A 54,019-nucleotide genomic window follows, 5' to 3' on the forward strand; every position below is an offset into this window, starting at 1 on the left:
GGGGCGGTCGCGGGCGGCGGCCGGGCCGATCGCGAGCGGGCCGGGGCGGCCGCCGACGGTCGCAGGGCCGACCGCGCCCGCGCCGTCGTCCGGCGTGCGGCCCCCGGTGGGAGGCCGTGCGCGCGTGTGGCCGGCTCGCCGGGTTTCCTCCGCCGGACCCGTCCTCGCCGCCCGTCGCCTCCGTGCCCGGTACGGCGGGTTCGTCGCGCTGGACGGTGTCGATCTGGATGTGCCGGCCGGGTGGGTCACCGCGGTCGTGGGGCCCAACGGGGCCGGGAAGAGCACGCTGTTCCACTGTCTCGCCGGAACCCTCCGCCCCGTGCGCGGGCGCGTGCTGCTGGACGGGCGGGACATCACCCGGCTGCCCGCGCATGCCCGCACCCGGCTCGGTGTCGCGCGCAGTTTCCAGGAGCTGGCCGTCTTCCCGTCGCTGACCGTGGCGGAGAACGTCCGGGTCGGCGCCGAACAGGGCCGCGTCGGCGATCCGGGGGCCGTGGAGCGGGCGCTGGCGCTGTTCGGGCTGGCCGGTCCTGTCCGGGAGCTGCCCGCCGCCGGGCTGCCCACGGGCACGCTGCGCCGGGTCGAGCTGGCGCGGGCGTACGCGGGTGACCCGCGCGTGCTGCTGCTCGACGAGCCCGCCGCCGGTCTCGACACCGCCGAGGTGACCGCGCTCGCCCGGATCCTGCGCGCCCTGGCCGCCGACGGCACCGCCCTGCTCGTCGTCGAGCACGACCTCGACCTGGTGGCCGGTCTCGCGGACGTCGTCCATGTGATGGCGGCGGGCCGGATCGTGGCCTCGGGCCCGCCCGACCGTGTCCTGGAGGCTGCCCCGTGATCTCGCTGCGGCACGCGCGCGTGCGCTACGGCCCCCTGGAGGCCCTGCACGGCGTCACCCTCGACGCGCCGGCCCCGGGCCTGACCGTCCTGCTGGGCCGCAACGGCTCCGGCCGTACGACGGCACTGCGGGCGCTGGCCGGGACCGTACCCCTGGCCGGGGGCACGGTGGTGTGGGACGGAACGGACGTGACCCGGATGCCCGCGTTCGAGCGGGCGCGGCACGGACTGTGCCTGGTCCCCGACCGGCGGGCGGTGTTCGGCTCGCTGACGGTACGGGAGAACCTGGACCTGGCCACCCGGAGCCGTGCCGACCTCGCCCTCTATCCGCAGCTGGAGCCCCTGCTCGCGCGCCGGGCCGGCACCCTCTCGGGGGGTGAGCAGCGCATGCTGGCCCTGTGCCGCGCTCTGTCGGCCCACGCGCGCGTGGTGCTCGTGGACGAGCCCGCACAGGGCATGTCCCCGGCGGTGGCGGCCCGCACCTACGCCCTGCTGGCCTCGGCCTCGCTCGACGCGTGCGTGGTGATCGCCGAGCAGCGGCTGCCGCCCGCGCTGCGCGGTCACCGGGCGTTCGTGTACGAACTGCGGCGCGGCGCCGTCGTGTTCGGCGGGGAGGCGGGAGAGGCGGGACGAGACCGGTGAGTGAGCGGCCCGTACCCGCAACGGCGGGGCCCCACCCGGTGGTTGAACCGGATGGGGCCTGTGCGGGAAAGGCTCAGATGGCGAGCCGCTGACCCGGCATGATCAGGTTGGGGTCGCCGCCGATGACGGCCTGGTTGGCGGAGTAGATCCGCTGCCAGCTGCTGCCCTGCCGGGCGGCGATCTTGCTCAGGGTGTCCCCTTCGCGGACGGTGTAGTTGCCGCGGGCCGTGCCGCGCGAGGTGCTGTTCGTCGAGCGCTCGGCCGCCTTCGACGCGCCGCTCTTGGTCGAACCGCTCTTCGGCGCACTGGACTTGGGGGCCGACTGGGTCGTGTTCGAGTTGTTCGTGTGCGACCTGGTGGAGGTCGACTCGGTGGAGGAGCCGGAGTTGCCCGGTGCGCTGCCGCTCGCTCCCGCGCGGGCCGAGCAGGTCGGCCACGCGCCCCACCCCTGGGACTTCTGGACCTTGGTGGCGACGGCTATCTGTGCTTCCCTGCTCGCCCCGTCGGCGGTGGCCGCGTAGGCCGAGCCTCCGTAGGCGCGCCAGGTACTGGCGGAGAACTGGAGTCCGCCGTAGTAGCCGTTGCCGGTGTTGATGTGCCAGTTGCCACCGCTCTCGCACTGGGCGATGCGGTCCCACACCCCGCTGTCCGCCGCCGCGGCGTTGCCGGTCGCGGCCAGCAGTCCGAGAGGGGCGAGCAGTGCCGCCCCGGCGAGGACCGCCGTCTTACGGGACTTGCGGGTGTAGTTATCGGCACACTCGGACATGTAGATCCCTCTCTACGGACCCAGGCCTCCCCCAAGGCGGGGCGCTTCCCACGTGTCGACGCGGGTGTCGCGCTCTGCCCCGTCCACCGGCGGTGATGCTGCGCTTCGTCTGGCTCTGCGCGGCCGGCGGACGTACCCGGGCGGTGCTCGCTGCACTCGGCGGAGGAATCTAGAGATCCTGACGGTCCGTTATCAACCAACTCCCTTTCATCGCAGGTCAGTTGCTGGTTACCGCTGGTAGCAGTGAATTCAGGTCACCCGTTTTGTGCGCCGATTTCAGCTTTTGTCGACCATCACCCCGGACGCCCTGTGAGTCACCTCACGGGGCCAACCCCTGTGACCTTCCCGTTACTTGACAGGGAGTGTCCGATTCCATACTCGAAGTGACCGATCGCGACAGAAGCTTCGGCTCTGTTCGCGGTACAGCGTGACTCCCACCACAGGTCCCCCGTTGTCTTCTGCATGAGCCGGGGAGCCTCCCGGCCCCGCCAACGCACCGCCTTCCGAGGGAGTCACCCGTGCCGCGCATGCTCGACGTCAGCGACGAGGTACGCGCCGAGATCGGCGACGAAGAAGCCAACCGGCTGCTCGCCGGAGAGAACGCCCCGGGCAGTTACGACTGCACGTCCTGCCGCACCCCGGGCGACTCCGAGCACGAGCACACCAGCACCGTCCTGTTCATCGGGGACGAGACCGCCGTCCTCGCGTTCGCCCACGCCACCTGCCTGCCGTCGCAGGTCGTCCAGGTCACCGAGGAGCAGTTGCAGGGCGCGGTCCGCTCCATCAGCGGCGACGGCGTCGACCTGGACCCGGAGAAGGTCACCCCCGAGCAGGCCGTGCTCGGTGTGACCAGCGGACTCGTCCTGCTCGCCGGGGAGTTGCACCCCGCGCTGGTCGTCGAGCCCACCGCGCCCATCGTGCGCCCCGGCTCCATGGGCGTGGGCGACGACTTCCTGCCGCTCCTGATCGAGCAGGGCTTCATGCCGCTGGCCGAGCTGACGGAGGTGCCGCCGGTGCAGCACGGCTGGTCCGTCCTGCTGGCGATGGGTCAGCTGCACGCCGTACTGCAGCCCTCGGCGAACGGCGGTCAGCCGATCGCCTGGTGGCAGGCGCACCAGCCCCTCGTGGTGACGGAGAGCTGGCGGGCGGCGGCCAACAAGCACCAGCAGGTGCTGATGTTCGCGGCGCCGGTCGGTTCGATCGGCCGCCAGCCCCGGGAGGACCTGCTGCGGGACGCGCTGGACAATGCCGCGGCGAACGGAAAGCTGGTCGGAGCCGCCCTCCCGCTGGCCGGGACCTGAGCGCCTGAAGGCGCCCCGCCCGGCCGCATCCCTTCACGTCACGGGTCGTTTGGACATACGTGCACACCTATGAGGTTCCCCGCCGCCAGGTCTACCAGTCGGTCCCGTCCGCGCGGCCGGCCCAGGACTCCCAGGGCGGCCCGTCGGCCACGCCGATCTACGACACGCTCTACGCCGAGTACGTCAAGACGTTCCGCTCGCTGCCGGGTGACCGCAGCGGCGAGGACGACCTGGGGTTCACCGCCTTCGGGAACATCCCGCACAGTACGGTCCAGACCACCGGGTCCGGGTACCGGCCGGGGTCCTTCAGCCACGCCTACAGCGCCTACAGCGCAGGCGCCCAGAGCGCACGGCAGGGGCTCGGGCAGCAGTCGCAGTGGCAGCGGGTCGGCCAGCTGGGCCCCGTACCGGCGGCGCTGCCGCCCGGGCCGCGGCGGAGCTTCTGAACGACGGAAGAAGGAGGGGCGGCCACCTGTCGGTGGCCGCCCCTCCTTCTTCCGTCTTCTTCCGTCACTTCTTCTTGCCGCGCTTCTCGCGCACCCGCACCGAGATATGGATCGGGGTGCCCTCGAAGCCGAACTCCTCGCGCAGCCGCCGCTCGATGAAGCGCCGGTAGCCCGCCTCGATGAAGCCGGAGGCGAAGAGGACGAACCGCGGCGGCTTGGTGCCTGCCTGGGTGCCGAAGAGGATGCGCGGCTGCTTACCGCCCCGGATCGGGTGCGGGTGGGCGGCGACCAGCTCGCCGAGGAAGGCGTTGAGGCGGCCCGTCGGGACCCGGGTCTCCCAGCCGGCCAGCGCGGTCTCGATCGCCGGGACGAGCTTCTCCATGTGCCGGCCGGTCTGCGCCGAGACGTTCACCCGGGGCGCCCAGGCGACCTGGGCGAACTCGGTCTCGATCTCCCGCTCCAGGTAGTAGCGGCGCTCCTCGTCGAGGGTGTCCCACTTGTTGTAGGCGATGACCAGGGCACGGCCCGCGTCGACGGCCATGGTGACGATCCGCTGGTCCTGCACCGAGATGGACTCGGAGGCGTCGATCAGGATGACCGCCACCTCGGCCTTCTCGACGGCCGCCGCGGTGCGCAGCGAGGCGTAGTAGTCGGCGCCCTGCTGGAGGTGGACGCGCTTGCGGATACCGGCGGTGTCGACGAACTTCCAGGTGATGCCGCCGAGTTCGATCAGCTCGTCGACCGGGTCGCGGGTGGTGCCGGCGACCTCGTTGACGACGACGCGCTCCTCGCCGGCCACCTTGTTCAGCAGCGAGGACTTGCCGACGTTCGGGCGGCCGATGAGCGCGATCCGGCGCGGTCCGCCGGTGCCGAGGCCGCCGAAGGTCTGCGCGGGGGCTTCCGGCAGCGCCTCCAGGACGGAGTCCAGCATGTCGCCGGTGCCGCGGCCGTGCAGCGCGGAGACCGGGTGCGGCTCGCCGAGGCCCAGGGACCACAGATAGGCCGCGTCGGACTCCCCGCTCTGGCCGTCGACCTTGTTGGCGGCCAGCACGACGGGCTTGCCCGCCTTGCGCAGCAGCCGTACGACCGCCTCGTCGGTGTCGGTGGCGCCGACCTTGGCGTCGACGACGAAGACGACGGCGTCGGCGGCCTCGATCGCGTACTCGGCCTGCGCGGCCACGGAGGCGTCGATGCCGAGGACGTCCTGCTCCCAGCCGCCGGTGTCGACGACCTTGAAGCGCCGGCCCGCCCACTCGGCGTCGTAGGTCACCCGGTCGCGGGTGACGCCCGGCTTGTCCTCGACGACGGCCTCGCGGCGCCCGATGATCCGGTTCACCAGAGTCGACTTGCCGACGTTCGGGCGGCCGACGACGGCGAGCACGGGCAGCGGCCCATGGCCCGCCTCCTCGATGGCACCCTCGACGTCCTCGACGTCGAAGCCCTCTTCCGCGGCGAGCTCCATGAACTCCGCGTACTCGGCGTCGCCAAGCGCTCCGTGGTCGTGCTCCTCGCACGAGCCCTCGGAGTGGATGTGGTCGTTCATGAAGTGCGTACCTCGTAGTTCATTCGTGGTGGTCGGTGGATCGCCCCGGTTCGCGGCAGTGATCCACTACTCAGTGTTGCCTAGCGCCCGGTCAGGCGCCTGGCGTTTTCCAGGTGGGCGGCCAGGTGCTTCTGGATGCGCTCGGTCGCCTCGTCGAGGATCTTGCGGGTCCTCCGGCCGCTGCCGTCGCCGGCTTCGAAGGGGTCGCCGAAGACGACGTCGATGCGGGAGCGCAGCGGCGGCAGCCCCTTTATCAACCGCCCGCGTTTCTCGGAACTTCCCAGGACGGCGACCGGCACGATCGGCGCCCCGCTGCGGACGGCGAAGTAGGCGAGCCCGGCGCGCAGGGCGGCGAAGTCGCCCTCGCCACGGGTGCCCTCCGGGAAGATACCGAGGACCCCGCCGTTCTCCAGCACACCGAGCGCACGGGTGATCGCCGTGCGGTCGGCGGAGTGGCGGTCGACCTCGATCTGGCCGGTGCGGGTCATGAAGGTGCCGATCGGGCCGACGAACGCCTCCTTCTTGACGAGGAAGTGCGAGGCCCTGGGCGCCACCCCTATGACCATCGGGCCGTCGACGTTGTGGGAGTGGTTGACCGCGAAGATCACCGGCCCGCTCGCGGGCACCCGCCAGGAGCCCAGCACGCGCGGCTTCCACAGCCCGTACATCAGGCCGACGCCGATACGCCGCCCGACCTCGGCACCCTTCGCTGAAGGCAGATCGCTCACTTCACGGCCCGCTTCTCCCCGACGAGGGTGACGACGCACTCGATGACCTGGGCCAGCGTCAGCTCGGTGGTGTCCACCTCGACGGCGTCGTCCGCCTTGGCGAGCGGAGAGGTCTTGCGGGAGGAGTCGGCCGCGTCCCGCTTGATCAGCGCCTCGCGGGTGGACTGTACGTCCGCGCCCTTCAGCTCGCCGCTGCGGCGGGCGGCGCGGGCCTCGGCGGAGGCGGTGAGGAAGATCTTCAGGTCGGCGTCGGGCAGCACGGTCGTCCCGATGTCCCGCCCCTCGACGACGATGCCCCGCTCGGCGGAGGCGGCCAGCGACCGCTGCAGCTCGGTGATGCGGGCGCGCACCTCCGGGACGGCACTGACCGCGCTGACCTTGGAGGTGACCTCCGGGGTGCGGATCGGGCCGGCCACGTCGGTGCCGTCGACGGTGATCGTGGGGTCGGCCGGGTCGGTGCCGGAGACGATCTCCGGCTTGCCCGCGACGGCGGCGATCGCCGTGGGGTCGTCGATGTCGATCCCGTTGCTCACCATCCACCACGTGATCGCCCGGTACTGGGCGCCGGTGTCCAGGTAGCTCAGCCCGAGCTGGGCGGCCACGGCCTTGGACGTGCTCGACTTGCCCGTGCCGGAGGGGCCGTCGATAGCGACAATCACGGGCTGGGCGGCGCCGTTTTCCACGGGGGGACACCTTCCTGGTGCGAGGCGGTGGATGTGCGGGGCGCGATCGTGCCCCGCACAAGGTTACCGGCCACGGGTCACTCATCCGGCCGAGGTCCCACACCACCGGCCGAGGTCCCGCACCATCCGGCGGAGGTACGGCACCCTCCGGCGGAGATCCTGCACCATTCCAGCCGCGGTCCCGCACCCTCCATCCGAGGTCCCGCACCATTCCAGCCGGGGCCGGCACCCTCCAGCCCGTCCGGCGTTTGAGGACGAGGCCCGTTCAGGGCCGAAGCGGGGGCCTGGGGGCGGCAGCCCCCAGCAACGCCCGCACCCGCGCCGGGTGCCTACTGCCGGATCCCCCAGCCACGCTCCCGCAGCGCCGCCGAAAGAACCGGCGCCGACTTCGGCTCCACCATCAGCTGCACGAGACCCGCCTGCTGTCCCGTCGCGTGTTCGATGCGTACGTCCTCGATGTTGACGCCCGCCCGCCCGGCGTCCGCGAAGATCCGGGCCAGCTGCCCCGGCTGGTCGTCGATGAGCACCGCGACGACCTCGTACACCCGCGGAGCGGCCCCGTGCTTGCCGGGGACCCGGACCTGCCCCGCGTTGCCCCGGCGCAGCACGTCCTCGATGCCGCCCGCGCCCTCCCGGCGCTTGACGTCGTCGGCGGACTGCAGGGCACGCAGCGCCCGCACCGTCTCCTCCAGGTCGCCGGCGACGTCGGTGAGCAGGTCGGCGACCGGCCCGGGGTTCGCGGAGAGGATGTCGATCCACATCCCGGGGTCGGAGGCGGCGATCCGGGTGACGTCCCGGATGCCCTGCCCGCACAGCCGTACGGCGGCCTCCTCGGCGTTCTCCAGCCGCGCGGCGACCATGCTGGAGACCAGATGGGGCATGTGGGAGACGAGCGCGACGGCACGGTCGTGGGCGTCGGCGTCCATCACCACCGGCACGGCCCGGCAGTGCGAGACGAGTTCCAGGGCGAGGTTCAGCACCTCGGTGTCGGTGTCCCGGGTCGGGGTCAGCACCCAGGGGCGGCCCTCGAAGAGTTCGCCGGTCGCGGCCAGCGGCCCGGACTTCTCCCGGCCCGCCATGGGGTGCGTGCCGATGTAGGCCGACAGGTCGAGGCCGAGCGCCTCCAGCTCACGGCGCGGCCCGGACTTCACGCTGGCCACGTCGAGGTAGCCGCGCGCCACACCCCGCCGCATGGCGTCGGCGAGCACGGCGGCGACATGGGCGGGCGGGGCGGCGACCACCGCGAGGTCGACCGGGCCCTCGGGCGCCTCGTCGACGCCGGCGCCGAGCGCGGCGGCCGTACGGGCCTGGCCGGGGTCGTGGTCCTCCAGATGGACGACGACGCCCCGCTGGGCGAGGGCCAGGGCGGCGGACGTGCCGATGAGCCCGGTTCCGATGACGAGCGCGGTCCTCACTGGGCGATGTCCCTGCGCAGAGCGGCGGCGGCGCCGAGGTAGACATGGCTGATCTCGGCCCGCGGCCGGTCGGACTCGATGTGCGCGAGGATGCGCACGACCCGCGGCATGGCGCCCTCGATGTCGAGTTCCTGCGCGCAGATCAGCGGTACGTCCACGATGCCCAGCTTGCGCGCGGCGGCGGCCGGGAAGTCGCTGTGCAGGTCGGGCGTGGCCGTGAACCAGATGCTGATCAGGTCGTCGGCGCTGAGGGAGTTCCGCTCCAGGACCGCGGTGAGCAGGGCCCCGACCTGCTCGTCCATGTGTCCGGCCTCGTCGCGTTCGAGTTGGACGGCCCCCCGGACCGCGCGTACCGCCACGACACTGCTCCTCGCTGAAGTCAAAGGTGTACGGCTCTTGCCGCATCCAGCCTAGTCAAACACCCCCGTACGCCCTTTACGCCGGGTGCGACCCGCGCTCTCATGGCAGTCTGACGGCAGGACTCCCGGCTCGGGGAAGGGCCCTATATGAAGCGTCCAGGACCCCTGTTCACCCTTCTCGCGGGACTGGTGCTCGGCCTGTTCCTGCTGACGCTCAACGTGACGAACGGCACGAAGACCGAGTCGTCCTCCTACCAGGAACCGTCCCCGACGCCCACGACGACCGCACCCTCCGCGTCCCCCACCCCCACCCGCACTCCGCCCCCGGACGCCGAGTACGCGGGCCGCACCGACGACGACTCCGCGGCGATCGCCGTCTCGGTGCGCGACGGGAAGGCGATCGCGTACTTCTGCGACGGCAGCACCAAGGAGTCCTGGCTGAAGGGCGATGTCAAGGACGACGGCACGCTCCACCTCACCGGGAAGAACGGCGCGAAGCTGGACGGCACGCTCCAGCAGGGCCGGCGGATCCGCGGCACGGTCGATGTCTCCGGTGGGCACCAGGCGTTCACCGCGGACAAGGCGGAGAAGCCGTCGGGGCTGTGGCGGGCGACGGCCACGGTGCGCTCGGCGAAGATCGACGCGGGGTGGATCGTACTGAAGGACGGCACGCAGGTCGGCGTCGTCACCCGCGACGGCGAGCCCTCGCCCGCACCCCGTATCGATCCGGAGACCGGCGCGGTGACGGTCGACGGACAGCAGCTCACGGCCCGTCCCGCAACGCCCTGACCCCGTCCCCAGGTCCACAGGTCTCCAGGGAGCCGACCATGACCGTCGACCCGAACGCCGCCACGCAGGGATTCCCCGCGCCGCAGGCGCCGCCCCGGCCCGCCCGCTATCTCGTCCCGGCGCTCGTGGCGGCCGCGGTCGCGGTCGGACTCGGCGCGTACGGCAGGATCCACGACCCGGCCGGCACGGCCTTCAACCTCGCCGGTTTCAGCAGCACAGGCGCGGTGAAGTCGTGGCTGGCGACGGCGGCGCTGTTCTTCGCGCTGGTCCAGCTGGTCTCCGCGCTGATGCTGTACGGCAGGCTGCCGGGCCCGTCCTGGTCAGGCGTGCTGCACCGCTGGTCGGGCCGGGCGGCGTTTCTGCTCGCGGTGCCGGTGGCGGTGCACTGTCTGTACGCTTTGGGATATCAAACATATGACACGCGTGTTTTGTGGCACTCCCTCCTGGGTTGCTTCTTCTTCGGCGCCTTCAGCGCCAAGATGTTGCTGCTCCGCTCGGAGCGGCTCCCGGGCTGGCTGCTGCCGATCATCGGCGGACTGGTTCTCACCGCGCTCACGCTCGTCTGGCTGACCTCCGCCCTCTGGTTCTTCCGCACTTTCGGAGTGACGACATGACCCATCCCGCGACACGGCGCACGGTTCTCCTCGCGACGGGCGGCGCGACAGCGGCTCTCGTCGCGGGCTGCAGCAACTACGGCGACGACAGCAACGACAGCGGCGACTCCGGCAAGAAGTCGTCCGGCGCCGCCGCCGGTACGGCGCTGGCGAAGACGACCGACATCCCCGTCGGCGGCGGCAAGATCTTCAAGGATCAGAAGGTCGTCGTCACCCAGCCCACCAAGGGCGACTTCAAGGCGTTCTCGGCGGTCTGCACCCATCAGGGCTGCACGGTCGGCACCGTCGCCGACGGCACGATCAACTGCCCTTGTCACAAGAGCGAGTTCCGCATCGCCGACGGCTCGGTGGCGGCGGGCCCGGCGCCGAGCCCGCTGCCGGCGGAGCAGATCACGGTCAAGGGCGACAGCATCGAGCTGACCTGATCCGGCCCCACGGCTCACCGGCCCCACGGCTCACTGGTCCCACAGCGCCCCGAGTGTGACGAGCTCCCCCTGGTACTCGATCCGGTCCGCCCACTCGGTCGGCCAGGCCTCGGCGCCGGCGTACGCGCCCGCGAAGGCGCCCGCCAGGCAGGCGATGGAGTCGGAGTCGCCCGAGGAGCAGGCGGCCCGGCGCAGGGCGGTCACGGGCTCGTCGGGGAAGAGCAGGAAGCACAGCAGCCCGGTGGCCAGGGCCTCCTCGGCGATCCAGCCCTCCCCGGTGGCGAGGCACGGGTCGGTCTCGGGCGACGGGTCGCGCAGGGCAGCCTCCAGCCGGTCCAGGATGCCCAGGCACTCGTCCCAGCCGCGCTCGATGAAGTGCCCCGCACTGGGGTCCTGAGCGCGGGTCCACAGGTCGCCGAGCCAGCGCTCGTGGTAGTTGCCGCGGTTGTCGAGGGCGTACGTCCGCAACAGCCCGACCAGGGCGGCCGGTTCGGAGCCCTGCGCGAGCAGCCATACGGCCTGGGCGGTGAGGTCGGAGGCGGCCAGCGCGGTGGGGTGCCCGTGGGTGAGGGCGGCCTGGAACTGGGCGGCGCCGGCGCGCTGCTCGTCGCTGAGGCCGACCACCAGGCCGAGCGGCGCGACACGCATGTTGGCGCCACAGCCCTTGGAGCCGATCTGGCTGGCGTCCTGCCAGATCCGCCCTTCGTCCTCCAGCAGGCCGCAGGCGACCATGCAGGTGCGTCCCGGCGCCCGGTTGTTCTCCGGCGACCGGTACCACTCCACGAACTCCTTGCGCAGGGGCGGCTCCAGCCCGCCGGGCACGAGCGGCCCCCGGTCCATGGCGGCGCGCAGGGCGTGTGCCACCGCGAGGGTCATCTGGGTGTCGTCGGAGACGAAGGCGTGCTGCGGGAGGTCCATCTGCGGCCAGGGCCCGCACTTGGCGAGGATCGAGGGGACGTCGTTGAACTCGGTGGGGAACCCGAGCGCGTCCCCGAGGGCGAGGCCCAGCAGGGCTCCGGTGGCGGCGCGCTTCCTGACGGTGGTGGCGGTCATGCGGGGTGTCCTTCCCGAGGGGGGCGAAGCAGCGGCGGATGGAGCGCGGTGGCGGTGCCCGCACGGTAGAGGGCGGCGGGTTTGCCGCGCCCGCCGGTGAGGCGCGCGGCGCCGGGCACGGGCTCGACGAATCCGGGGGTGGCGAGCACCTTGCGGCGGAAGTTGGGCCGGTCGAGCCCTGTCCCCCACACCGTCTCGTAGACCTGCTGGAGTTCCCCGAGGGTGAACTCGGGCGGGCAGAACGCGGTCGCGAGACAGGTGTACTCGAGCTTGGCGCCGACCCGGTCGTGGGCTTCGGCCAGGATCCGGTCGTGGTCGAAGGCGAGCGGCCCGGCGGCGTCGTACGGCAGCCAGCGCGCCTGGACCGCGTCACCGCCGCCGTGCGCCTCGGGGGCGTGGGGCAGCAGGGCGGCGAAGGCGACGGAGACGACCCGCATCCGGGGGTCGCGGCCGGGCTCGCTGTAGGTGCGCAGCTGCTCCAGGTGCAGCCCGGAGACGTTCGAGACGTCGCCCAGGCCGGTCTCCTCGGCGAGTTCGCGCAGGGCGGCGGTCTCGGCGGACTCGTCCGGTCGCACGAAGCCGCCGGGGAGCGCCCACTGTCCGGCGTACGGTTCGTGTCCCCGCTCGACGAGCAGCACGTGCAGCACGCCCGAGCGCAGGGTCAGGACGGCGAGGTCGACGGTGACGGCGAAGGGCTCGTGGGCGTACTTGTCGTACTTGTCGTACGTCTCATGGACCTCCACGCCCACCCCCTCGACGGTCGAGTTAATAGTCAGAGTGACTAATAGTCGATACGACTATAAAGGGACCGGCCCGCCCGCACAAGGCCCCCAGCGCCTCTCTGAGCGCCTGCCCCGCAAACGAGTGCGGCCGACACCGGAGAACCCGGTATCGGCCGCCACAACCGCGCTGAGGACCTTTCTAGAGGTCGACCTCCTGCATCAGCATCCCGACCTCGGTGTTGGACAGCCGGCGCAGCCAGCCCGACTTCTGGTCGCCCAGGGTGATCGGGCCGAAGGCGGTGCGCACCAGCTTGTCGACCGGGAAGCCGGCCTCGGCCAGCATCCGCCGCACGATGTGCTTGCGGCCCTCGTGCAGGGTGACCTCGACGAGGTAGTTCTTGCCGGTCTGCTGGACGACCCGGAAGTGGTCCGCACGCGCGTACCCGTCCTCCAGCTGGATGCCGTCCTTGAGCTGCTTGCCCAGGTCGCGCGGGATCGGGCCGACGATGTGCGCGAGGTAGGTCTTCTTCACGCCGTACTTGGGGTGGGTCAGCCGGTGCGCCAGCTCGCCGTGGTTGGTGAGCAGGATGACACCCTCGGTCTCGGTGTCCAGCCGCCCGACGTGGAACAGCCGGGTCTCGCGGTTGGTGACGTAGTCGCCGAGGCACTGCCGCCCCTCGGGGTCCTCCATCGTCGCCACGACACCGGCCGGCTTGTTGAGCGAGAAGAACTGGTACGACTGCGTCGCCACGGTCAGGCCGTCGACCTTGACCTCGTCCTTCTCCGTGTCGACCCGCTTGCCCTGCTCCAGGACGATCTCGCCGTTGACCTCGACCCGCGCCTGCTCGATCAGCTCCTCGCAGGCCCGCCGGGAGCCGTAGCCCGCGCGCGCGAGGACCTTCTGCAGCCGCTCGCCCTCCTGCTCGGCGCCCGGGAAGGTCTTGGGCAGCTTGATGTCCTTCTTGTCCGCGTACCGCTCCCGGTTGCGCTCCTCCGCCCGCGCGTCGTACTCACGCGAGGTCGAGGGGGCCGTACGGCCGCGCCCGGTGCCCTGCTGGGACTGCTTCGGGCCCCCCTTGGCGCCGCCCCGCGCGGAGCCGCCACGGCCTGACTTCGGGCCCTCCGGGGACGCGCCGGGGCCCACGTCGTAGCGGCGCTCCTCGGGACGGGGCTTGCGGGGGCGGCCCTGTCCCTGCCCTTGGCCCTGCCCCTGCTTCTGGTCCCTCCCGTTTCCGGCCCCGCGGTAGTTACCGCGCCCGCCGCCGCCCTTGCCGCTACCGCTGCCACTGCTTCGCATCAAAGTTCCGTCATCAGTCGTCTGCGTCCTCTGCGCCGGACGCGTCGGGCGCGTCCGGGTCGAACGACGGCACGGCCTCCTGGGTCTCGGCCTCGATCGCCTCCGCCTCCGGGAGGAAGGGCGCGAGCTCCGGGAGCTCGTCCAGACCTCGCAGGCCCATCCGCTCCAGGAAGTAGTTCGTCGTCGCATACAGGATCGCACCTGTTTCGGGTTCCGCGCCCGCCTCCTCGACCAGACCGCGCTGCAACAGGGTGCGCATCACACCGTCGCAGTTGACTCCGCGCACGGCCGAGACCCGGCTGCGGCTGACCGGCTGACGGTAGGCGACCACGGCGAGCGTCTCCAGCGCGGCCTGGGTGAGCCGGGCCTGCTGCCCGTCCAGGACGTACCGCTCCACCGCCGGCGCGTACTCCGCGCGCGTGTAGAACCGCCAGCCCCCCGCGACGAACCGCAACTCGAAGCCGCGCCCCTGCACGGTGTACTCGTCGGCCAGCTCCCGCAGCGCCTTCGCGACCTGCCGCCGGGGCCGGTCCACGATCTTCGCGAGATGCTCCTCGGTGGCGGGCTCGTCCACGACCATCAGGACGGCCTCCAGGGCGCCCTTGAGATCAAGTGCGGCGACGGTCTCCTCGCTCATCACGCCTTCTTCTCCTTCCCGGGCTCCTCGGGTGTCTCCGGCGGCCGGTCGAACTCGTCGGTGACCATCGGCCGCGCGTCGCCCTCCCCGCCGGTCCAGCGCACGAGCAGCTCCCCGAGCGCGGTCTCCTGGTCGAGCGCGACGGCCTTCTCCCGGTACAGCTCCAGAAGCGCCAGGAACCGCGCCACGACGGTGAGTGTGTCGTCGGTGTCCTCGACCAGCACCCGGAAGCTGGCCTCCCCCAGCTCCCGCAGCCGCGCGACGACGATCCCGGCCTGCTCCTGCACGCTGACCAGCGGCGCGTGGATGTGGTCGACGTACACCTGCGGCTTGGGCTTGGGGAGCATCGCCTTCACGGCGAGCCTGGCGAATCCTTCCGCCCCGATGCTGATGACCACCTCGGGCAACAACTCGGCGTGGTGCGCCTCGAGTCCGACGGTACGGGGGTAGCGGCGCGCCTCGTCCTCCAGCCGGCCGGTGAAGATGTCGGCGACCTTCTTGTAGGCGCGGTACTGGAGCAGGCGGGCGAACAGCAGGTCCCGCGCCTCCAGCAGCGCCAGGTCTGCCTCGTCCTCGACCTCGGCGGTGGGCAGCAGTCGCGCGGCCTTCAGATCGAGCAGGGTGGCGGCGACGACGAGGAACTCGGTCGTCTGGTCCAGGTCCCAGTCCGGGCCCATCGCCCGGATGTGCTGCATGAACTCGTCGGTGACCTTCGACAGCGCGACCTCGGTGACGTCCAGCTTGTGCTTGGAGATCAGCTGGAGGAGCAGATCGAAGGGCCCCTCGAAGTTGGCCAGCCGCACCTTGAATACCCCGTCGGGCACCTCGTCGGGCTCCGGTGCCTCTTCCGACCCGAAGGCCCCCGCAGGCTCCGGTGCCTCTTCCGGGCCCGGCGCCACCTCGGGCTCCGGCGCGGGTCGCTCCTCGCGCGCGGGCGCCTCCTCGGGGTCCCGCGGCTCGGGGACCGGCTCCGGCTCGGCCGGCGCCGCCCCCGGTCCCCGGCCCAGGGCACGGCGACGGCCGGCGGGCGCGCCGGGGGCGGGAACGTCGTTCGAGGTCATAGACCCCGCAGGCTACCGCTAGCGTCCTCGCAGACGTCGTACGAGAATGCTGGCGTCGCCGCGGCTCTCCAGGTCGGCCAGGACCACGGCCACGGCCTCCCGGACGATCCGCCCCCGGTCCACGGCCAGCCCGTGCTCGCCGCGGAGCACCAGGCGGGCGTGCTCCAGATCCATCAGTTCCTCGGCGGACACGTACACGGTGATCTTCTCGTCGTGCCGTTCGCGCCCGCTGGGCCGGCGGTTGGCCGCCCGCCCCCGCTTGCGCTGCTGTCCGTCGCCCGGGTCGCCCCCGGCAGAACCTTCCTGCGCCGGTACCCCCTGCCGCCGTGCGGAGCGCTCCGCGGTGCCGGACCGGCTGCGGGACTCCCCCGCGTCGGACTGGTCGGCGTCCGCCGCCACATGCTCCGCGCCCTCGCCGTCCCCGCCCTGTGCGGGTACGGCGTGCGGCGCGTCGTCGCCGGAGCCGTTGGCGCCGGCCGTCGCCCCGTCGCTCTCGCCCGCCGGCGCGGGCACCCGGGGCTCGCCACCCGCCTGGCGGCGGGGTGCGGACGGCTGAAGCGCCATCCCTCCTGTCGTACGGAAGAGTTCGTCGGCCCCCGGCAGACTCACTCGGCGTGACACCGGGCGAGCACCTCCCTGGCGAGCTGGCGATAGGCGGCGGCACCGACGGAGTTGGAGGCGTAGGTGGTGATCGGCTCACCGGCGACCGTGGTCTCCGGGAAGCGGACCGTGCGCCCGATGACCGTGTGGTAGACGTGGTCGTCGAACGCCTCGACGACACGCGCGAGCACCTCACGGCTGTGCACGGTGCGCGAGTCGTACATGGTCGCGAGGATCCCGTCGAGCTCCAGCTCGGGGTTGAGCCGTTCCTGGACCTTCTCGATGGTCTCGGTCAGCAGGGCCACACCGCGCAGCGCGAAGAACTCGCACTCCAGCGGCACGATCACCTTGTGCGCGGCCGTCAGCGCGTTGACCGTGAGCAGGCCGAGCGAGGGCTGGCAGTCGATGACGATGTAGTCGTAGTCGTCCATCAGCGGCTTGAGCGCCCGCTGGAGGGTCGACTCGCGCGCGACCTCGGAGACCAGCTGGACCTCGGCCGCCGACAGGTCGATGTTGCTGGGCAGCAGGTCCATGTTGGGGACCGCCGTCTTCAGCAGCACCTCGTCGGCCGCCATGCCCCGCTCCATGAGCAGGTTGTAGACCGTGAGGTCCAGCTCCATGGGGTTGACGCCGAGACCGACCGACAGCGCGCCCTGCGGGTCGAAGTCCACGAGCAGTACCCGTCGGCCGTACTCCGCGAGCGCGGCACCCAGGTTGATGGTCGACGTGGTCTTGCCGACGCCGCCCTTCTGGTTGCACATCGCGATGATCGTCGCGGGACCGTGGTTGGTGAGCGGTCCCGGGATCGGGAAGTACGGCAGTGGGCGCCCGGTCGGGCCGATGCGCTCACGGCGCTGCCGGGCAGCGTCGGGAGCGAGCGTGGCCGCGTACTCGGGGTCCGGCTCGTATTCGGCGTCGGGGTCGTAGAAGTGCCCGTCAGGCAGTTCGTCGTAGTCGGCGAAGTGGTTGTGGGGCGCGCCACTCCCGTCGCCGGCCATGGCGTTCACGTGATGACCGTCCATGCTCTGGTGTGCTGACAGAGCCGTGCGGGGGTTGGTCTGGCTCTGATGGGCTGCGAAGGTTCGGACAGCGACGGAGCCGACAGCCTCGAAACCCGCGGGACCCGGGCCCCGCGTAGCCGTTCCTGGTTGACCACCCCCGGGAGAAAATGTCGACTCATTCACAAGTCGTCTTACCTCCTTGGTGACCAGGGAACTTCTAGACAAGGTCAGCGTGGCACCATGCCGACGGTTGGCGACTCTATGGCGTGTCGGGCGTCCGCAGCAACACAATCCGCCGGACCCGGCCCGATGTGTCGGCAATGAAACATGTCGCTGTCAAGGGCGTACGGCCGTCGCACGGCAGGTTTCACCGGTGTGCGAATCGGTCGAAGGGTTACGTTCGAGGCGAGTTGACCGAGAGCCGCAAAGTGACCATACACACATCCGGCCGGACCTTGTGGGGCAAGGTCCGGCCGGATGTCAGCCGTTGACGCGACGTGTTGACGTATCGCCTTTACGAAAAGGTGACTTAGCTCCCCGCCCAGCTCACGGCCTAGCCGAGCAGCTCGATCGGCTCCACGTGCTCCAGGCCGTGCGCCTCCGCGACCTCCCGGTAAACCACCTTGCCGTCGTGGGTGTTGAGGCCCCTGGCGAGGGCGGGGTCCCGGCGCAGCGCCTCCACCCAGCCCCGGTCGGCGAGTTCGACGATGTACGGCAGCGTGGCGTTGGTGAGCGCGTAGGTCGAGGTGTTGGGAACCGCGCCGGGCATGTTGGCGACGCAGTAGAAGACCGACTCGTGGACGCCGAAGGTCGGTTCGGCGTGGGTGGTCGGACGGGAGTCCTCGAAGCAGCCGCCCTGGTCGATCGCGATGTCGACAAGGACACTTCCGGGCTTCATCCGGGAGACCAGCTCGTTGGTGACCAGCTTCGGCGCCTTGGCTCCCGGGATCAGGACGGCGCCGATGACGAGGTCGGCCTCGAGGCACGCCTTCTGCAGCTCGAAGGCGTTGGAGACGACGGTCTGGATCCTGGTGCCGAAGATCTTGTCGGCTTCCTTGAGCTTGTTGATGTCCTTGTCGAGCAGGGTCACGTGGAAGCCCATGCCGATGGCGATCTGCGCCGCGTTCCAGCCGGAGACACCGCCGCCGATGACGACGGCCCTGCCGGCCGGCACGCCCGGGACACCGCCGGGCAGCACCCCGCGTCCGCCGCCCGCGCGCATCAGGTGGTACGCGCCGACCTGGGGGGCGAGCCGGCCCGCGACCTCGGACATGGGCGCGAGCAGCGGGAGCGCGCGGTTCGGCAGCTCGACCGTCTCGTACGCGATCGCGGTCGTCCCGGACTCCAGGAGGGCGTCCGTGCACTGCCTGGACGCGGCCAGGTGCAGGTAGGTGAAGAGCGTCTGGTCCTTGCGGAGGCGGTGGTACTCCTCGGCGATGGGTTCCTTGACCTTCAGCAGCAGGTCGGCGGTGGCCCACACCTCGTCGGCCGTCTCCAGGATGTGCGCGCCGGCGGCGACGTACTCGGTGTCCGTGATGGACGAGCCGACTCCGGCGCCTCGCTCGACGACGACCTGGTGGCCGTGGCTCACCAGCTCGTGCACACCGGCGGGGGTGATGGCCACCCGGAACTCGTTGTTCTTGACCTCGCGGGGAATGCCGACCTTCACGTCGATCACGGTCCTTGGCTCAGCGGATGTGGGGGCACAGCACTTCACACCCGGAATACCCGGATGAAAGGGGTACACCGGGATACACCGCGGGAGAAGGTGCGGCAGAGCCAGTCTAATGAAGGTGTTCCCGCTGTCTAGCCTTTCAAAGCATTAATCCTCGGCGGATGTACTACGGATTTCGCAGGCGTTAGCTCCGTGTTCCGTGGTTTCCTGTTCCGGATCGCCCGTCTCGGGGGCCTCTGCCAGCAGCTGCTGGGCGGCGACGCGGTGCAGCCGGGCCGCCGTCGGATCGCCGAGGTGGTCGAGGGTGTCGGCAAGCCGCAGCCCGATCGCGGCCTGCAGCCGGGTGTCCTCGGCCCGCCGGGCCCACTCCAGCGCCTCCTCGCAGGTGCGCAGCGACTCCTCGGGCCGTCCGGCGTACTCCTGGACCCGGGCCAGTTCGCTCAACGCCCGTGCGTGGGCGGCCACATCGCCGTTCTTGCGGTGCCCGGCGGCGGCGGCCCGCCAGTTGCGCTGCGCCTCGCCGTAGCGTCCGGCGTAGGTGTGCGCGGTGGCGATGCGGCCGTACAGCCGGGCGGCGTCCGCGCGCTCGTCGCGGGCCAGGCGGCGGGCGAGGGCCCGGCCCCACCAGTCGGCGGCCCGCTCGTAGTCCCCGAGCTCCAGATGCGCCCCGCCTACGGATTCCAGCGCGCGGCCGGTCGCGTAGGGGTCGTTCGCCTCGCGTCCGGCGTCCAGCGCGGCCCGGTAGCGCACCAGGGCCTCCGCGGTGCGCCCGGTGCGGGCGTCCACATCGCCCAGGTTCAGCAGGGCGGCGGCCTTCTCGCGGGGCAGGTTCCGGCGCTCGGCCACATCCAGGACCAGCTGGTGGACGCCGTACAGGTCGGGGGCCGCCGCCTGGGTGCCGAAGTGCGCGACCATCGCCCGCACCAGCTGGGACATCAGCCGGCGGGCGAGGGTGTCCAGCTCCCCGTCGGCGACGGCGGTCCGGGCCGCGGCGAGCAGGGCGGGCCGGCGGACGCGCAGCCAGTCGGCGGCGGCGCGCGGGGTGGGGAAGCGCAGGGCGCGGGGGGTGCCCTGGAGCTTCTCGCGGGCCTGGGGGTTGTCCGGCTCGGTGATGGCCCGGCAGGACTGCAGCAGCCGTACCGTCCGCTCCAGCATGCGGGCGCGGGCCAGCTGGAGCTCGGCCGGGCGGTCGTGGGCCTCGGCGGCGGCCCGCAGCAGGGGGTGCAGACAGCCGGGGACCTCGTACTCGGGCAGCGGGGAGTCCACCGCCCGCAGCAGGCCGAGGGCGGCGAGGTCGTCGAGGGTGGTGCGGGCGGCGCCGATCGAGCAGCCGGCGAGCGCGGAGGCGGTGTGCGGGTCGACGAGGCCGGCCGGGGCGAGGGAGAGCAGGCGCAGGGTCCGGGCGGCGGGGGCGGGCAGGCCGGCGTGCGTCAGCCGGAAGACCCGGCTGAGCGGGGTGCCCTCCTCCCCCTCGGCGTGCAGTTGCTTGGCGAGGTCGGAGACGGCCGCCTGGGGGCGGGCGGCGAGCCAGCCGCCGGCCAGGATCAGCGCGGCGGGCTGGCCCTGGCAGGCCTCGACCAGGGCCTCGGCGGCGCGCGGGTCGACGGTGATGCGGACCGAGCCGGTGTAGCGGCTGAGCAGTTCGAGGGCGGACTTGGTGTCCAGGCCGCCCAGGGTGCAGGGGCGGACGTCGGAGATGCCGGTGAGCGGTCCGGCGGAGACGGCGACGAGCAGGCACTCCGGGGTGTCCGGGAGCAGCGCGTCGACCTGCTCGGCGCCGGCCGCGTCGTCCAGCAGGATCAGCGCGCGCCGCTCGGCGAGGGCCTCGCGCAGCAGGGCCGCGAGGTCGTCCTCGTCCGCGCCGGCCGGGGCGGGCCGCTCCAGCGCGGCGAGCAACGCGCGGGCGGCGCGCTCGACGGGGACGGGGGTGCCGTCGGGTTCGCTGAGCCGGGCGCGCAGGACGCCGTCGCGGTAACGGCCGGAGACCTGCCGCACGAGTTCCTCGGCGAGCGCCGTCCGCCCGGAGCCGGGCCGCCCCGCGATCAGCAGCACGCGCGCGCGGGGCGCCTTTTTCCCGGTGAGGGTGTCCAGTCCGGTGCGCTCGATGTCGGCCCGCAGGTCCTTCAACTCCCGGGTGCGGCCCAGGAATTGGCCCGGTGTCGCAGCGTGTCCGGACAGCTGCACGCCGCCTGTGTCCACTGCCTGATCCGTCACGGGCCACACTCCCGTCCCACGCACACACCGGCCCGCCGGGACTCCGGATCGGGTGATTCCAGAGCCTAGTTCACTCTCTGCGACGTTCCGGGCGGAGGACGGCGAGGCACGGCCGGGACATCCCCCGATCGGATCAGGAGATCGTCACACCGCAAGCACCGCCAAGAGGGCCGCCGGGAGGACGGCTCACGCCTCGAACGGACGCGCCGGCCACGGTGCCTGCGCCGGGCGCAGCGACTCGACGCCGTCCCCGCTGCGCGCCGCGACCAGCGACAGCACACCCACCACGAGGCAGTTGTTGTGCACGTCGCCCCCGAGGACGGCCCGGACGAGCTGGTCGACCGGCACCCGCGCGTGCTCCATGTCGGCCTCCTCGTCCTCCACCTCGAAGCGCTGTCCGTCCGCCTCCGACAGACCCTGGGCGAGGAAGATCCGTACGGACTCGTCGCAGCCGCCGGGAGTCGTGTACACGTCGGTCAGGACCCGCCAGTCCTCGGCCTTGACGTGCGCCTCCTCGTACAGCTCCCGCTGGGCGGCGTGCAGCGGGTTCTCACCGGGCACGTCGAGCAGTCCGGCCGGGATCTCCCACAGCTTCTGCCGGACGGGGTGCCGGTACTGCTTGATGAGCAGCACCCGGTCCTCGTCGTCGAGGGCGAGGACGGCGACCGAGCCGGGGTGGACCTGGTAGTCGCGGCGCACGACCGAGCCGTCGGGCATGACCACCTCGTCCGTGCGGACGGAGGTCTTGTTGCCCACGAAGGGATCCTCGGTGGACCGGATCTCCCACGCCTCGGGAGTGTCCTTGATCGTCATGCCCTTGCCGTCCTTCCACCTGCACGAACGAAAACCGGGGTGCTCACCGTTGAAGAGAAGCACCCCGGCCACCGTACAAGCTGCTGTGTTACTTGGAATTCTTCCCCAATGCCGCTGTCCTTTCGACGGCCGCCTTCACCAGGCCGGCGAAGAGCGGATGCGGTCGGGTAGGCCGCGAGCGCAGCTCCGGGTGCGCCTGCGTGGCGACCAGATAGGGGTGGACGTCTCGGGGGTACTCGACGTACTCGACCAGCTTGCCGTCCGGGGAGGTGCCGGAGAACTGGATGCCCGCCTTCTTCTCCAGCTCGGCCCGGTAGGCGTTGTTCACCTCGTAACGGTGCCGGTGCCGCTCCTCGACGTACTCCTTGCCGTCGTACACCTCGCGGACGATGGAGCCCTCGGCCAGCTTGGCCGGGTACATGCCCAGCCGCATGGTGCCGCCCATATCGCCCTCGCCCGCGACGATGTCGAGCTGCTCGGCCATGGTGGAGATCACCGGGTGGGCGGTGGCCGCGTCGAACTCTGTGGAGTTGGCGTCGGAGATGTCGGCGAGGTTGCGGGCCGCCTCGATCACGATGCACTGCAGGCCAAGGCAGAGGCCGAGGAGCGGGATCTTGCTCTCGCGGGCGTAGCGGATCGCGCCGACCTTGCCGAGCACACCGCGGTCGCCGAAGCCGCCCGGGATGCAGACGCCGTCCACGTCCTCCAGCTGCGCCTTGGCACCTGCCGGGGTCTTGCAGTCGTCCGAGGTGACCCACTTGATCTTCACTCGGGCCTTGTTGGCGAAGCCGCCGGCGCGCAGCGCCTCGGTGACCGAGAGATAGGCGTCGGGCAGGTCGATGTACTTGCCGACCAGGGCGAGGGTGATCTCGTGGTCGGGGTTGTGGACGCGGTCGAGCAGGTCGTCCCAGGTCCGCCAGTCCACGTCGCGGAACGGCAGGTCCAGCTTGCGGACGACATAGGCGTCCAGGCCCTCGCCGTGCACGGTCTTCGGGATGTCGTAGATGGACCGCGCGTCGGGGCAGGCCACGACGGCGGCCTCGTCGACGTCGCACATCAGCGAGATCTTCCGCTTGATCGCGGTCGGCACCTCGCGGTCGCTGCGCAGCACGATCGCGTCCGGCTGGATACCGATGTTGCGCAGGGCGGCGACCGAGTGCTGGGTCGGCTTGGTCTTCAGCTCGCCGGACGGGCCGATGTAGGGCAGGAGAGAGATATGCACCACGAAGACGTTGTCCCGGCCGACCTCGTGCCGCACCTGGCGGACGGTCTCCAGGAACGGCAGCGACTCGATGTCGCCGACCGTGCCGCCGACCTCGGTGATCACGACGTCGACCTCGTCGGTCGCCATCCGGCGGATGCGGTGCTTGATCTCGTTGGTGATGTGCGGGATGACCTGCACGGTGTCGCCCAGGTACTCGCCGCGCCGCTCCTTGGCAATCACGGTCGAGTACACCTGGCCGGTCGTGACGTTGGCGGATCCGTCCAGGTCCCGGTCGAGGAAACGCTCGTAGTGTCCGATGTCGAGATCGGTCTCCGCGCCGTCGTTGGTGACGAACACCTCACCGTGCTGGAAGGGGTTCATCGTGCCCGGGTCGACGTTCAGATATGGGTCGAGCTTCTGCATCACCACCCGCAGGCCGCGGGCCTTGAGCAGCATGCCGAGGCTGGAGGCGGTCAGACCCTTGCCGAGCGAGGAGGCAACACCCCCGGTGACGAAGATGTGCTTGGTCGTCGTAGCTGTGCTGCGTCGAAAAGCAGCCGGCGGCATAGCCAAGAGGGGGCTCCCGTGGTCGCGGTCTGGGGTCGCTGCGGTTCGGGGGTTTCGAGCCCACCGGTCCACGGGCTACCAGGGTATCAGCGCCTCGCGGGGCCGGCTTCCGGCCGCGTCTCCGCCACGCTCGGGGGCCCCGCCGGCACCGGCGCGCGCCGTCCGCGTGCGCCCGGCAGACTCTTCTTACGGGCTTCTCACCAGTGGCTCACCCGTTCGGCGGACGCGCGTTGCCCGGAGCGACGCACAGATCATCTACGTGCGTCGTATCCTGCTCGGACACTCGCTGCCGAGCCCGGCCGGCAAGACGGCACACCCCAGCCCGTAACCACCGGAACAACGAAAGCTCGTCAGTTCGTTGAGCAGAGATCGGCGTTTTGCCCATACGGCGGAGCGACTGCTTTGCTTCATCGCTCAACGAAGCATTACAACCACCCCTTGACCGCACTAGCGACAACCCCCGTTCCGCACGGGGGTGACGTGGCCGTTCGACTGGAGTTGCACGTGGCCGGGCGCATCGAAGATTACGCACTCATCGGAGACATGCAGACCGCTGCCCTGGTCTGCCGGGACGGCACGGTGGACTGGCTGTGCCTGCCCCGCTTCGACTCGCACGCCATCTTCGCCGGTCTGCTGGGCACCGAGGAACACGGATTCTGGCGCCTGGGCCCCGCGCACGCCTCCGACGCCCAGCCCCCGACGGCCGCCCGGCGCGGCTACCGCGGCGACTCGCTGATCCTGGAGTCCGAGTGGGACACCCCGCGCGGCACGGTCCGGGTGACCGACTTCATGCCGCCGCGGGACGGCGCGCCGCAGCTGATCCGCATCGTCGAGGGCGTCTCGGGCCGGGTCCCGATGCGCTCCACCCTGCGGATGCGGTTCTCCTACGGCCGGGTGGTCCCCTGGGTGCACAAGCACGAGGGGCGCACGGTCGCCGTCGCAGGCCCGGACTCTGTGTGGTTCGACACGACCGCGGAGACCTACGGAAAGTCCCTGACGACCTACGCGGACTTCACGGTCGCCCCCGGTGACCGCATCGCCTTCACGATCTCCTGGGAGCCCTCGCACAAGCAGCCGCCGCCGCTGCCGGAGCCTGAGCAGTCGCTGGAGGCGACGGAGGAGTTCTGGCGCGAGTGGGTCGAGCACTGCACCTACCACGGTCCCTACCGCGAGGCGGTGATCCGCTCCCTGATCACCCTCAAGGCCCTCACCTACGCCCCCACCGGGGGTATCGTCGCCGCCCCCACCACCTCCCTGCCCGAGGACATCGGCGGCGTCCGCAACTGGGACTACCGCTACACCTGGCTGCGCGACGCGGCCATCACCCTGTCCTCGCTGCTGCGCACCGGCTACCGCGAGGAGGCCCGGGCCTGGCGCGAGTGGCTGCTGCGCGCGGTCGCCGGCGACCCGGAGAACCTCCAGATCATGTACGGCATCGCGGGCGAGCGCGAGCTGGGCGAGGCCGAGCTGGACTGGCTGCCGGGCTACGAGAACTCCGGCCCGGTGCGGGTCGGCAACGGCGCGGCACACCAGCTCCAGCTGGACGTCTACGGCGAGGTCACCGAGGCCCTGCACCTGGGCCATATGACCGGTCTCGCGCGCAACGACTACGCCTCTCTCCTCCAGCTGAAGCTGATCCGCTACCTGGAGCGGCACTGGGACGAGCCGGACGAGGGCATCTGGGAGGTGCGCGGTCCGCGCCGCCACTTCGTGCACTCCAAGGTCATGGCGTGGGTCGCCGTCGACCGCACGATCAAGCTCATCGAGTCCGGCGACGCCGACGGCCCGCTGGAGCGGTGGCGCGAGCTGCGCGACGACATCCACCGGGATGTGTGCGAGAAGGGCTACGACAAGGAACGCAACACGTTCACGCAGTCCTACGGTTCCAAGGAACTGGACGCGTCCCTGCTGCTGATCCCGCAGATGGGCTTCCTGCCGCCCGACGACAAGCGGGTGATCGGCACCATCGAGGCGATCCAGCGCGAGCTGTCCACCACGGACGGCTTCATCCTGCGCTACCCCACCTCGGGCGGCGCCGAGGGCGTCGACGGCCTCCCCGGCGACGAGGGCGCCTTCCTGGCCTGCTCGTTCTGGATGGCGGACGACCTCGCGATGATCGGCCGCGTGGACGAGGCACGGAAGCTCTTCGAGAAGCTGCTGTCCCTGCGCAACGACCTCGGTCTGCTCGCCGAGGAGTGGGACCCGCGTCTCAAGCGCCAGGTCGGCAACTTCCCGCAGGCCTTCAGCCATGTCCCGCTGATCGACACGGCCCTGCGTCTGACGGCCTCGGGCGCCTACGGCGGCTGAACAGGACCGTCGCGCCGCGCGCGCCTAGGCTGGGTAGGTCAGTCAGCCCCTGAACGGAAGGGGGCGCCTCATGGCCTCCCCGTCGAAGGCGGGCGCGGCCCTCGCCGCGCTGCGCGAGGAACTGTCCGGCGATGTGTTCGCCCCGGGCGATCCGGGCTACGACGACGCCCGGACGGTGTTCAACTCGATGATCGACCGGCGTCCGGCGGTGATCGCCCAGTGCGTGGACGAGGACGACGTCGTACGGACCGTGCGCTTCGCCCGTGACCTGGACCTGCCGGTCGCGGTGCGCGGCGGCGGGCACAGCGTGGCCGGCCAGGCGCTCGGCGACGGGGCGGTGGTGGCCGACCTGCGTCACATGCGCGCGGTCGCCGTCGATCCCGCGGCCAGGACGGTACGGGTCGCGGGCGGCGCCACGATGAGCGACCTGGACCGCGCCTGCCGGCCCTTCGGCCTCGCCACCACCGGCGGCCGGGCCTCCACCACCGGTGTCGGCGGCTTCGTCCTCGGCGGCGGCACCGGCTGGCTGGACCGCGCCTTCGGCCTGGCCGTCGACAACCTGCGCGGCGTGGACCTGGTCACCGCCGACGGCACCCCGGCGCACGCCGACGCCGACGAACACCCGGAGCTGTTCTGGGCTCTGCACGGCGGCGGCGGGAACTTCGGCGTCGCCACCTCGCTCACCCTGGCCCTGCACGATCTGCCCGACTTCTCCATCGCGCTGCTGCTGTATCTCCCGGAGTTCGGCCCCGAGGCCACCCGCACCTACCGGGACGTGATCACGAACGGCCCCGACGAGGCGTCCGGCGGTGTCATCTACGTCACAGGACCGCCCGCGGAGTTCGTTCCGCCGCGGCTGGTCGGCACCCTGCTGTGCGTGACGCTGCTGACGTACGCCGGCTCCGAGACGGACCTGCGCAAGCTGGCCGAGCCGCTGCTGGCGCTGCCGCACGAGGCGGCGGTCGTCGGCGCGATGCCCTACGTCGACGTGCAGTGCATGCTCGACGACCCGCCCGGGATGCGGAACTACTGGTCGGCGGAGTACCTGACGGGCGTGCCCGACGACTTCGTGGACGTGTACTGCGCCCGCGGGGAGTCCGTGCCGGTGCCGACGGGCACCATGCACGCCCTGTTCCCGCAGGGCGGCGCGATCGCCGCGGGCCCGCACGACACCCCGGTGCCCTATCGCGACGCGCCCTGGGTCGTGCACCCCTTCGGCCTGTGGGAGGACCCGGCCGACGACGAGCGCTGTATCGCGTGGGTGCGGGACGTACGGGCCGACGCCCGCCCGTGGAGCACGGGGGACGTCTACCTCAACTTCATCGGCGACGAGGGCACCGACCGGGTGGTGGCCGGCCTCGGCGCCGAGAACGCCCGCCGACTGGCGGAGGTGAAGCGGCGGTACGACCCCGGCAACGTGTTCCGCTTCAACCACAACGTCAGGCCCGCCTGAATCGCCTCGTCGCAGGTAGCGTCCGCGGCATGGAAAGCCGTACCGACAGTCAGGCCGGCCCGGCCGCGGGCATCACCGTGCGGCGCGCGCTGGAGCTGCCCGGACTGCGCAGCGGGCTCCCCGAGGTCCTCGCGGGCGCGGACCGGCTGGGGCGGACCGTGCGCTGGGTGCACGCGGGCGAGGTGCCGCACATCGCCTCGCTGCTCAAGGGCGGTGAGCTGCTGCTGACCACGGGCTATGGGCTCGGCACCCGGCCGGCCGAGCAGCGGGCGTTCGTCCGCACGCTGGCCGAGCGGGGCATCGCGGCCCTGGTGATCGAGCTGGGCCCGCGCTTCACCCGGCTGCCGGCGGCCCTGGTGGAGACGGCCCGCGCGACCGGCCTTCCGCTGGTGCAGCTGCACCGGGAGGTGCCGTTCGTGGCGGTCACGGAGGAGATCCACACCGAGATCGTCAACGGCCACTACGCCCTGCTCCAGCAGGCGGAGGAGGTGCACCGCCGCTGCACGGAGGCCCTGCTGGGCGGCGGCGGCATCCCGCAGGTGCTGGGCATCCTGGCGGACTTCAGCGGCAATCCGGTGTTCCTGGAGACGCCGGACGGCCAACTCCTGTACGCGGCCGGGGCGGGCCCGCAGGGCGCGGATCCGCTCCAGGTGTGGGAGGGGCTGCGCGGCCCGCACAAGGACCCGCCGCCGCCCGTCGGCTCGGTGCTGGTGGACGTGCCCGGCGGCGGTCCGGGCACGGGTTCGGTCCGCGCCCGGCTGGCGCTGCTGCCCGTACGCGCCCCGCTCGCCCCGGTGCACCGGATCGCCGCCGAGCGGGCGGCCGGGATCCTGGCCGTGGTACTGATGCAGGCCCGCCAGGAGGAGGAGCTGGCGGCGCGCGGCAGGGGCGACTTCCTGACCGATCTGGCGGAGGGGCGGATCACGGCGGAGGACGCCCCGGCGCAGGCACGGGTGCTCGGCTTCAAGCCGGGCCGCAGTCCGCTGCTGCCGGTGGTCATGCGGCTGGGCGACACGATCGGCCCCGGTGGAGGCTGGGCGGTGCTGGCGCGGGCGGTCGCGGAGGAGCTGGCGTCGGTGGGCGTACCGGTGCTGCTGGGTGTACGGCCGGTCGAGGGCCGGGTGCCCCTGCTGCTCGGGCTGCGCTCGGAGTCGGAGCGGTCGGCGGTCGCGGACCGGGTCGCGGCGGCGCTGCGGGCCGGGGTCGAGCGGGCGGGCATGCGGCGGCCGGGCGCCCCGCCACCGGTGGTGGTGGTCGGGGTCGCGGGCGGCTGGGCGGCGGCCTCGGCGGGGCTGCGGCACGCGGCGGAGACGGCGACGGCCGCCCAGGGACTGACCGACCGCCCCTGGTACGACGCCCGCCGCCTCGACATCGACCTGCTGCTGTGGCGGCTGCGCGAGCACCCGGATCTGGCGGCCTTCGTGGAGCGGGCGATCGGCCCGGTCCGCGACCACGACCACCGTTCCAAGCCGCCTCTGCTGCCCACCCTGGAGACCTACCTGGCCCACGCGGGCCGCAAGGCGGAGACGGCCCGTGAGCTGCATCTGAACCGCCAGACCCTCTACAACCGCCTCGCCCGCATCGGCGAACTGCTCGGCACCGACCTCGACGACCCGCAGACGGTCCTGGCCCTGAGCCTGGCCCTGCGGGCCCGCCGGCACGTCCTCTGAGGAGCCTCTAGATCATCGGCCGGGGCTGCGTCAGCTCGTCGTAGACGCTGAGGACCTGGGCGACGGTCTCGTCCTCGGTGGGCCAGGTCGCCGCCTGCCGGGTGCCGGCGTCCCGCAGCCGCTCGTACCGCCCTGGGTCGTCGAGCAGGCGTACGACGGCTTCGGCGAAGGCCCGCGGGTCGTCGGGCGGGACGAGTTCGGCGGCGTCGCCGACGAGTTCGCGGATGCCGCCGGCCAGGGCGGCGACGAGCGGCACGCGCGCGTGGAGGGCCTCCTGCGCCAGCACCGAGCGGGACTCCCCGCCGCCCGGCAGCAGCGCGAGGTCCGCGGCGGCGAGCAGGGCCGGGACGTCGTCCCGCAGTCCGACGAGCCGCACCGGCAGCTCCTCGTCCTCGATACGGCGCTGGAGTGCCGCCCGCTGCGGCCCCTCCCCGGCGATGACGACCAGCGGGACGGGGTCGAGGCGGCACCAGAGGTGCGAGGCGTCCAGCAGCAGCTCGTAGCCCCGGTGGCGGTCCAGGGATCCGACGGCCATGAGCAACGGGCGGCCGATCGCGCCGAGTTCGGCCCGCACCTTGGAGTGCGGCCGCTCGGCGTCCTCGGGGCCTTCGGTGTGCCGGGGCGCGGGCAGGCCCACGGCGGCCAGCCGGGCGTCCCGGGCTCCGGTGCGCCGCGCCCGGTCGACGAGGTCGGAGGTGGTCCCCAGCACGACGGCCGCGGCCTTCGCCACCCGGCGCTCCAGCAGCCGCAGCAGATGGGCCCGGGCCCCTTCGGCGTGCGCCCGGTTGTGCCAGGTGACGACGAGCGGGGTACGGCGTCCGCCGAGCGCGAGCACCGCGCGGAAGGAGGCGTGCAGCCCGTGGGCGTGGACCAGGTCGGCGTCCGTGCAGGCCGCTCGGAGCGCCGCCACCGACCCCGGGTCGCTGCTGCGCGGCACGTGCACGTGTTCGGCGCCGGCGCCGGCGAAGTCGTAGAGGCGATCGGCCTCGGCAGGGGCGCAGACCGTCACCCGCACGCCCCGGGCGACGAGCCCGGAGGTCAGCGAACGCACATGCGCGCTGCTGCCGGCGTTGCCGCCGCCCAGCACCTGCACGGTGCGCAGCGGCGACTGGCCGTGCGGTGAGTGGCTGCTCACGTGGCCGGGGCTCCTGGTTCGGCGTCGGACGGTCACGGGGAAACGTACAGAGGGACCGGGCGGAGAGGTGTACCGCTGGGGTTCCTCCACGTACTACGCCCAAGGATGCCAGCACGTACGGGTGTTCCGTGCCGTCCAGCCCCCGGGCACCCGGCGACCAGGCACTACGCATCACTCGACCGGGTGAAGAAAACGGGGGTTCCGTTCGATTACCCGTCGGTTTCGGCCCACCAATCGGCGATCAAGGCGTCCAGCTGTGCGGGCGTGGCGACCGAGCGCACCGGGACGTCCGGTGGGAGCAGTCTGCGGGCGAGACCCGCGAGGGTGCCGCCGGGGCCCAGTTCGACGAGGCGGAGCGGACCGTCCGCGACGGAGCGGAGGGTCGCCATGGAGTCGGACCAGCGGACCGGCAGGACCAGCTGCCGGAGCATCAGCTCCCGCCAGTGCGCCGGTTCGTCGCGGTGGACGAGTCCGTCGACGTTGGCGATCACCGGACACCGCGCGGGACGCGGCGCGGTGGCGTCCAGGGCGGCGGCCAGCCGGGGCCGGGCCGCCGTCATCAGCGGGCTGTGGAAGGCCCCGCCGACCGGGATGCGCACCGCCCGGGCGCCGGCCTTCTCGGCCTGCCCGGTCAGCGCCAGGACGGCGTCGGGGACGCCCGACACGACGACCTGGTCGGGGCCGTTGACGTTGGCCACCCAGACCTCGGCCCCGCCGTCGGCGCGCAGCCGGGCGGCGAGCCGCTCCGCGGTGCGGGCGACGGCCGGGCCGACCAGGACGGTCATCGTGCCGGGCACGAGCCCGGCCGCCTCCGCCATGGCCGCGCCGCGCTCCGCGATCAGCCGTCCGGCGTCCGCCGGGCCGAGCACCCCGGCGGCGGTCAGTGCCGCGTACTCGCCGAGGCTGTGGCCCGCGCACACGGCGGGGCGCAATCCGGGCACGGCCGCGCGCAGGGCGTCGAGGAGGACCATCTCCAGGGCGAAGGTGGCCAGTTGGGCGTTGTCGGTGCGGGTCAGCCGCTCGGCGTCGGCGTGCAGCAGGAGTTCGCCGACGTCCCGTCCGCAGACCTCGGACAGTTCCCCGACCGTCCGCCAGTACGGGGTGTCCCGCCAGGGCCGACCCATCCCCGGCCGCTGAGCACCCTGGCCGGGGAAGAGCAGCCCGGTGTCCGTCGCCGGTGAACCCATCACCCCTCAGCTCGCCCGCGCCGCGGGACCGTCGAGGGTGACCCGGGGCACCGGGACGCCCAGGACTCCGGTGAGGAAGTCCGGCAGCGACGCCCGGACTCCGGCGAACGGCTCGTGGCCGCCCGGGTACCGCTGCCAGGTCACCGGGTGCCCCCACGAGGTGAGCAGGTCGCGCAGATCCGCCCCGCTGCTCTCGGGGACGATCCAGTCGCGCGCCCCGTGCCCGATCCACACCGGCAGCCGGTCGTTGGCGGGCGACGGCCGCCCCTGCGGGAGGAGACCGCGCAGGTCGGGGGGCCGGTACGGCGCGTACAGGGCCGTACCGGCCAGCGGTTCGGCGTGGCCCAGGGCCAGCGTCAGCGCGACCGTCGCCCCCTGGGAGAAGCCCGCGACGACGGTCCGCGCCGCGCCGATCCGCCCGGTCTCCGCCGTCAGCAGGGCCGTCAGCGGGCGGTGGGCGGCCCGCAGGCCCTCGACGTCGATCCGGTCGAGGGCGAACAGGCTCTGCGGGAACCAGCACGGCACCGGCAGACCGGTCAGCAGGCTCGGCGCCTCGACGGGCGCGCGCGGGAACACCCCGCGCACCCCCGCCTCGGCGAGCCCGAGCCGGTCGGCCACCGCCAGCAGGTCCTCGGGGACCTGGCCGACGCCGTGCAGCCACACGACGGTGGCGCGATGGGCCTCGGCCGGCTCGGTCTCCTCGTACTCCAGTCGGTCCACCGCGCTCACCCCGGCCGGTGTGCAGGGCGGGGCGCGGCGGGGCGGCGGAAGAACATCGACGCGTACTGGCCGCCGAAGCCGAAGGAGTTCTTCAGCACGGCCCGCACGGGTCGTTCCACCGGCGTGAGGGAGGTCCGCACCGCGCACGCCGGGTCGGGCTCCGTGCAGGTCGGCACCGGCGGGACGACACCCCGGCACATGGTGAGGGCCGAGGCCACCGTCTCCACCACCCCGGACGCCGCCGACCCGTGCCCGGTCAGCGACTTCACCGCGCTGACCGGCAGGTCGGCCGTGCGCTCGCCGAAGACCCTGTGCAGGGCGCGGGCCTCGGTGACGTCGTTGAGGCGGGTCGACGTGCCGTGGGCGTTGACCGTGTCGACGTCCTCGGGCCGCGCCCCGGCCTCCTCGATGGCGGTGCGCATGACGCGTTCGATCATCTCCACGCGGGGCGCGGTCATATGGGCGGTGTCCACGGCCAGCCCCCATCCGCCGACCACGGCGTGGGACCGGGTCACGCCGCGCCGCGCCGCGTGCTCGGCGGTCTCCAGGACCAGCGCGCCCGCGCTCTCGTTGATGACCATGCCGGTCCGGCGCCGGTCGAACGGCATGGAGGCCTGCGCGGGGTCGCCCTTCCACCGGGACAGCGCCATGAGCTGGCCGTACTGGGAGAGGACGTAGGGGGTGTTGCGGGAGACCGCGGCCGAGACGACGGCGTACCGGGCGCGCCCCGTCCGCAGCAGCCGGGCGGCCTCCGCGATGGCGCGCAGCCCTCCGGAGCAGGTCGCCTCCAGCCGGACGGGCAGGACGGCCGTGCCCAGCCGCTCGGCGATCTCCCTCGGATAGGCGGACAGGTCGCGCGTCTCGAGCGGCAGGCGTTTGCCGCGCAGGTGCCGCAGGACGGCCGCGGGGTCGTTGCCGACGGTGTCGTAGCGTTCGGCGAGATCCTCCATGTGGGTGACGTAGTCCTGCGGGAACGATCCGGTGGGGCCCGGCCAGACCCTGGCGTACACCAGGGCGGCGGGGCCGTCGGCGGCCGGCAGTTCGTCGAGCCGGGCGTCGGCGAGGGCCTGTTCGACGGTGGCGTGCATCAGGGTGTCGCCCCAGGAGCGGCCGGGTGCGCCGTGGTCGGCGGCGACCTGCTCCCTGACGTCCGGCGGGATCAGCCCGGCCGTCCAGCCGCAGGGCAACCCGGTGGTGTCCATCCGCTCCTCACGGACCACTCCGGAGCGGCCTGCGAGGTTCGACGCCCAGAAGGTCTCGACGTCGCCCCCGACGGGGGTGACCACCCCCATGCCGGTGATGACGATGTCGTCGCTCATTGCCGTGCCTTCCCGTGGTCCGTGGCGGAGCGCGGCGCGGCGATGACGGCCGCGCCCGCCGAGGTCGCCTGCGCTCCCTGGTTGAGGGCGGTGACCAGGAAGGCCGCGTCCGTCGGCACGGGGCGAGAGGCGTCGAGGACCGGATCGAGGCCCACGAGTCCGGGGTCGGGGCGGTCCACCAGGCCCAGCGGCGGCAGTTCGCCGCGCGCCAGGGTCTCCACGACCAGCGTGGTGTCGATGAGCGCCGAGCACTCGAAGGCGTTGCCGATCGTGCCCTTGGACCCCGTGACGGGCACACCGCCCACCCGTGGCAGCACCGCCCGTGCCTCGACCCGGTCCAGGCGGACCGAGCCGGAGCCGTGGGCCCACCATCCGGTGGGTGCGGTGCCCGCTTCGGCGAGCGCGCCGTCGACGGCGAGCCCCAGTGCCGTCGGCAGATCCGCGGCGGCCAGCACCTCGCAGCCCAGCAGCCGGGCCCGGGCGGGGCCGGCAGCCGCGTCGGCCCGCTCCAGCAGGACGGCCGCCGCGCCCTGGCCGGCCAGCGTGCCGGCCCGGTCGGCGGCGAAGGGGCCGGCGCCGGTCGTGGCCCGGGTGCCGAACGGATCGTCCTGGTCGTAGGCGGCCATGCCGGTGACGGTCAGCGGCGCGCCGACGCCCACCACGAGGACCCGGTCGAGCTCGCCGCTCTCCAGCAGCCGTACGGCGAGGGCGAGCGCGCCCGTGCCGCAGGCGGCGGCCTCGCCGTAGGCGGCGACGTTGGAGCCGCGGAAGCCGCTCGCCATGTTCACGAACTGCCCGAGCTGGGAGGGGATGCCCCGGATGTAGGAGTAGTCGGGCACCTCGTCGTGGAGGAACTTCGCCAGTGGCCGGGGGTCGTGCCGGAAGCGGGACGCGAGCTGCGGGATGACGTCGCTCAGCTCGTCGCCGCTGCTGCTGACCGCCATGACCGTGCCGCCGCGCACGTCCTCCGTCTCGCCGGAGATCCCGGCCTGCTCCAGCGCCTGGCGGGCGACGGCCACCGCCCAGCGGGCCGACTGGTTGGCGTACTTGCCGGCGTTCGCCCACGCGGGGCCGGCGGGCCAGCCGATCTCGGAGCTGTCCACGGCGGCGGTCGGCCAGGGCAGCGCGGCGGCCGGTCGGCCGACGTCGCCCTCGGGTCCGCCGTCGAAGAACGTCTTGCCCGCGGCCATGGCCTCCCACAGCCGGGCCGCGCCGAGGCCGGCCGGGGAGATCACGCCGGTACCCGTGACGACGAGGTCGGGGCGTTCACTCACCACGGCGGCCTCCGCTGCCTATGCCGCCCCACAGGCGGTAGCCGCCGTCGACGGTGATGGTCTGCCCCGCGATCCAGGACGCCTCCTCCAGGCAGAGCAGGGCGACCACGTCGGCGCTGTTCTCCGGGGTGGTCATGCGTTCGCCCGGCCACGGGGAGACGGCCAGTTCCTTGGCGACGCCGTGCGCGAAGTCGGGGCGGACCTTGAACACCCCGGTCTGCACCAGGCCCGGGCGCACACAGTTGGCGACGATGCCGTACGGCGCCAGTTCGTAGGAGAGGTAGTCGGTGAGCGCCTCCAGGCCCGCCTTGGCCGCGGCGAAGAGGCCGGCCCGCGGGATGATGCGTGTGGTGGTGGAGTTGGTGATGGTGATGAAGCGGGCGCCCTCGCGCTCCCGCATCAGCGGCAGGGCGTGCTTGGCCAGCAGCCAGGTCGCGCGGGAGTTGGTGTCCTGGACGAACTGCCAGTCGCCGACGGAGGCGTCCGCGAGCCGGGTGAACTTCGTCGCGGCGGCGTTCTGGACGAGGATGTGGAGGTCGTGGTGGATCTCCCCGATCTCCGCGATCAGGTTCTCGATCTGCGCGGGATCGCCGAGGTCCGCGCGGTGCAGGGTCACTTCCGTGCCCTGCTCGCCCAGTTCCGCGGCGAGTTCCTTGGCCGGACGCTCCCGGTCGACGTAGTTGAGGGCGAGGGTGGCTCCCCAGGCGGCGAGTTTGCGGGAGATGCCCTCGCCGATGCCGCGCGAGCCGCCGGTCACCAGGGCGACGCGGCCCTTGAGCGGCTGGTACTGACTGTCCATCACTGAACCCTTCCGGTCGGGGTGGGCTGTGTCTGTCCGGCCCGCGGCTGTCCTGCCCGCGGCTGCTCGGTCGGCGGCTGCTCGGTCGGCGGCTGTCCGGCACGCCGCAGCAGCACGACGCTCATGCGTCCGATGGCGTACGTCCGGCCGTTCTCGTCGAACACCCGGCGGGTGGTCTCGATCAGGCCGATCCGGTCGTCGATCTCCGACGCCCGGTCGGTGCGGGTGGTGAACCAGAACGGTGTGTCGGGGTAGAGCGGCCGGACGAAGTCCCAGCCGAGCCGGCGCATCCCGACGATCGCGGCGGGCGAGCCGTGCTGGACCACCCAGCCGGAGGTGATCGAGTGGATGAACCCGCCGGGCACGATCCGCTGCCTGCGGTCCGTGCCGTGGGCGAAGTCGTCGCTGTCGTGCACCGGGTGCTTCTCACCCATCAGGTCGAGCAGCTGGTCCAGCAGCGCCCCGCCGAAGACCACGGGGCCGAACCTGCGCTCGGGGGCGTTCGCCAGGTCCTCCCAGTACTTCATGGCTCCGCTCACCGGGACCTCCTGCCGCCGGGGCTGCGCATGACCATGCGTCCGCCGTCCACGGTGAAGGTCTGGCCCTGGATGTAGTCGGCCTCGTCGCGCGCGAGGAAGGCCACCAGTCCGCTGATGTCCTCCGGCAGCCCCCAGCGGGTCCCGTCGCCGTCGGCACCCAGCCGGTCGGCGACGGCCGCCGTCATCTCGGTGCGGACCTTGCCCGGTGCCACGCAGTTGACCCGGATGCCCTTGCGGCCGACCTCCACGGCCAGCGCCCGGGTGAGCGCCTCGATGCCGCCCTTGGACGCGGCGTAGGCGCTCTGGCCGGGGCCCGGGGTGCGGGCCGAGTTGGAGGAGATGTTGATGATGCGCCCCCAGCCCTGGTCGAGCATGGCCGGCAGTACGGCCCGGCTGGTCAGGAAGGGCCCGGTGAGGTTGGTCCGCAGGACCCGCTCCCAGCGGTCGGTACGGGTCACGGCGAGGAGTTGGTCGTCGATGACGGCGGCGTTGTTGACCAGGACGTGCAGCGCGCCGTCCGCCGCGGTCACGCCGTCCACCAGGTCCTCGACGGCTCTCTCGTCGCCGATGTCCGCCTGGTGCAGGGCGGCCCGGCCACCGGCGGCCTCGATCTCCTTGACCACTCCGCGCCCGGCGTCGAGCGCGTTCTGGCACACCACGTGCACGGTGAGGCCGTCGGCGGCGAGGCGGCGGGCGATGGCGGCTCCGATGCCGCGCGAGCCGCCGGTCACCAGCGCCACGCGTGCGGCGGGCTCAGGCATGGCCGGCGGCGGCCACCACGGCCGCGATCGAGGCGACGCTGCGGTGGTGCTCGTCGGCGCCGGCGTTCCAGGTGTCGAGGTCGAACTCGGCGCCGAAGTGGCGGTTGATACGGCGGCCGAGCTGGAGCAGGTCGAGGGAGTCGAGGCCCAGGTCCTCGACCACGGAGTGGTCCGGCCGGACGTCCTGGTCGGCTATGCCCGGCTTGACTTCCTTCAGCAGATCGATGATCTCGTCGACGGTCGTGCTGGATGCCATGGTCATGGTGTTCCTCCGGTGAGGGTCGAGATCGAATGCGGTAATCCATGCCAGCAGACTCAGGAAAGGGATCGCAACGCAATGACCACAGGGAAGACCGGACATCCGGCCGGACCTCGAACGCCGAAGACACGAAAACCCTGGTTGATCCACGGAATTCGTTTCTCCACTTCCCGGACGGAATGAAGCAGATATTTGACGAAAGACAGAGAAAGGGAGGCGCCAGGTAAATCTGGGTAAAGTCTCCTTGACCGTTCATCGGGGCGCTCCATAAGGTTGATCCGCACAGGGGTCTCGATGTGCAGGGGGAAGCCGTGAGGCACAGCCAAATACCGGTCCCGCAGTCCGCTCCGCACTACGAACTGGCGCAATGGCTGCGCTCGCTGCGCCGGCGGTCAGGACTGACGTATCGGCAGATGTCACAGCTGATCGAGGAGGAGCGCGGGGTCCCGCCCGGCTGTTCGGCCGTCACCCTGCTCCGCGCCGACCGGGGCAACCGCCTGCCACGCCGCCAGGTCGTCGAGGCGTATGCGCAGGTCTGCGGTGCCACCCGGAGCGAGGCGCGGCTGCACTGGGAGCGTGCGGCGCAGCAGGTCGACCCCCCTCCCGGCGGTGGCCAGACCCTGCCGGCGTCCCACCTGGGCCGCAGACTCGCGTTCGTCTACCAGCCGGCCCATCTCCTGCAGGCCATGCACCGGGTTCGCCTCGACGCCGGTCAGCCCTCGTTGCGGGAATTACAGAAACGGGCTCGTGAACTGGGTGCGGGTCCGCTTCCGCGCAGCAGTGTCGCCGATGTCCTGGCGGGTCTGCGGATGCCGTCGGAGGATCTTCTCATCACCTACGTCCGCGCGTGCGGCCAGCAGGAAAATCTCCTCGTGCTGTGGCGTCACGCCTGGGCCCGTGCGCTCGATTCGGAGTCCCTGTGACCCGATGCCGGGAGAAATCCGGGCGGCCTCCCGGAAAAAATGCCGCCAGGACACATCGGCCGGACATGCCGAATTAATTTCCGCGAAATGATCGAAATGGGCGGCGCTCCGGCCGACCCGATTTAATTCTCCTCGACTGGATCAGTTGCATCAATTGGATCAATTGGATCAGTGAGGGATTTCCGGCGCCGTGGCCACGAACCAGCCGAACCCCGGCAGGGTCACCGCGGCCGAACCGGCGCCGACGGCGGCCTCGCCCGCGGCGGGTGTCCAGTCGGCGGCCGGAAGAGAGCCTTCCGCGGGCGCCGCGCCGAAGTTGAGTCCGACGGCGAGCGCCGCGGAGCCGTTTGGATCGGTGAGGGTGTAGGTGAGCACGGTGTGGGTGAGGGTGTGGACTTGGGTCCTGGCCCGTACAAGCCAGGAGTTGCGCCGCCGGACGCCCACCAGCGTCTGGTGGAGCCGCTCGACGGGCAGTTGGTCCGGCCCGAGCCCCGAGGGGTCGGCGGGGAACGCGGGCCGGATCGCGTCGTCCCCGCCCTCGCGCTCCTCCTTGACACCCCGCAGCGCGCGCTCGTCGCCGGCGTACACGGACGGGATCCCCCCGACGGTGAACAGCACGGTCAGGGCGTGCGCCAGATGCCGGGGTTCGCGCAGCCGGCTGGCGATCCGGGTGACGTCGTGGTTCCCGACGAAGGTCTGCGGGGCGAAGGTGTCGAGCAGGCCGTTGTGGCGCTTCAGCGCCCAGGCCAGTTCGTGCGGGTTGGTGTCGTTCAGCGAGCTCCAGATCGCCTTCCACAGTTCGTACTGCGTGGCGGAGTCCAGGCCGCCCTCGCGGACGTACGCGGCGTAGTCGCCGTGGATCACCTCGCCGCTGAACCAGACCTGGGGATGCCGTTCCCGGACCCGGTCGGTGACGGTCCGCCAGAAGCTCCGCGGGACCGCGTACGCGGCGTCGAGCCGCCAGCCGGAGACACCCCGCTCCAGCCAGTGGTCGAGCACGGCGACGACATGGTCGGCGACGGCCGGGTGGGCGTGGTTGAGGGCGACCAGGTGCCGGTGCCCCTCGAAGGTGCGGAAGTCGTCGCCTTCGGGGACGAACCAGTCGGCGTACGGCGAGTCGGCGCCGTGCCGGGCCACGTCGGCGAAGGGTCCGAAGGTGCGGCCCACGTGGTTGAAGACGCCGTCGAGGAGGACCCGCACCCCGCGGGACGCGGCGCGCTCGGTCAGCTCGGCCAGGTCGTCCTCGGTCCCGAGGCGGGGGTCGATCCGGAAGTGGTCGACCGTGTCGTAGCCGTGGGTCTCGGCGGCGAAGACCGGGCCGAGGGCGAGGCCGTTGCAGCCCAGCCGGACCAGGTGGTCGAGCCAGCCGGTCAGTGCGGGCAGCCGGTGGCGCGGGGGCTCCCCGGGCGGCAGGGCGGCGCGCTCCGCGCCGAGGAATCCCAGTGGATGGACGTGCCACCAGATGGCGTGCTCGGACCAGGACACGGAAGCCTCCGTCAACGGGTGGGGGGCGGGTGGCCGGGGGTGACGGCCGGTCGGTCGGGGGTGACGGCCGGTGAATCGCGGGTGACGGCCGGTGAATCCGGGGTGATGGCAGACGAATCCGGAACGGCGGCCGTCGAACCCGGGACCGCGGCCGGCGAATCGGCGAGACGGTTCATCAGCCCGGCGGCCAGCAGCAGGACCTGCCGCTCGGTGGGCGAGAGGTCGTCGAGGGCGACGTCGAGCCAGGCGTCACGCTGGGCCATGTCCTCGGCGAGGGCCCTGCGCCCCGCGTCCGTCAGCTCCAGGACGCGCTGCCGCCCGTCCTGGCTGTCCCGGCTGCGACTGATCAGCCCGTCGCGCTGGAGCTCGGCGAAGACCCGGGTCAGGGACTGCGGCTGCTGGTGGTCGGCGGCGGCGAGCGCGCCCGCCGGCATGGGGCCGCCGCGCCGCAGATGACCGAGCACGCTGCTCTTGTTGAGGCTGAGGCCGTCGGCGGGACGCTCCGCGCTGAGTCTGCGGGCGAGCCGGATGACGCCCTGCCGGATCTCGGCGGAGTCGGGGCTGTGTTCTGGTCGCTGCGACATCACATTGCTAAGGTATCACTTACTAAATACTTCGCCACTTGCCCCGACTTGATCGGCATCTTACGACCGTGATCATACGCAGAGCTTACCTTTTCGACCCGGCGTGGCTGTACCTGCGGACGACCGCCGTGACCATGGCCACCGTGCTCGGCGCCTACGGCTGGGCGCTGTTCGTCGAGCACGAGGCCGGACTGCGGGTGGACAGCGTCGTGCAGGCCGTGGTGGTCGCCTCCGCGCTCGGCCGGGTACAGCGCGCCTTCGACCGCACCGACCGTCTGGTGGCCTGTGCCGTGCTGCCGTGCGCCGCGGCCGGCGGCACCGAGCTGAGCACCCTGATCCAGCGCCATCCGACCGCGGGCGACGCGGTGTTCGTCGTCGGCATGGCCGGGGCGATCTGGATCCGCCGCTTCGGGACACGCGCCACCCGCGCGGGCACCCTCGTCGTACTCCCCCTGGTCGCGGTGCTCGTGGTCCCGCCCGGGATCGCGCCCACCGGCGGCGGCCACGAGCCCACCGGCTGGGCGGCGGTGACCGCGCTCGTGGCGGTCGTCTGGGGTACGGCGCTGACGTGGACGGCACAGCGCACGAGGTTCGTGCCGACTCCCCCGCCGGCCTGGGTCGTGCGGCCGGCCCCCGCGCCCGCCCGCAAGGGCCTGCCGGCCGCCACCCGGATGGCGTTGCAGATGGCCGCGGCGCTGACCGCCGCGTTCGTCGTCGGCCGGACGGTGTGGCCGGACCACTGGGCCTGGGTCGTACTGACGGCGTTCCTGGTGTGCAGTGGCGCGCTCAGCCGCGGGGACGTCCTGGTGAAGGGCGCCTGGCGGACGGTCGGAGCCGCGGCCGGCACCCTCGTCGCGGGCGCCGTCTCGGGCTCCTTCGGTCCGCGCTCCGACACGGCCGTGGTGGTGATCTTCGCGGTGCTCGCGGTGGCGACCTGGCTGCGGGAGCTGAGCTACGCGTTCTGGGCCGCCTGTGTCACCGCCGTGCTGTCCCTGCTCTACGACTGGTTCGGGCAGAGCCCGGGAGACCTCCTGGACACCCGGCTGGCGGGCATCGCGGTCGGCGCGGTCATCGGTCTGGCGGCGTCCTGGCTGGTCCTGCCGATCCGTACGGCAGCCGTGGCCCGGGCCCGCACCGCCGCCGCGCTGGCCGGCCTGGGCGAACTGCTGGAGGCCGACTGGCACGACGAACGCGCCGTGCGCCGCGCCCGGACCCGGTTCGCCCACCGCGTCGACCAACTGGCCGTGTCCACCGCGCCCCTGCGCATGCTCGCCGCCCTGCCGCTGCCCCGCCGGCTGTCCGCCCGCTGGCATCCGGACGACACCGCGCTACGGGCCACCGCGGCCCTGCGCCGCTGCGCCGCCCCGGCCGACGCCCTGGCCGCGGCCGTCACCTCGGCGTCGGACGGCCTCGCCGACACCCCGGACCTGGCGGGCCGGCGCTCCGAGGTCGCCGCCCACGCCCTCGCCGTACGCCGCGCCATCGGCCGCCGCCCCCAGCCACCGGCCACGCCGCAGCAGCCCCCCGAGCCCCGGACACCCCGCCCACCGGACCCGGCGGCGCAAGCCGCCCTCGACGCACTGACGGCACTCGACACCCGACTCGACACCCTGACCCACCTGTACCCCCCACCCCCGACACCCACCCCGACCCACTGACCACCCACACCCCGCCGCACGCCACCCCACGGGCCGCCGCCCCCGAGCCCCGGACACCCCGCCCACCGGACCCGGCGGCACAAGCCGCCCTCAACACGCTGACGGCACTCAACACCCGCCCCGACCCACCGACCACCCACACCCACCCCGCACGCCACGCCACAGCAGCCCCCGGTGCCCCGGACACCCCGCCCACCGGACCCGGCGGCGCAGACCGCCCGCGACGCACTGACGGCACTCAACACCCGCCCCGACGCCCGTCCGCAAGCCGCGCCACCCGGCTACGGCTGCCGACCACCCACCGCCGGCTGCCCGCTCCGGCTGCTACCCGTCCGCCCGGGCCGTAGCCAGCAGTTCCTCCGCGTGCGCCCGGGCCGTCTCGGAGTCCTCCTGGCCGGCGAGCATCCGGGACAGTTCCCGGATCCGCTCCTCGCCCTCCAGGACCTTCACGCCCGACCGGGTCACGGACCCGTCGTTCGTCTTCTCCACCAGCAGCTGCCGGTCGGCGAACGCGGCCACCTGCGGCAGATGGGTGACGACCACGACCTGAGCGGTCTTCGCGAGCTTCGCGAGCCGCCGCCCGATCTCGACCGCCGCCTTGCCGCCGACACCGGCGTCGACCTCGTCGAAGAGATACGTCGGCACCGGGTCCGTACCCGCGAACACGACCTCCACGGCCAGCATCACGCGCGACAGCTCACCGCCGGACGCGCCCTTGGCGATGGGCCGCGGCGGCGCGCCCGGATGCGGGGCGAGCAGCAGCTCGACCTCGTCGGCGCCGGACGGCCCGTAGGCGACCGCGCGCCCGCCGACCTCCACGCCCTCCGGGTCCTCGGTCTGCCGGATCGCGAACGACACACGCGCGTGGGGCATCGCCAGCGACGCCAGCTCGGCGGTCACCGCGGCGGCGAACCGCTCGGCGGCGTCCGTGCGCGCGTCGGTCAGGGCCTGCGCGAGCCCGCCCAGTTCGGCGCGGAGCGCGTCCCGCTCGACGGTCAGCTCGTCGATCCGGTCGTCGTCGCCGTCCAGCTCGGTGAGGCGCGCGGCGCTCTGCTCGGCCCACGCCAGGACCGCGTTCACGTCCGACCCGTACTTCCGGGTCAGCGCGGTGAGCGCGGCCCGCCGCTCCTCCACGGCCGCCAGCCGCAGCGGATCGGCGTCGAGGTCGTCGGCGTACCCCGCGAGTTCCCCGGCCACATCGCCCAGCAGGATCGCGATCTCCCCGATCCGGTCGGCCAGCGTGGACAGCTTCGGGTCGTACGACCGTACGGCCTCCAGGGCTCGCTGGGCGCCCGCCACCAGGGTGGCGGCGTCGATGCCCTCGGGATCCTCCGGGTTGCCCGCGAGAGCCGCGTGCGCGGCCGTGGCGGCCGAGGACAGCGCCTCCGCGTGCCCGAGCCGCTCGGCCTCCTCCGCGAGCTCCACGTCCTCGCCGGCCCGCGGCTCGACACCGGCGATTTCGTCGAGGCCGTAGCGCAGCATGTCGGCCTCCTGGGCCCGCTCACGCGCGCGTGTGACGATCTCGTCCAGCTCGACGGCCACGGCCCGCAGCCGCCGGTACGCCTCCGTGTACTTGGCGAGCGGCACGGCGACCGCGTCCCCCGCGTACCGGTCGAGCGCCTGCCGCTGCCGGGACAGCTTCAGCAGCCCCTGCTGGTCGGTCTGCCCGTGCACGGCGACGAGTTCGTCCGCCAGCTCGGCCAGCACGCCCACCGGCACGCTCCGCCCGCCGACGTGCGCCCGCGACCGCCCCTCGGCCGAAACGGTACGGCTGATGAGCAGCGCGCCGTCGTCGAGCTCGGCCCCGGCCTCCTCGGCCCGTACGACCACCGAGGCGCCCGGGGGCACGCTGATCCGCCCCTCCACGACCGCCCGGTCGGCGCCGATCCGCACAAGCGCGGGATCGGCGCGTCCGCCCAGCAGCAGCCCGAGGCTGGTGACCACCATGGTCTTGCCCGCACCCGTCTCACCGGTGACGGCGGTGAAGCCGGGCGACAGCTCGACAACAGCGTCGTCGATGACTCCGAGCGACCGTATCCGCATCTCCTCCAACACGGAGACGACCTTACGAGGTCCGAGCCAAAGAGCGCGAGGCGCCCTTGTCACTCGGCCGGGTGTAGATACCCAGGGGCGCGGGGCTGTGTCGATATGCGGCTCCGCCGCGCGGGCGCGATCAGCCACGACGGCGCGGCAGCCGCCATCAGTCCCCGCCACCCCCACCAACCGCTAGTGCCGAGCCCCCCGCCACCCGGAAACGGGCAGAGCGAACTTCGCCACCAGCCGATCGGTGAACGACGCATGATGCAGTCGAGCCAACCGCACCGGCACGGCCCCCCGCCGCACCTCCACCCGAGCCCCCGGAGGCAGCTCGAAGGTCCGCCGCCCGTCGCACCACAGCACACCCGGCGGAATATGGGGCAGCAACTCCACGGCGAGCACGGAGTTGGGCGAGGTCACCAACGGCTTCGCGAACAGCGCGTGCGCACTGATCGGCACCATCAGCAGCGCCTCCACCTCGGGCCACACCACGGGCCCGCCGGCGGAGAACGCGTAGGCGGTCGACCCGGTGGGCGTGGACAGCACGATGCCGTCGCACCCGAACCCGGTCACCGGCCGCCCGTCGATCTCCAGCACCACTTCCAGCAGCTTCTCGGCGCCCGCCTTCTGCACGGCCGCCTCGTTCAGCGCCCAGTCCGTGTGCACGATGTCCCCGTTGCGGTGCACGACGACATCGACGGTCATCCGCTCCTCGACCTCGTACGCCCTGGACACGACCCGGTCGACGACCTTGTCGAGGTCGTCGCGCTCGGCCTCCGCGAGGAACCCGACGCTGCCCAGGTTGACGCCGAGCATCGGCACCCCGGACGCCCGCGCGAACTCGGCGCCGCGCAGCAGCGTGCCGTCACCGCCGAGGACGATGAGCAGCTCGCACCCCTCCAGGCAGTCCGGAGTGGCCTCATGGACCTGCTCCACCTCGTCCGGCACATGCAGGTCGGCGGCCTCGTACTCCAGGACCCGCACCCCGATGCCCTCGCGCAGCAGACCCTTCACCACCAGTTCGGCGCTGCGGGTCGCCGCCGGCCGCCCGGTGTGGGCGAGCAGGAAAACAGTACGAGCTCGGTTCTGACTCAACGCGGCCCCTCCGCCACTGCACGGTCAACGTCGGCCGGGTCCAGGGCAGGTGCCCCGGCCTTGAGCCACAGAAAGTACTCGACATTGCCCGAGGGCCCGGGCAGCGGACTGGCGGTGACACCCCGCACCCCGAGCCCCAGCTCCCACGCCTTCCCGGCCACGCCGCGCACCGCCTCGGCGCGCAGTTCGGGGCTGCGTACGACGCCCCCGCTGCCGAGCCGTTCCTTCCCCACCTCGAACTGAGGCTTGACCATCATCACCAGGTCCGCGTCCGGCCCGGTGCACCGCGTCAGGGCCGGCAGCACCAGCCCGAGCGGGATGAAGGACAAATCCCCCACGACAAGATCCACAGGCTTCCCATCGATCGCTTCAAGCGTCAACTCGCGTACGTTCGTACGGTCCTTGACGGTGACGCGTTCATCGCTCCGCAGAGACCAGGCGAGTTGTCCGTATCCGACGTCCACGGCGACGACGTGCGAGGCCCCGGCCCTCAGCAGCACGTCCGTGAACCCGCCGGTGGACGCCCCGGCGTCCAGCGCCCACCGCCCCTCGACGGTGAGCCCCTGCGGGACGAACGCCTCCAGCGCGCCGGCGAGTTTGTGCCCGCCCCTCGACACATAGTCGGGGTCGTTGCCGTCGACGGCCACGACAATGGCCGCCGCCGTCTCCACCTGGGTGGCGGGCTTGGTCGCGACGGCCTTGCCGACGGTGACCCGCCCGGCGGCGATCAGCTGCCCCGCATGCTCGCGAGAACGCGCGAGCTTCCGGCGGACCAGCTCCGCGTCCAGACGGCGACGTGCGACTCCTGCCACGTTCGGTTCAGCTCCTACTGCTGTACGTCGAGGGGGGCGCCGGAGGTCCCGGGCGGGCGTCGAGCGCGGTGAGCGCGTCACGCAGCCCCTGATGTACATCCTCGTACACCTCGAGGTGTCCGTCGGTGGCGAGGTGGTCGGCGTCGGCCAGCCGGTCCAGGCCGCCGTCGACCTCGGCGTTGCCGGTGGGGGTGCGGGGGACGGCCAGCGGGGCGGGGCCGGCGGGGTCGTACGCCGGCTCCTCCGGCACTTCCGGCACGGTCTCCGGCACTGTGTCGCTCATGCCCAGACGCTACCCGAACACTGGGGTACCGTCGGTCGCGATGGCCACGACCGAGGAGTGCCGTACGGCGCTCGAGAAGCTCTCTGACAACATGCAGCGCGCCGAAGGTGACGTCCGCACGGCCGCGTCCCTGGACCGCTCGGTGAGCTGCCGGATCACCGACCTGGACGTCACGTTCGTCGGCCGTATGGCGGGCGGCCGGATCGTGGTCCAGGACACCCTGCAGGGCCCTCCTCCGGAGAAGGCCCAGATCAGGCTGACCATGACCGGCGACGACCTGGTGGCGCTGGTCGCCGGCGAGCTGAACTTCGCGAAGGCTTGGGGGACGGGGAGGGTGAAGCTGGAGGCGGGCCTGCGGGACCTGTTCCAGCTCAGGAAGCTTCTGTGACCTTCGCCCGTGCCCGTGCCTGACGCGCCGCCGGCACCACCAGCGGTGTCCCCGTCTCCGGGTCGTCGATGACCTGACAGCGCAGCCCGAACACCTCCTCGACCAGCCCGGCCGTGACGATCTCCTCGGGTGCGCCCTGGGCGATGACCTCGCCGTCCTTGAGCGCGATGAGGTGGGTGGCGTAGCGGGCCGCGTGGTTGAGGTCGTGGAGGACGGCGACCAGCGTGCGGCCCTGCTCCTCGTGCAGCTCGGCACACAGATCCAGGACGTCGATCTGGTGCTGGATGTCCAGGTAGGTGGTCGGCTCGTCGAGCAGCAGCAGCGGGGTCTGCTGGGCGAGGGCCATCGCGATCCACACGCGCTGGCGCTGCCCGCCGGACAGCTCGTCCACATACCGGTCGGCGAGCTCGGCGACCCCGGTCTGCGCCATGGACTCCTGGACGACCCGCTCGTCCTCGGCCGACCACTGCCGCAGGATCCCCTGGTGCGGGTAGCGGCCCCGGCCCACCAGGTCGGCGACGGTGATCCCGTCGGGCGCGATGGACGACTGCGGCAGCAGACCCAGCGTCCGGGCGACCTTCTTCGCCGGCATCGACTGGATCACCTGCCCGTCGAGCAGCACCCGCCCCGCGGACGGCTTCAGCATCCGCGACAGCGCCCTCAGCAGCGTCGACTTGCCGCACGCGTTGGGGCCGACGATCACGGTGAAGGAGTGGTCGGGTATCTCCACCGACAGCCGCTCGGCGATGACCCGCTGGTCATAGGCGAGGGTGACGTTCTCGGCGGACAGGCGGTTCACAGTGCTCCTCAGGGGGTTCTTCTCGTTCGTTGGCCCGCTCATATCCGGCCCGCCTTGCGCTCGGTGACCAGCAGCCACAGCAGATAGAGCCCGCCGAGCACACCGGTGACCACGCCCGCCGGCAGTTGTCCGTCGCCGAAGAGCCGCTGCGCGGCCCAGTCGGCGGTGACCAGCAGCGCGGCGCCCATGCACAGCGACGCCACGAGGTTCGGTCCGGGCGAGCGGGTCAGGCGCCGCGCGAGCTGCGGCGAGGTGAGCGCCACGAAGCCGACCGGCCCCGCGGCGGCCGTGGCGGCGGCGGTGAGCAGCACGGCCGCCACCATCAGCAGCAGCCGCACCCGCTCCACCCGCACACCGAGAGCGGAGGAGACGTCGTCGCCCATCTCCAGCATCCGCAGCCCGCGCGCGTTGCCGAGTACGAGCGGTACGAGCACGCACACCAGGGCGAGCAGCGGCCAGACCTGGTCCCAGTCCCGGCCGTCCAGCGTTCCGGTCATCCATACGACGGCCCGCGCCGCGTCGACGAAGTCGGCCTTGGTGATCAGATAGCCGTTGACGGCCGACGCGACGGCCGAGACGCCGATGCCGACGAGGACCAGCCGGTAGCCGTGCACGCCCCGCTTCCACGCGAGCAGATAGATGGCGGCGCCGGTCACCAGCCCGCCGACCAGCGCGCCCAGGGTGACCTGCTCGGTGGTCCCGGAGAACAGCACGATCATCACGAGCGCACCGGCCGTCGCCCCCTGCCCGAGGCCCAGGATGTCCGGGCTGCCCAGCGGGTTGCGCGACACGGCCTGGAACAGCGCGCCGCCCAGCCCCAGCGAGGCGCCCACCAGCAGCCCCACAAGGACCCGCGGCAGCCGCAGATCGTTGACGACGAGCTCCTGACCGGGGTTGCCCTCCCCGAACAGCGTCTTCAGCACGTCTCCGGTCGAGATCGGGAAGTCACCGGTGCCGATCAGCACCACGCTCGCGGCGAACGCGGCCAGCACCAGCAGGCCGACGACGACCAGCGCCCGAACGTCCGGCCGGACCGACAGCCCACCCGGGGTACGCACCGCACGGCTCCCCTTCCTGCCTGATTCCGCGGTCCTCACAGCTGGGCCGTCCTCCGCCGTCGTACGAGAAAGATGAAGACCGGCCCGCCGATGATCGCGGTGATGATGCCGACCTGGACCTCCGACGGACGGGCCACGAGCCGGCCGATCACATCGGAGCCGAGCAGCAGCACCGGCGACAGGAGCGCCGCGTACGGCATGATCCAGCGCAGGTCGGGGCCGGTGAAGGAGCGGACGATGTGCGGAACCATCAGGCCGACGAACACGATCGGTCCGCAGGCGGCGGTCGCGGCCCCGCACAGCACGGTCGCCGCGAGCATGGACAGCGCCCGGGTGCGGTTGAGGTTCGCGCCGAGCGCCCTGGCCGTGTCGTCGCCCATCTCCACGGCGTTCAGCGGCCGGGCGAGGGCGAACGCGACGAGGGTGCCGACGACCAGGAAGGGCAGCACCTGCCGGATGGTCCCGTCGGTGGCCGTGGACAGCGAGCCGACCGTCCAGAACCGCATCCGGGCCAGCGCCGCGTCGTCCATGATCATCACGGCCTGGAGATAGCCGTAGAGCGCCGCGCTGATCGCGGTGCCGGCGAGCGCCAGCCGCACCGGCGTGGCTCCCCGGCTGCCGCCGAGGAACCAGACCAGCGCCCCGACCGCCGCCGCACCGAAGAACGCGAACCAGACGTACCCGGTCAGGCTCGTCACGCCGAAGTAGGTGATGGCGGTGACGACGGCCGCCGAGGCACCGGCGTTGATGCCGAGCAGCCCCGGGTCGGCCAGCGGATTGCGGGTGAGCGCCTGGAGCACGGCACCGGCCAGCCCCAGCGCGGCACCGGCCAGCAGCCCGAGCACGGTCCGTGCCAGCCGCTCGTCGACGACGACGTCCGCGTACGTCCCCGAGTCCGAGAACAGCCCGTGCCACACCTGGGCGACGGACAACTCCTTGGCCCCCACGGCGATGCTCGCCACCGCCACCGCCAGCAGCACCGCCAGTGCGGCGAGCAGTCCGGCGGAGCGTATCGCCCAGCGGTCCGGGGGCGCGGGGGCGGTTTCCGCGCGCTGTTCGGGAAGACGGTCGACCAACACGGAAGTTAGGTTAGCCTACCCTGCCTGAGCCCTTGCTCCCTGGTCGGCGCCGTCGCCCCGCGCGCAGCTCCCGGCCGGACGTCAGACCCTCACAACCCCAGCCGCGCCAGCGCCTTCCCCCCGTCCAGCTCGCACGCCCCGTCCCCGGCCGCCGTCCAGGCCGCCGCGCACAGCGCCCGCAGCCCGTCCAGGGCCTCACCGTCCCCCACCAGCTCCAACCGCTCCGTATCGGCACTCGCCGTCCAGCCACCGCACCGGAAGCCGTCCCCGTCCGCGCTCACCTCCGGCTGCCCGGTGAGCAGTCCGCGCAGATCACGGTCCACGTACGTCGGCCTGTGCTGCGGCGGCGCGGCAAGCAACTGGGCGCCGTCCGTGACCCCCGTGAGCACGAGCAACGAGTCGACGTCCCCGTTGAACGCCCCCTCGATGTCCGTGTCCAGCCGGTCCCCGACCACCAACGGCCGCTCGGCGCCCGTCCGCAGGACGGTCTCCCGGTGCATCGGGGGCAGCGGCTTCCCCGCGACCTGCGGCTCGGCACCGGTCGCTATCCGCACGACCTCCACCGCCGCGCCGTTACCCGGCGCGATCCCCCGCCCGCTCGGAATCGTCAGATCGGTGTTGGACGCGAACCACGGCACCCCGCGCGCGACGGCGTACGACGCCTCCGCGAACCGCCCCCACGGCAGGTCGGGTCCGCCGAAGCCCTGCACCACGGCCGCCGGATCGTCGTCCGCCGACTCCACCGGAACCAGCCCCCGCTCCCGCAGCGCGACCCGCAGCCCCTCCCCGCCGATCACCAGCACCCGCGCCCCCGCCGGCACCTGCTCACTGATCAGCCGCGCCACGGCCTGCGCCGAGGTGATGACGTCCTCGGCCCCCGTCGGGATCCCCAGCTCGGTGAGGTGCCCGGCGACCGTGTCCGGCGTCCGCAGCGCGTTGTTGGTCACGTACGCGAGGCGCATTCCGCCCGCCCGCGCGGTGGCCAGCGACTCGACGGCGTGCACGATCGCACTCCCGCCCGCGTACACCACCCCGTCCAGATCGAGCAGCGCCGTGTCGTACGCCTCGCTCAGGGCCTGCCCACTGCCCTCGGGCCTCGTCCTGACGCTCCGGCTCATTCCACATCGCTCCTCGCTCGATCCGCTTTCCCCCGATCATCGCGCATACCACTGACACAGGGACGCCCTCCGGCACGACACGTACGATGCCGGGATGAACTCAGCAGGTCACTCTGAGGCAATGGCGCCCCGAGGCCTGGAACTCACCCCGTTCCGAGGCCTGCGCTACGACCCCGACCGGGTCGGCAGCCTCGCAGCCGTCACCTCCCCGCCGTACGACGTCGTCGTCCGACCCGACGGCCTGCACCAGCTCCAGGATGCGGACCCCTACAACATCGTCCGCCTGATCCTGCCCCAGGCCACCACCCCCAGCGCCCGCAACGGCCAGGCCGCCGACGCCCTGCGCCACTGGCTCGCCGAGGGCGTCCTGACGGCGGACCCCGAACCCGCTCTGTACGTCTACGAGCAGCGGCACGCCGACGGCATGCTCCAGCGCGGTCTGATCGGCGCCCTGCGCGTCTCCGAGCCGTCGGAGGGGATCGTCTTCCCCCACGAGGACGTCATACCGCCCGTGGTGGCGGAGCGTGCGGCCCTGATGCGCGCCACGCACGCGAACCTCGAACCGCTGCTGCTCACCTACCGCGGCAACGGCACGACGGCGGAGATCGTGGACCGCACCGCCGACACACCCCCGCTCCTCGCCACCACCACCGAGGACGGCTACCGCCACCGCCTCTGGGCGATCACCGATCCCGCCCTACTGGCACGTGTCCGCGCGGACCTCGCCGGCCACCAGGCGCTGATCGCCGACGGCCACCACCGCTGGGCCACCTACCTCCGGCTGAGCGCCGAGCACCCCTCCCCGAGCCCCTGGGACCACGGCCTGGTCCTCCTGGTCGACACCGTCCGCTACCCCCTGCGCGTCCGCGCCATCCACCGCCTCCTGCACGGCCTGCCGGTGGCTCAGGCCCTGGCCGCCGTCAAGGGCGCCTTCCGCGTACGACGCCTGGAGACCCCCCTCGCCGAAGCGCTCGATGCCCTGGCCGACGCGGCCTGCGCCGGCAACGCGTTCCTGCTGGCGGGAGACGGTGCCTTCCACCTCCTGGACCACCCGGACCCGGCCCTCCTCGCCCGTACGATCCCCACGGACCGCCCGCCGGCCTGGCGCACCCTGGACGCCACCGTCCTGCACAGCACCCTCCTCGACCACGTGTGGCACATCCCCGAGGACGACCCCACCCGGATCGCCTACATCCACGACACCGCCGCGACGGTACGCAAGGCGGAACGCGGCGGCGCCACGGCGGTCCTGCTCCACCCGGTCCGCGAGGAGGTCGTCCGCGACCTCGCCCGCCAGGGCGTCACGATGCCCCGCAAGTCGACGTCCTTCGGCCCGAAACCGGCCTCCGGCCTGGTCCTGCGCGCACTGGACCTGTGAAACACGAGAAGGGGCGGGACCCCGGCGATGGCCGGGGGCCCGCCCCTTCTCGTGTCTCCTGCCGAACGTCAGTCCTCGTCGCCGTCCTTGACGTCGTCGACGACCTTCTCCGGCTCACCGTCGGCCGGCTCGGCCTGCTGCTCGGCCTGCTGCTCGGCCGCTGTGTCGCTGTCGTCGAGCGCGTCGACGAACTCCACGCCGTCCATCTCGGCAAGCCGGTCGGAGGCGTCCGTGCTGCCGTCCCGGTCGGCCTCCACGGCCTTCCCGAACCACTCGCGCGCCTCGTCGTCGCGCCCGGCGGCGTGCAGCGCGTCGGCGTAGGCGTACCGCAGCCGCGCGGTCCACGGCTGCACCGAGTTGGACGCCAGCTCGGGGCTCTGCAGCGTCACGATGGCCGCGTCCAACTGCCCCATGTCCCGCCGGGCGCCGGCCGCGACGAGCCGCATCTCCACCTGACCGGCCTTGTCGAGCTTGTGCACCTCGGGAGTACCGGCCATGTCCAGCGCCTTCTCCGGCCGCCCGAGCCCACGCTCGCAGTCGGCCATGACCGGCCACAGCTCCACCGAACCGGTCATCCGCCGCGCCGCCCGGAACTCGGCCAGCGCCTCGGAGTACTTCTGGTTCGCGTACGCGGCGAACCCGGCGGCCTCCCGCACGGCGGCGACACGCGACGCCAGCCGCAACGCCACCTTGGAATACCCGTACGCGCCCTCGGGGTCCTCGTCGATCAGCCGCGCGACCATCACCAGGTTGCGCGCGACGTCGTCGGCGAGCGTCTTGGGCAGGCTCTGCAGCTCCTGCCGTACGTCCTTGTCGATCTCCTCGCCGGTGACGTCCTCCGGGATCGGCAGCCGCTTGATCGGCTCCCGGTCGCGGTCCCGCTCGTCACGGAACCGGCCACCACCCCGTCGGTCGTCACGCCGGTCATCGCGCCGATCGTCACGCCGGTCGTCACGGCCCCGGAAACCACCGGGCCGCCCGCCACGGTCGTCACGCCGGTCGTCACGCCGGAAAGCCGGCCGTCCACCGCGGTCGTCTCCACGCTGACCACCACGATCGTCACGCCGGTCGTCACGGCGAACGAACCCGCCGCCGCGGTTGTCGTCCCGACGGAAGGCCGGACGGTCGCCACGGTCACGGTCGTCGCGCCGGGCGAACCCGCCACCGCCGCCGCCACCGCCACGGTTGTCGTCACGCCGGAACGCCGGACGGTCATCCCGCCGATCGTCCCGCCGATCGTCACGGCGGTCATCCCGACGGTCGTCACGCCGGAAGCCACCACGGTCACCACGGTCGTCACGCCGGTCGTCACGCTGGAAGGCCGGCCGTCCACCGCGGTCGTCTCCACGCTGGCCACCACGATCGTCACGCCGGTCGTCCCGGCGGAAGCCGCCACCACGGTTGTCGTCGCGCCGGAACGCCGGACGGTCATCCCGCCGATCGTCCCGGCGGTCATCCCGGCGGTCATCCCGACGGTCGCCGCGGTCACGGTCGTCACGGCGGGCGAACCCGCCGCCGCGGTTGTCGTCCCGACGGAAGGCCGGACGGTCGCCACGGTCACGGTCGTCGCGCCGGGCGAACCCGCCACCGCTGCCGCCACCGCCACGGTTGTCGTCACGCCGGAACGCCGGACGGTCATCCCGCCGGTCGTCCCGGCGGGCGAACCCGCCGCTGCGGTTGTCGTCGCGCCGGGGCCCACGATCGCGATCGTCCCGACGCGGTCCCCGGTCACGGTCGTCCCGCTGGAAAGCGGGCCGAGCCCCACGGTCGCCTTCACGGCGGTCGTCCCGCCGGCCGTACCCCGCGCTACTGCTACCTCCACCGCTGCGGTTGTCGTCGCGGCGGAAGCCACCACGGTCGCCACGGTCACGGTCGTCCCGACGGTCGTCGCGCCGGGGGTACCCGCCACCGCCGCCACCGCGGTTGTCGTCCCGACGGGCAGGGCCGCCACGGTCGTTGTCGCGCCGGTCGTTGTCACGGCGGTCGTTGTCACGGCGGAAGCCACCACGGTCGCCGCGGTCACGGTCGCTGCGGTAGCCGCCGCGATCTCCACCGTCCCGTCGCCGCTGGTCGCGCTCCGGTCGGTCGTCGGGAGAGTTGGTGGACATCGGTGACTCCTGTCTTCTGGTACCGCAAACATTCTAAAAAACGAAAGGACCCCTGGTCCCAGCTGAACGCTGGTGACCAGGGGTCCTCCCCAAAGATTGTTCGGCGGTGTCCTACTCTCCCACAGGGTCCCCCCTGCAGTACCATCGGCGCTGTAAGGCTTAGCTTCCGGGTTCGGAATGTAACCGGGCGTTTCCCTCACGCTATGACCACCGAAACCCTAATGGTTTCGAGCGAACAAGCACACTTTTCACTTGTTTTCAGCTCTAAGCCGGCAACAGTCGTTGCCTCAGAACTAACACAGTGGACGCGAGCAACTGAGGACAAGCCCTCGGCCTATTAGTACCGGTCACCTCCACCCATTACTGGGCTTCCAGATCCGGCCTATCAACCCAGTCGTCTAC

At 72.5% G+C, this 54,019-nt stretch carries 51 protein-coding genes, 1 rRNA gene and 1 pseudogene; 14 read left to right on the forward strand and 39 right to left on the reverse strand.

The window, feature by feature from the left end; all coding sequences use genetic code 11:
- Together ACFPIH_RS52730 and ACFPIH_RS52735 are read left to right on the forward strand one after the other, a co-directional pair.
- On the forward strand, positions 1 to 835 hold an 835-nt coding region (locus ACFPIH_RS52730; RefSeq protein ID WP_385879233.1), incomplete at its 5' end, for an ABC transporter ATP-binding protein.
- Positions 832 to 1,476 carry an ABC transporter ATP-binding protein gene (locus ACFPIH_RS52735; RefSeq protein WP_381180073.1) on the forward strand — a complete coding sequence of 215 codons (645 nt, stop codon included), beginning with the start codon at positions 832 to 834 and terminating at the stop codon, positions 1,474 to 1,476. The genes ACFPIH_RS52730 and ACFPIH_RS52735, both read left to right, overlap by 4 nt.
- A 73-nt stretch (positions 1,477 to 1,549) precedes the next feature.
- On the opposite strand, the gene ACFPIH_RS52740 is transcribed toward ACFPIH_RS52735, so the two are convergent.
- Positions 1,550 to 2,242: a transglycosylase family protein gene (locus tag ACFPIH_RS52740; RefSeq protein WP_381180070.1), complete on the reverse strand. Its 693-nt coding sequence runs from the start codon at positions 2,240 to 2,242 to the stop codon at positions 1,550 to 1,552.
- A gap of 518 nt (positions 2,243 to 2,760) precedes the next feature.
- On the opposite strand from ACFPIH_RS52740, the gene ACFPIH_RS52745 reads away from it, so the two are divergent.
- Both ACFPIH_RS52745 and ACFPIH_RS52750 read left to right on the forward strand, forming a co-directional pair.
- Positions 2,761 to 3,543 (forward strand): hypothetical protein, encoded by a 783-nt coding sequence (locus tag ACFPIH_RS52745; RefSeq protein ID WP_381180067.1) that lies wholly within the window; start codon positions 2,761 to 2,763, stop codon positions 3,541 to 3,543.
- Positions 3,544 to 3,602: 59 nt separating this feature from the next.
- Positions 3,603 to 3,989 (forward strand): hypothetical protein, encoded by a 387-nt coding sequence (locus tag ACFPIH_RS52750; protein WP_381180064.1) that lies wholly within the window; start codon positions 3,603 to 3,605, stop codon positions 3,987 to 3,989.
- Between the two features lie 64 nt (positions 3,990 to 4,053).
- Here the strand turns inward: ACFPIH_RS52750 and der are convergent, their stop codons facing one another.
- The 5 genes from der to aroH all read right to left on the reverse strand — a co-directional run bounded on the left by der (position 4,054) and on the right by aroH (position 8,717).
- Complete coding sequence (gene der / locus ACFPIH_RS52755; protein ID WP_381180061.1) at positions 4,054 to 5,532, reverse strand: ribosome biogenesis GTPase Der; 1,479 nt, start codon at positions 5,530 to 5,532, stop codon at positions 4,054 to 4,056.
- A gap of 80 nt (positions 5,533 to 5,612) precedes the next feature.
- Positions 5,613 to 6,260, reverse strand: coding sequence for a lysophospholipid acyltransferase family protein (locus tag ACFPIH_RS52760; protein ID WP_381180058.1), 648 nt, complete (start codon positions 6,258 to 6,260; stop codon positions 5,613 to 5,615).
- Complete coding sequence (gene cmk, locus ACFPIH_RS52765) at positions 6,257 to 6,943, reverse strand: (d)CMP kinase (protein WP_381180055.1); 687 nt, start codon at positions 6,941 to 6,943, stop codon at positions 6,257 to 6,259. The genes ACFPIH_RS52760 and cmk overlap by 4 nt, the downstream gene beginning before the upstream one ends.
- Positions 6,944 to 7,272: 329 nt before the next feature.
- Positions 7,273 to 8,358 carry a prephenate dehydrogenase gene (locus ACFPIH_RS52770; protein WP_381180052.1) on the reverse strand — a complete coding sequence of 362 codons (1,086 nt, stop codon included), beginning with the start codon at positions 8,356 to 8,358 and terminating at the stop codon, positions 7,273 to 7,275.
- Positions 8,355 to 8,717, reverse strand: coding sequence for a chorismate mutase (gene aroH, locus ACFPIH_RS52775; protein ID WP_381180049.1), 363 nt, complete (start codon positions 8,715 to 8,717; stop codon positions 8,355 to 8,357). The genes ACFPIH_RS52770 and aroH overlap by 4 nt, the downstream gene beginning before the upstream one ends.
- Positions 8,718 to 8,864: 147 nt before the next feature.
- On the opposite strand from aroH, the gene ACFPIH_RS52780 reads away from it, so the two are divergent.
- From ACFPIH_RS52780 to ACFPIH_RS52790, 3 genes are read left to right on the forward strand one after another with little or no spacing between them, the layout of a single operon-like run.
- The gene (locus ACFPIH_RS52780; protein ID WP_381180047.1) at positions 8,865 to 9,506 is read left to right on the forward strand and encodes a hypothetical protein; all 642 of its coding nucleotides are present in this window, start codon (positions 8,865 to 8,867) and stop codon (positions 9,504 to 9,506) included.
- A gap of 38 nt (positions 9,507 to 9,544) precedes the next feature.
- On the forward strand, positions 9,545 to 10,120 hold the full coding sequence (locus tag ACFPIH_RS52785) for a DUF6529 family protein (protein WP_381180044.1): 576 nt from the start codon (positions 9,545 to 9,547) through the stop codon (positions 10,118 to 10,120).
- Positions 10,117 to 10,545, forward strand: a complete 429-nt coding sequence (locus ACFPIH_RS52790; RefSeq protein ID WP_381180041.1) for a Rieske (2Fe-2S) protein — start codon at positions 10,117 to 10,119, stop codon at positions 10,543 to 10,545. Before ACFPIH_RS52785 ends, ACFPIH_RS52790 begins: the two co-directional genes overlap by 4 nt.
- A gap of 30 nt (positions 10,546 to 10,575) precedes the next feature.
- Here the strand turns inward: ACFPIH_RS52790 and ACFPIH_RS52795 are convergent, their stop codons facing one another.
- The 11 genes from ACFPIH_RS52795 to ACFPIH_RS52845 all read right to left on the reverse strand — a co-directional run bounded on the left by ACFPIH_RS52795 (position 10,576) and on the right by ACFPIH_RS52845 (position 23,389).
- Positions 10,576 to 11,598 carry an ADP-ribosylglycohydrolase family protein gene (locus ACFPIH_RS52795; RefSeq protein ID WP_381180038.1) on the reverse strand — a complete coding sequence of 341 codons (1,023 nt, stop codon included), beginning with the start codon at positions 11,596 to 11,598 and terminating at the stop codon, positions 10,576 to 10,578.
- On the reverse strand, positions 11,595 to 12,341 hold the full coding sequence (locus ACFPIH_RS52800; protein WP_381180035.1) for an NUDIX hydrolase: 747 nt from the start codon (positions 12,339 to 12,341) through the stop codon (positions 11,595 to 11,597). The genes ACFPIH_RS52795 and ACFPIH_RS52800 overlap by 4 nt, the downstream gene beginning before the upstream one ends.
- A gap of 178 nt (positions 12,342 to 12,519) precedes the next feature.
- A complete protein-coding gene (locus ACFPIH_RS52805; protein ID WP_381180032.1) occupies positions 12,520 to 13,617 on the reverse strand; it encodes a pseudouridine synthase in 1,098 nt (365 codons plus the stop codon).
- Between the two features lie 13 nt (positions 13,618 to 13,630).
- Positions 13,631 to 14,254 (reverse strand): SMC-Scp complex subunit ScpB, encoded by a 624-nt coding sequence (gene scpB, locus ACFPIH_RS52810; RefSeq protein WP_381180029.1) that lies wholly within the window; start codon positions 14,252 to 14,254, stop codon positions 13,631 to 13,633.
- Positions 14,254 to 15,315 (reverse strand): segregation/condensation protein A, encoded by a 1,062-nt coding sequence (locus ACFPIH_RS52815; RefSeq protein ID WP_381180026.1) that lies wholly within the window; start codon positions 15,313 to 15,315, stop codon positions 14,254 to 14,256. Before ACFPIH_RS52815 ends, scpB begins: the two co-directional genes overlap by 1 nt.
- Before the next feature lie 18 nt (positions 15,316 to 15,333).
- Positions 15,334 to 15,936, reverse strand: coding sequence for a hypothetical protein (locus tag ACFPIH_RS52820; protein WP_381180023.1), 603 nt, complete (start codon positions 15,934 to 15,936; stop codon positions 15,334 to 15,336).
- Positions 15,921 to 16,913 carry a ParA family protein gene (locus tag ACFPIH_RS52825; protein WP_381180366.1) on the reverse strand — a complete coding sequence of 331 codons (993 nt, stop codon included), beginning with the start codon at positions 16,911 to 16,913 and terminating at the stop codon, positions 15,921 to 15,923. Before ACFPIH_RS52825 ends, ACFPIH_RS52820 begins: the two co-directional genes overlap by 16 nt.
- A 556-nt stretch (positions 16,914 to 17,469) precedes the next feature.
- Entirely contained in the window at positions 17,470 to 18,594 is a 1,125-nt protein-coding gene (gene ald / locus ACFPIH_RS52830) for an alanine dehydrogenase (RefSeq protein WP_381180021.1), read from the reverse strand.
- A 144-nt stretch (positions 18,595 to 18,738) separates the two neighbouring features.
- On the reverse strand, positions 18,739 to 20,805 hold the full coding sequence (locus ACFPIH_RS52835) for a tetratricopeptide repeat protein (RefSeq protein ID WP_381180018.1): 2,067 nt from the start codon (positions 20,803 to 20,805) through the stop codon (positions 18,739 to 18,741).
- A gap of 186 nt (positions 20,806 to 20,991) precedes the next feature.
- On the reverse strand, positions 20,992 to 21,618 hold the full coding sequence (locus tag ACFPIH_RS52840; RefSeq protein ID WP_381180015.1) for an NUDIX domain-containing protein: 627 nt from the start codon (positions 21,616 to 21,618) through the stop codon (positions 20,992 to 20,994).
- Positions 21,619 to 21,706: 88 nt separating this feature from the next.
- On the reverse strand, positions 21,707 to 23,389 hold the full coding sequence (locus ACFPIH_RS52845; RefSeq protein WP_381180364.1) for a CTP synthase: 1,683 nt from the start codon (positions 23,387 to 23,389) through the stop codon (positions 21,707 to 21,709).
- A gap of 504 nt (positions 23,390 to 23,893) precedes the next feature.
- On the opposite strand from ACFPIH_RS52845, the gene ACFPIH_RS52850 reads away from it, so the two are divergent.
- The 3 genes from ACFPIH_RS52850 to ACFPIH_RS52860 all read left to right on the forward strand — a co-directional run bounded on the left by ACFPIH_RS52850 (position 23,894) and on the right by ACFPIH_RS52860 (position 28,819).
- Entirely contained in the window at positions 23,894 to 25,696 is a 1,803-nt protein-coding gene (locus ACFPIH_RS52850; RefSeq protein ID WP_381180362.1) for a glycoside hydrolase family 15 protein, read from the forward strand.
- Between the two features lie 70 nt (positions 25,697 to 25,766).
- The gene (locus ACFPIH_RS52855) at positions 25,767 to 27,149 is read left to right on the forward strand and encodes an FAD-binding oxidoreductase (RefSeq protein WP_381180013.1); all 1,383 of its coding nucleotides are present in this window, start codon (positions 25,767 to 25,769) and stop codon (positions 27,147 to 27,149) included.
- A 29-nt stretch (positions 27,150 to 27,178) separates the two neighbouring features.
- Positions 27,179 to 28,819 carry a PucR family transcriptional regulator gene (locus tag ACFPIH_RS52860; RefSeq protein ID WP_381180010.1) on the forward strand — a complete coding sequence of 547 codons (1,641 nt, stop codon included), beginning with the start codon at positions 27,179 to 27,181 and terminating at the stop codon, positions 28,817 to 28,819.
- 7 nt (positions 28,820 to 28,826) lie between these two features.
- Here the strand turns inward: ACFPIH_RS52860 and ACFPIH_RS52865 are convergent, their stop codons facing one another.
- From ACFPIH_RS52865 to ACFPIH_RS52905, 9 genes are all read right to left on the reverse strand, one after another.
- Complete coding sequence (locus tag ACFPIH_RS52865) at positions 28,827 to 29,954, reverse strand: glycosyltransferase family 4 protein (RefSeq protein ID WP_381180007.1); 1,128 nt, start codon at positions 29,952 to 29,954, stop codon at positions 28,827 to 28,829.
- Between the two features lie 209 nt (positions 29,955 to 30,163).
- A complete protein-coding gene (locus ACFPIH_RS52870; RefSeq protein ID WP_381180004.1) occupies positions 30,164 to 31,141 on the reverse strand; it encodes an ACP S-malonyltransferase in 978 nt (325 codons plus the stop codon).
- A 6-nt stretch (positions 31,142 to 31,147) separates the two neighbouring features.
- Positions 31,148 to 31,861 (reverse strand): alpha/beta hydrolase, encoded by a 714-nt coding sequence (locus ACFPIH_RS52875; RefSeq protein ID WP_381180002.1) that lies wholly within the window; start codon positions 31,859 to 31,861, stop codon positions 31,148 to 31,150.
- A 5-nt stretch (positions 31,862 to 31,866) separates the two neighbouring features.
- On the reverse strand, positions 31,867 to 33,180 hold the full coding sequence (locus ACFPIH_RS52880; RefSeq protein WP_381179999.1) for a beta-ketoacyl-[acyl-carrier-protein] synthase family protein: 1,314 nt from the start codon (positions 33,178 to 33,180) through the stop codon (positions 31,867 to 31,869).
- Positions 33,177 to 34,454, reverse strand: a complete 1,278-nt coding sequence (locus ACFPIH_RS52885; RefSeq protein WP_381179996.1) for a beta-ketoacyl synthase N-terminal-like domain-containing protein — start codon at positions 34,452 to 34,454, stop codon at positions 33,177 to 33,179. The genes ACFPIH_RS52880 and ACFPIH_RS52885 overlap by 4 nt, the downstream gene beginning before the upstream one ends.
- Complete coding sequence (locus tag ACFPIH_RS52890; RefSeq protein WP_381179993.1) at positions 34,447 to 35,253, reverse strand: SDR family NAD(P)-dependent oxidoreductase; 807 nt, start codon at positions 35,251 to 35,253, stop codon at positions 34,447 to 34,449. Before ACFPIH_RS52890 ends, ACFPIH_RS52885 begins: the two co-directional genes overlap by 8 nt.
- Positions 35,253 to 35,792 carry a hypothetical protein gene (locus ACFPIH_RS52895; RefSeq protein ID WP_381179990.1) on the reverse strand — a complete coding sequence of 180 codons (540 nt, stop codon included), beginning with the start codon at positions 35,790 to 35,792 and terminating at the stop codon, positions 35,253 to 35,255. The genes ACFPIH_RS52890 and ACFPIH_RS52895 overlap by 1 nt, the downstream gene beginning before the upstream one ends.
- Positions 35,789 to 36,553, reverse strand: coding sequence for an SDR family NAD(P)-dependent oxidoreductase (locus tag ACFPIH_RS52900; RefSeq protein WP_381179987.1), 765 nt, complete (start codon positions 36,551 to 36,553; stop codon positions 35,789 to 35,791). The genes ACFPIH_RS52895 and ACFPIH_RS52900 overlap by 4 nt, the downstream gene beginning before the upstream one ends.
- Positions 36,546 to 36,809, reverse strand: a complete 264-nt coding sequence (locus tag ACFPIH_RS52905; RefSeq protein WP_381179984.1) for a phosphopantetheine-binding protein — start codon at positions 36,807 to 36,809, stop codon at positions 36,546 to 36,548. The genes ACFPIH_RS52900 and ACFPIH_RS52905 overlap by 8 nt, the downstream gene beginning before the upstream one ends.
- A 314-nt stretch (positions 36,810 to 37,123) precedes the next feature.
- On the opposite strand from ACFPIH_RS52905, the gene ACFPIH_RS52910 reads away from it, so the two are divergent.
- Positions 37,124 to 37,735 (forward strand): helix-turn-helix domain-containing protein, encoded by a 612-nt coding sequence (locus ACFPIH_RS52910; RefSeq protein WP_381179981.1) that lies wholly within the window; start codon positions 37,124 to 37,126, stop codon positions 37,733 to 37,735.
- Positions 37,736 to 37,903: 168 nt separating this feature from the next.
- Here the strand turns inward: ACFPIH_RS52910 and ACFPIH_RS52915 are convergent, their stop codons facing one another.
- Entirely contained in the window at positions 37,904 to 39,220 is a 1,317-nt protein-coding gene (locus ACFPIH_RS52915; RefSeq protein ID WP_381179978.1) for an alpha-amylase family protein, read from the reverse strand.
- An 11-nt stretch (positions 39,221 to 39,231) separates the two neighbouring features.
- Positions 39,232 to 39,804, reverse strand: a complete 573-nt coding sequence (locus tag ACFPIH_RS52920) for a MarR family winged helix-turn-helix transcriptional regulator (RefSeq protein WP_381179975.1) — start codon at positions 39,802 to 39,804, stop codon at positions 39,232 to 39,234.
- 68 nt (positions 39,805 to 39,872) lie between these two features.
- On the opposite strand from ACFPIH_RS52920, the gene ACFPIH_RS52925 reads away from it, so the two are divergent.
- Positions 39,873 to 41,462, forward strand: coding sequence for an FUSC family protein (locus tag ACFPIH_RS52925; protein ID WP_385879245.1), 1,590 nt, complete (start codon positions 39,873 to 39,875; stop codon positions 41,460 to 41,462).
- Between the two features lie 324 nt (positions 41,463 to 41,786).
- Here the strand turns inward: ACFPIH_RS52925 and recN are convergent, their stop codons facing one another.
- The 4 genes from recN to ACFPIH_RS52945 all read right to left on the reverse strand — a co-directional run bounded on the left by recN (position 41,787) and on the right by ACFPIH_RS52945 (position 45,689).
- Complete coding sequence (recN, locus tag ACFPIH_RS52930; RefSeq protein ID WP_381180360.1) at positions 41,787 to 43,505, reverse strand: DNA repair protein RecN; 1,719 nt, start codon at positions 43,503 to 43,505, stop codon at positions 41,787 to 41,789.
- A 183-nt stretch (positions 43,506 to 43,688) separates the two neighbouring features.
- The gene (locus tag ACFPIH_RS52935; protein ID WP_381179970.1) at positions 43,689 to 44,594 is read right to left on the reverse strand and encodes an NAD kinase; all 906 of its coding nucleotides are present in this window, start codon (positions 44,592 to 44,594) and stop codon (positions 43,689 to 43,691) included.
- Positions 44,591 to 45,406 carry a TlyA family RNA methyltransferase gene (locus tag ACFPIH_RS52940; RefSeq protein ID WP_381179967.1) on the reverse strand — a complete coding sequence of 272 codons (816 nt, stop codon included), beginning with the start codon at positions 45,404 to 45,406 and terminating at the stop codon, positions 44,591 to 44,593. Before ACFPIH_RS52940 ends, ACFPIH_RS52935 begins: the two co-directional genes overlap by 4 nt.
- Before the next feature lie 7 nt (positions 45,407 to 45,413).
- Positions 45,414 to 45,689, reverse strand: a complete 276-nt coding sequence (locus tag ACFPIH_RS52945; protein ID WP_381179964.1) for a hypothetical protein — start codon at positions 45,687 to 45,689, stop codon at positions 45,414 to 45,416.
- 40 nt (positions 45,690 to 45,729) lie between these two features.
- On the opposite strand from ACFPIH_RS52945, the gene ACFPIH_RS52950 reads away from it, so the two are divergent.
- Positions 45,730 to 46,077 carry an SCP2 sterol-binding domain-containing protein gene (locus tag ACFPIH_RS52950; protein ID WP_381179961.1) on the forward strand — a complete coding sequence of 116 codons (348 nt, stop codon included), beginning with the start codon at positions 45,730 to 45,732 and terminating at the stop codon, positions 46,075 to 46,077.
- Here the strand turns inward: ACFPIH_RS52950 and ACFPIH_RS52955 are convergent.
- The 4 genes from ACFPIH_RS52955 to ACFPIH_RS52970 form a co-directional block, all read right to left on the reverse strand.
- Positions 46,061 to 46,918, reverse strand: coding sequence for an ABC transporter ATP-binding protein (locus ACFPIH_RS52955; RefSeq protein ID WP_381179958.1), 858 nt, complete (start codon positions 46,916 to 46,918; stop codon positions 46,061 to 46,063). The genes ACFPIH_RS52950 and ACFPIH_RS52955 overlap by 17 nt on opposite strands.
- Positions 46,915 to 47,973, reverse strand: coding sequence for a FecCD family ABC transporter permease (locus ACFPIH_RS52960; protein ID WP_381179955.1), 1,059 nt, complete (start codon positions 47,971 to 47,973; stop codon positions 46,915 to 46,917). Before ACFPIH_RS52960 ends, ACFPIH_RS52955 begins: the two co-directional genes overlap by 4 nt.
- Positions 47,970 to 49,013 (reverse strand): FecCD family ABC transporter permease, encoded by a 1,044-nt coding sequence (locus ACFPIH_RS52965; RefSeq protein ID WP_381179952.1) that lies wholly within the window; start codon positions 49,011 to 49,013, stop codon positions 47,970 to 47,972. The genes ACFPIH_RS52960 and ACFPIH_RS52965 overlap by 4 nt, the downstream gene beginning before the upstream one ends.
- An 89-nt stretch (positions 49,014 to 49,102) precedes the next feature.
- On the reverse strand, positions 49,103 to 50,131 hold the full coding sequence (locus ACFPIH_RS52970; protein WP_381179950.1) for an HAD hydrolase-like protein: 1,029 nt from the start codon (positions 50,129 to 50,131) through the stop codon (positions 49,103 to 49,105).
- Between the two features lie 94 nt (positions 50,132 to 50,225).
- On the opposite strand from ACFPIH_RS52970, the gene ACFPIH_RS52975 reads away from it, so the two are divergent.
- Positions 50,226 to 51,509: a DUF1015 domain-containing protein gene (locus ACFPIH_RS52975; RefSeq protein WP_381179947.1), complete on the forward strand. Its 1,284-nt coding sequence runs from the start codon at positions 50,226 to 50,228 to the stop codon at positions 51,507 to 51,509.
- A gap of 68 nt (positions 51,510 to 51,577) precedes the next feature.
- Here ACFPIH_RS52975 and ACFPIH_RS52980 read toward each other — a convergent pair whose 3' ends face one another.
- The 3 genes and pseudogenes from ACFPIH_RS52980 to rrf all read right to left on the reverse strand — a co-directional run bounded on the left by ACFPIH_RS52980 (position 51,578) and on the right by rrf (position 53,832).
- Entirely contained in the window at positions 51,578 to 52,360 is a 783-nt protein-coding gene (locus ACFPIH_RS52980) for a hypothetical protein (RefSeq protein ID WP_381180358.1), read from the reverse strand.
- 48 nt (positions 52,361 to 52,408) lie between these two features.
- A pseudogene (locus ACFPIH_RS56570) lies at positions 52,409 to 53,014 on the reverse strand (hypothetical protein); the annotation flags it as partial.
- Between the two features lie 701 nt (positions 53,015 to 53,715).
- Positions 53,716 to 53,832 (reverse strand): 5S ribosomal RNA (rrf, locus tag ACFPIH_RS52985).
- Between the last annotated feature and the right edge of the window lie 187 nt (positions 53,833 to 54,019).

The sequence above is a fragment of the Streptomyces vulcanius genome, assembly GCF_042653945.1.
Taxonomy (GTDB): domain Bacteria; phylum Actinomycetota; class Actinomycetes; order Streptomycetales; family Streptomycetaceae; genus Streptomyces; species Streptomyces mangrovi.

Excerpts from the sequence above, each read along its gene's own strand:
- ACFPIH_RS52740 (WP_381180070.1), bottom strand. The coding sequence starts at position 2,242 with ATGTCCGAGTGTGCCGATAACTACACCCGCAAGTCCCGTAAGACGGCG.
- der (WP_381180061.1), bottom strand. The coding sequence starts at position 5,532 with ATGAACGACCACATCCACTCCGAGGGCTCGTGCGAGGAGCACGACCAC.
- ACFPIH_RS52780 (WP_381180047.1), top strand. The coding sequence starts at position 8,865 with ATGAAGCGTCCAGGACCCCTGTTCACCCTTCTCGCGGGACTGGTGCTC.
- ACFPIH_RS52785 (WP_381180044.1), top strand. The coding sequence starts at position 9,545 with ATGACCGTCGACCCGAACGCCGCCACGCAGGGATTCCCCGCGCCGCAG.
- ACFPIH_RS52790 (WP_381180041.1), top strand. The coding sequence starts at position 10,117 with ATGACCCATCCCGCGACACGGCGCACGGTTCTCCTCGCGACGGGCGGC.
- ACFPIH_RS52795 (WP_381180038.1), bottom strand. The coding sequence starts at position 11,598 with ATGACCGCCACCACCGTCAGGAAGCGCGCCGCCACCGGAGCCCTGCTG.
- ACFPIH_RS52805 (WP_381180032.1), bottom strand. The coding sequence starts at position 13,617 with ATGCGAAGCAGTGGCAGCGGTAGCGGCAAGGGCGGCGGCGGGCGCGGT.
- scpB (WP_381180029.1), bottom strand. The coding sequence starts at position 14,254 with ATGAGCGAGGAGACCGTCGCCGCACTTGATCTCAAGGGCGCCCTGGAG.
- ACFPIH_RS52815 (WP_381180026.1), bottom strand. The coding sequence starts at position 15,315 with ATGACCTCGAACGACGTTCCCGCCCCCGGCGCGCCCGCCGGCCGTCGC.
- ACFPIH_RS52825 (WP_381180366.1), bottom strand. The coding sequence starts at position 16,913 with ATGGCCGGCGACGGGAGTGGCGCGCCCCACAACCACTTCGCCGACTAC.
- ACFPIH_RS52840 (WP_381180015.1), bottom strand. The coding sequence starts at position 21,618 with ATGACGATCAAGGACACTCCCGAGGCGTGGGAGATCCGGTCCACCGAG.
- ACFPIH_RS52845 (WP_381180364.1), bottom strand. The coding sequence starts at position 23,389 with ATGCCGCCGGCTGCTTTTCGACGCAGCACAGCTACGACGACCAAGCAC.
- ACFPIH_RS52855 (WP_381180013.1), top strand. The coding sequence starts at position 25,767 with ATGGCCTCCCCGTCGAAGGCGGGCGCGGCCCTCGCCGCGCTGCGCGAG.
- ACFPIH_RS52860 (WP_381180010.1), top strand. The coding sequence starts at position 27,179 with ATGGAAAGCCGTACCGACAGTCAGGCCGGCCCGGCCGCGGGCATCACC.
- ACFPIH_RS52870 (WP_381180004.1), bottom strand. The coding sequence starts at position 31,141 with ATGGGTTCACCGGCGACGGACACCGGGCTGCTCTTCCCCGGCCAGGGT.
- ACFPIH_RS52880 (WP_381179999.1), bottom strand. The coding sequence starts at position 33,180 with ATGAGCGACGACATCGTCATCACCGGCATGGGGGTGGTCACCCCCGTC.
- ACFPIH_RS52890 (WP_381179993.1), bottom strand. The coding sequence starts at position 35,253 with ATGGACAGTCAGTACCAGCCGCTCAAGGGCCGCGTCGCCCTGGTGACC.
- ACFPIH_RS52900 (WP_381179987.1), bottom strand. The coding sequence starts at position 36,553 with ATGCCTGAGCCCGCCGCACGCGTGGCGCTGGTGACCGGCGGCTCGCGC.
- ACFPIH_RS52905 (WP_381179984.1), bottom strand. The coding sequence starts at position 36,809 with ATGGCATCCAGCACGACCGTCGACGAGATCATCGATCTGCTGAAGGAA.
- ACFPIH_RS52920 (WP_381179975.1), bottom strand. The coding sequence starts at position 39,804 with ATGTCGCAGCGACCAGAACACAGCCCCGACTCCGCCGAGATCCGGCAG.
- recN (WP_381180360.1), bottom strand. The coding sequence starts at position 43,505 with ATGCGGATACGGTCGCTCGGAGTCATCGACGACGCTGTTGTCGAGCTG.
- ACFPIH_RS52945 (WP_381179964.1), bottom strand. The coding sequence starts at position 45,689 with ATGAGCGACACAGTGCCGGAGACCGTGCCGGAAGTGCCGGAGGAGCCG.
- ACFPIH_RS52950 (WP_381179961.1), top strand. The coding sequence starts at position 45,730 with ATGGCCACGACCGAGGAGTGCCGTACGGCGCTCGAGAAGCTCTCTGAC.
- ACFPIH_RS52955 (WP_381179958.1), bottom strand. The coding sequence starts at position 46,918 with ATGAGCGGGCCAACGAACGAGAAGAACCCCCTGAGGAGCACTGTGAAC.
- ACFPIH_RS52970 (WP_381179950.1), bottom strand. The coding sequence starts at position 50,131 with ATGAGCCGGAGCGTCAGGACGAGGCCCGAGGGCAGTGGGCAGGCCCTG.
- ACFPIH_RS52975 (WP_381179947.1), top strand. The coding sequence starts at position 50,226 with ATGAACTCAGCAGGTCACTCTGAGGCAATGGCGCCCCGAGGCCTGGAA.